General features: G+C 73.5%; 45 protein-coding genes and 3 pseudogenes (2 of these 48 only partly in view). 25 read left to right on the top strand and 23 right to left on the bottom strand.

Annotation, left to right across the window (positions count from 1 at the left end; translation table 11 throughout):
- The 5 genes and pseudogenes from IPO09_18575 to IPO09_18555 all read right to left on the bottom strand — a co-directional run.
- Positions 1-162, bottom strand: the start of a protein-coding gene (locus IPO09_18575) for an NAD(P)-dependent oxidoreductase (GenBank protein ID MBK9519305.1). The gene continues 615 nt to the left of window position 1, outside the view; 162 of the gene's 777 nt are visible here — the first part of the coding sequence; it begins with the start codon at positions 160-162; its stop codon lies beyond the left edge, outside the window.
- Positions 163-196: 34 nt separating this feature from the next.
- A pseudogene (locus IPO09_18570) lies at positions 197-1290 on the bottom strand (FAD-binding oxidoreductase).
- 1321 nt (positions 1291-2611) lie between these two features.
- Positions 2612-3058 carry a hypothetical protein gene (locus tag IPO09_18565; GenBank protein ID MBK9519304.1) on the bottom strand — a complete coding sequence of 149 codons (447 nt, stop codon included), beginning with the start codon at positions 3056-3058 and terminating at the stop codon, positions 2612-2614.
- Positions 2995-4575 (bottom strand): hypothetical protein, encoded by a 1581-nt coding sequence (locus tag IPO09_18560; protein MBK9519303.1) that lies wholly within the window; start codon positions 4573-4575, stop codon positions 2995-2997. The genes IPO09_18565 and IPO09_18560 overlap by 64 nt, the downstream gene beginning before the upstream one ends.
- A gap of 437 nt (positions 4576-5012) precedes the next feature.
- The gene (locus IPO09_18555; protein ID MBK9519302.1) at positions 5013-5516 is read right to left on the bottom strand and encodes a hypothetical protein; all 504 of its coding nucleotides are present in this window, start codon (positions 5514-5516) and stop codon (positions 5013-5015) included.
- A gap of 170 nt (positions 5517-5686) precedes the next feature.
- Between IPO09_18555 and IPO09_18550 the strand changes: the two genes are divergently transcribed.
- The 5 genes from IPO09_18550 to IPO09_18530 all read left to right on the top strand — a co-directional run bounded on the left by IPO09_18550 (position 5687) and on the right by IPO09_18530 (position 10907).
- A complete protein-coding gene (locus IPO09_18550; protein ID MBK9519301.1) occupies positions 5687-6286 on the top strand; it encodes a hypothetical protein in 600 nt (199 codons plus the stop codon).
- 156 nt (positions 6287-6442) lie between these two features.
- Positions 6443-6688: a hypothetical protein gene (locus IPO09_18545; GenBank protein ID MBK9519300.1), complete on the top strand. Its 246-nt coding sequence runs from the start codon at positions 6443-6445 to the stop codon at positions 6686-6688.
- An 8-nt stretch (positions 6689-6696) separates the two neighbouring features.
- The gene (locus IPO09_18540; GenBank protein ID MBK9519299.1) at positions 6697-7104 is read left to right on the top strand and encodes a putative toxin-antitoxin system toxin component, PIN family; all 408 of its coding nucleotides are present in this window, start codon (positions 6697-6699) and stop codon (positions 7102-7104) included.
- 507 nt (positions 7105-7611) lie between these two features.
- Entirely contained in the window at positions 7612-7869 is a 258-nt protein-coding gene (locus IPO09_18535) for a helix-turn-helix transcriptional regulator (GenBank protein MBK9519298.1), read from the top strand.
- Positions 7866-10907, top strand: a complete 3042-nt coding sequence (locus IPO09_18530) for a HipA domain-containing protein (protein MBK9519297.1) — start codon at positions 7866-7868, stop codon at positions 10905-10907. The genes IPO09_18535 and IPO09_18530 overlap by 4 nt, the downstream gene beginning before the upstream one ends.
- A 1-nt stretch (position 10908) precedes the next feature.
- Here the strand turns inward: IPO09_18530 and IPO09_18525 are convergent, their stop codons facing one another.
- On the bottom strand, positions 10909-12228 hold the full coding sequence (locus IPO09_18525; GenBank protein MBK9519296.1) for a nucleotide sugar dehydrogenase: 1320 nt from the start codon (positions 12226-12228) through the stop codon (positions 10909-10911).
- A gap of 227 nt (positions 12229-12455) precedes the next feature.
- On the opposite strand from IPO09_18525, the gene rfbA reads away from it, so the two are divergent.
- Genes rfbA through IPO09_18505 form a run of 4 tightly spaced genes read left to right on the top strand, consistent with a single transcriptional unit; the run spans position 12456 to position 15837 of the window.
- Positions 12456-13343, top strand: a complete 888-nt coding sequence (gene rfbA / locus IPO09_18520; protein MBK9519295.1) for a glucose-1-phosphate thymidylyltransferase RfbA — start codon at positions 12456-12458, stop codon at positions 13341-13343.
- On the top strand, positions 13343-13906 hold the full coding sequence (gene rfbC / locus IPO09_18515; protein MBK9519294.1) for a dTDP-4-dehydrorhamnose 3,5-epimerase: 564 nt from the start codon (positions 13343-13345) through the stop codon (positions 13904-13906). Before rfbA ends, rfbC begins: the two co-directional genes overlap by 1 nt.
- Positions 13907-14920 (top strand): dTDP-glucose 4,6-dehydratase, encoded by a 1014-nt coding sequence (gene rfbB, locus IPO09_18510; GenBank protein ID MBK9519293.1) that lies wholly within the window; start codon positions 13907-13909, stop codon positions 14918-14920. It abuts the gene before it with no gap.
- The gene (locus IPO09_18505; GenBank protein ID MBK9519292.1) at positions 14917-15837 is read left to right on the top strand and encodes an SDR family oxidoreductase; all 921 of its coding nucleotides are present in this window, start codon (positions 14917-14919) and stop codon (positions 15835-15837) included. The genes rfbB and IPO09_18505 overlap by 4 nt, the downstream gene beginning before the upstream one ends.
- Before the next feature lie 17 nt (positions 15838-15854).
- Here the strand turns inward: IPO09_18505 and IPO09_18500 are convergent, their stop codons facing one another.
- Genes IPO09_18500 through IPO09_18490 form a run of 3 tightly spaced genes read right to left on the bottom strand, consistent with a single transcriptional unit; the run spans position 15855 to position 17404 of the window.
- On the bottom strand, positions 15855-16277 hold the full coding sequence (locus IPO09_18500) for a hypothetical protein (protein MBK9519291.1): 423 nt from the start codon (positions 16275-16277) through the stop codon (positions 15855-15857).
- Between the two features lie 20 nt (positions 16278-16297).
- On the bottom strand, positions 16298-16774 hold the full coding sequence (locus tag IPO09_18495) for a zf-HC2 domain-containing protein (protein MBK9519290.1): 477 nt from the start codon (positions 16772-16774) through the stop codon (positions 16298-16300).
- A gap of 15 nt (positions 16775-16789) precedes the next feature.
- Entirely contained in the window at positions 16790-17404 is a 615-nt protein-coding gene (locus IPO09_18490; GenBank protein MBK9519289.1) for a sigma-70 family RNA polymerase sigma factor, read from the bottom strand.
- Between the two features lie 120 nt (positions 17405-17524).
- On the opposite strand from IPO09_18490, the pseudogene IPO09_18485 reads away from it, so the two are divergent.
- The 5 genes and pseudogenes from IPO09_18485 (at position 17525) to IPO09_18465 (ending at position 26618) form a co-directional block, all read left to right on the top strand.
- Positions 17525-20793: pseudogene (locus tag IPO09_18485) on the top strand (DUF4175 family protein).
- A gap of 83 nt (positions 20794-20876) precedes the next feature.
- Positions 20877-22500, top strand: a pseudogene (locus tag IPO09_18480) (tetratricopeptide repeat protein).
- Positions 22497-23534 (top strand): MoxR family ATPase, encoded by a 1038-nt coding sequence (locus IPO09_18475; protein ID MBK9519288.1) that lies wholly within the window; start codon positions 22497-22499, stop codon positions 23532-23534. The pseudogene IPO09_18480 and the gene IPO09_18475 overlap by 4 nt, the downstream one beginning before the upstream one ends.
- A 34-nt stretch (positions 23535-23568) precedes the next feature.
- Entirely contained in the window at positions 23569-24474 is a 906-nt protein-coding gene (locus IPO09_18470) for a DUF58 domain-containing protein (protein MBK9519287.1), read from the top strand.
- A complete protein-coding gene (locus tag IPO09_18465) occupies positions 24471-26618 on the top strand; it encodes a VWA domain-containing protein (GenBank protein MBK9519286.1) in 2148 nt (715 codons plus the stop codon). Before IPO09_18470 ends, IPO09_18465 begins: the two co-directional genes overlap by 4 nt.
- Positions 26619-27220: 602 nt before the next feature.
- Here the strand turns inward: IPO09_18465 and nagZ are convergent.
- Positions 27221-28321: a beta-N-acetylhexosaminidase gene (gene nagZ, locus IPO09_18460; protein MBK9519285.1), complete on the bottom strand. Its 1101-nt coding sequence runs from the start codon at positions 28319-28321 to the stop codon at positions 27221-27223.
- Positions 28322-28346: 25 nt separating this feature from the next.
- Here nagZ and IPO09_18455 point away from each other — a divergent pair, with 25 nt between their 5' ends.
- Positions 28347-29138 (top strand): YdcF family protein, encoded by a 792-nt coding sequence (locus IPO09_18455; GenBank protein MBK9519284.1) that lies wholly within the window; start codon positions 28347-28349, stop codon positions 29136-29138.
- Here the strand turns inward: IPO09_18455 and IPO09_18450 are convergent.
- A complete protein-coding gene (locus IPO09_18450) occupies positions 29135-30550 on the bottom strand; it encodes a response regulator (protein ID MBK9519283.1) in 1416 nt (471 codons plus the stop codon). The genes IPO09_18455 and IPO09_18450 overlap by 4 nt on opposite strands.
- A 110-nt stretch (positions 30551-30660) precedes the next feature.
- On the opposite strand from IPO09_18450, the gene IPO09_18445 reads away from it, so the two are divergent.
- The 5 genes from IPO09_18445 to IPO09_18425 all read left to right on the top strand — a co-directional run bounded on the left by IPO09_18445 (position 30661) and on the right by IPO09_18425 (position 35499).
- Entirely contained in the window at positions 30661-31866 is a 1206-nt protein-coding gene (locus tag IPO09_18445) for an ABC transporter substrate-binding protein (protein MBK9519282.1), read from the top strand.
- A 54-nt stretch (positions 31867-31920) separates the two neighbouring features.
- A complete protein-coding gene (locus IPO09_18440; GenBank protein ID MBK9519281.1) occupies positions 31921-32883 on the top strand; it encodes a branched-chain amino acid ABC transporter permease in 963 nt (320 codons plus the stop codon).
- Complete coding sequence (locus IPO09_18435; protein MBK9519280.1) at positions 32883-33890, top strand: branched-chain amino acid ABC transporter permease; 1008 nt, start codon at positions 32883-32885, stop codon at positions 33888-33890. The genes IPO09_18440 and IPO09_18435 overlap by 1 nt, the downstream gene beginning before the upstream one ends.
- A gap of 77 nt (positions 33891-33967) precedes the next feature.
- The gene (locus IPO09_18430) at positions 33968-34780 is read left to right on the top strand and encodes an ABC transporter ATP-binding protein (protein MBK9519279.1); all 813 of its coding nucleotides are present in this window, start codon (positions 33968-33970) and stop codon (positions 34778-34780) included.
- Positions 34777-35499, top strand: a complete 723-nt coding sequence (locus tag IPO09_18425; GenBank protein ID MBK9519278.1) for an ABC transporter ATP-binding protein — start codon at positions 34777-34779, stop codon at positions 35497-35499. Before IPO09_18430 ends, IPO09_18425 begins: the two co-directional genes overlap by 4 nt.
- Here IPO09_18425 and IPO09_18420 read toward each other — a convergent pair.
- The 7 genes from IPO09_18420 to IPO09_18390 form a co-directional block, all read right to left on the bottom strand.
- On the bottom strand, positions 35484-36551 hold the full coding sequence (locus IPO09_18420) for a PAS domain S-box protein (GenBank protein ID MBK9519277.1): 1068 nt from the start codon (positions 36549-36551) through the stop codon (positions 35484-35486). The two genes, IPO09_18425 and IPO09_18420, sit on opposite strands and share 16 nt — an antisense overlap.
- An 83-nt stretch (positions 36552-36634) precedes the next feature.
- Positions 36635-39379, bottom strand: a complete 2745-nt coding sequence (locus IPO09_18415) for a PAS domain S-box protein (GenBank protein MBK9519276.1) — start codon at positions 39377-39379, stop codon at positions 36635-36637.
- A gap of 149 nt (positions 39380-39528) precedes the next feature.
- Complete coding sequence (locus tag IPO09_18410; protein ID MBK9519275.1) at positions 39529-40692, bottom strand: MFS transporter; 1164 nt, start codon at positions 40690-40692, stop codon at positions 39529-39531.
- A gap of 565 nt (positions 40693-41257) precedes the next feature.
- Positions 41258-42682 carry a type I glutamate--ammonia ligase gene (gene glnA, locus IPO09_18405; GenBank protein ID MBK9519274.1) on the bottom strand — a complete coding sequence of 475 codons (1425 nt, stop codon included), beginning with the start codon at positions 42680-42682 and terminating at the stop codon, positions 41258-41260.
- 197 nt (positions 42683-42879) lie between these two features.
- Positions 42880-44331, bottom strand: a complete 1452-nt coding sequence (locus tag IPO09_18400; GenBank protein ID MBK9519273.1) for a sigma-54-dependent Fis family transcriptional regulator — start codon at positions 44329-44331, stop codon at positions 42880-42882.
- Positions 44332-44395: 64 nt separating this feature from the next.
- Positions 44396-45454 carry a PAS domain-containing protein gene (locus IPO09_18395; GenBank protein MBK9519272.1) on the bottom strand — a complete coding sequence of 353 codons (1059 nt, stop codon included), beginning with the start codon at positions 45452-45454 and terminating at the stop codon, positions 44396-44398.
- A gap of 9 nt (positions 45455-45463) precedes the next feature.
- The gene (locus IPO09_18390; protein MBK9519271.1) at positions 45464-45802 is read right to left on the bottom strand and encodes a P-II family nitrogen regulator; all 339 of its coding nucleotides are present in this window, start codon (positions 45800-45802) and stop codon (positions 45464-45466) included.
- A 339-nt stretch (positions 45803-46141) separates the two neighbouring features.
- Between IPO09_18390 and IPO09_18385 the strand changes: the two genes are divergently transcribed.
- On the top strand, positions 46142-47161 hold the full coding sequence (locus IPO09_18385) for an alpha/beta fold hydrolase (GenBank protein MBK9519270.1): 1020 nt from the start codon (positions 46142-46144) through the stop codon (positions 47159-47161).
- Between the two features lie 161 nt (positions 47162-47322).
- On the opposite strand, the gene ftsH is transcribed toward IPO09_18385, so the two are convergent.
- Positions 47323-49161, bottom strand: coding sequence for an ATP-dependent zinc metalloprotease FtsH (gene ftsH / locus IPO09_18380; GenBank protein MBK9519269.1), 1839 nt, complete (start codon positions 49159-49161; stop codon positions 47323-47325).
- A 227-nt stretch (positions 49162-49388) separates the two neighbouring features.
- Between ftsH and IPO09_18375 the strand changes: the two genes are divergently transcribed.
- Positions 49389-49907, top strand: coding sequence for a hypothetical protein (locus tag IPO09_18375; GenBank protein MBK9519268.1), 519 nt, complete (start codon positions 49389-49391; stop codon positions 49905-49907).
- A 64-nt stretch (positions 49908-49971) separates the two neighbouring features.
- On the opposite strand, the gene IPO09_18370 is transcribed toward IPO09_18375, so the two are convergent.
- The 4 genes from IPO09_18370 to pyk form a co-directional block, all read right to left on the bottom strand.
- The gene (locus IPO09_18370; protein ID MBK9519267.1) at positions 49972-50493 is read right to left on the bottom strand and encodes a hypothetical protein; all 522 of its coding nucleotides are present in this window, start codon (positions 50491-50493) and stop codon (positions 49972-49974) included.
- A 121-nt stretch (positions 50494-50614) separates the two neighbouring features.
- Positions 50615-52120 (bottom strand): MBL fold metallo-hydrolase, encoded by a 1506-nt coding sequence (locus tag IPO09_18365; GenBank protein MBK9519266.1) that lies wholly within the window; start codon positions 52118-52120, stop codon positions 50615-50617.
- A 67-nt stretch (positions 52121-52187) separates the two neighbouring features.
- Positions 52188-53378, bottom strand: coding sequence for an aminopeptidase P family protein (locus IPO09_18360; GenBank protein ID MBK9519265.1), 1191 nt, complete (start codon positions 53376-53378; stop codon positions 52188-52190).
- A 52-nt stretch (positions 53379-53430) separates the two neighbouring features.
- Positions 53431-54897 carry a pyruvate kinase gene (gene pyk, locus IPO09_18355; GenBank protein ID MBK9519264.1) on the bottom strand — a complete coding sequence of 489 codons (1467 nt, stop codon included), beginning with the start codon at positions 54895-54897 and terminating at the stop codon, positions 53431-53433.
- Positions 54898-55007: 110 nt separating this feature from the next.
- On the opposite strand from pyk, the gene IPO09_18350 reads away from it, so the two are divergent.
- The 3 genes from IPO09_18350 to IPO09_18340 form a co-directional block, all read left to right on the top strand.
- A complete protein-coding gene (locus IPO09_18350; protein ID MBK9519263.1) occupies positions 55008-56447 on the top strand; it encodes a GAF domain-containing protein in 1440 nt (479 codons plus the stop codon).
- Positions 56444-57010: a DNA-3-methyladenine glycosylase gene (locus tag IPO09_18345; GenBank protein MBK9519262.1), complete on the top strand. Its 567-nt coding sequence runs from the start codon at positions 56444-56446 to the stop codon at positions 57008-57010. Before IPO09_18350 ends, IPO09_18345 begins: the two co-directional genes overlap by 4 nt.
- 80 nt (positions 57011-57090) lie before the next feature.
- Positions 57091-57671, top strand: partial view of an RCC1 repeat-containing protein gene (locus tag IPO09_18340; protein ID MBK9519261.1) — the start only. It continues 1819 nt past the right edge of the window; only the first 581 of its 2400 coding nucleotides appear in the window; the start codon lies at positions 57091-57093; its stop codon lies beyond the right edge, outside the window.

The following is a 57671-nucleotide window of genomic DNA, read 5'->3' as shown; positions in this document are numbered from 1 at the left end:
TGCCTTCCACTTGGCCGCGGGCGCGCCGGCGCACACGACCAGGTCGAAGGACCGACCCTCGATGGCCTCGATGTCGGTTGAGCGATAAAGCTCATCCCATGTCGCCTGGCGCTTGAGGGTCTCTCCGACGAAGCCGCTGTGTCCAACGAGAGCTGAGGTCATGGTGGGGTCCAGTTGCAGGCGGAGCCCGGAGACGTCAGAGCGTACCGGCGGCGTGGCGTGCATCCAACTCTTGGATCACATCGTACACATTGTCGATCTTGCCACCCATGATGCAGGTGAGTCCGGAAGACCGTGGTCGGCCCTAAAGAGGATTGGACGACTGTCATCCTGCTCGCTCGCGGGGAGAACGGTCTTCACCTCCCAGAGCGAGCCGCGGTAGACGCAATCCCGCAAACAGGGCAAGAACCTTGATGCGTCGCGAACCATTCGCTCATAGTTGCTGGCGAGTTCAGGTCGGTGGTCGGAGGGCTTCTGCGCCGCCCCGGCCCTCTCCCACCAGGAGTGATGTGGCGTATACCGAACGTGGGAGAGCGTGTGCAGGCCGCGCGGCGGAAATGGCATGATCGAAAAGAAGGGGCCGCACATGACCGTGACGCCCGCATTGCGAAGCGCAGGCGGAGGCTCGACCAAAGCCATCTCTGTCCCCTCGTGTTTGAGAGGAATGACAGGAAGGCGGGAGGCGCCAAGGAGGTGATTGATGCCGGAGTATGTGCAGTTGACTACACGCCGGGTCAGCAAGCGCTCCGCGCCATTCCCGCCGACGAGGTCCACGGCCAGGAGCCCATCCGATGCAGTCGAAACCCGAACGGCGCGTGTCAGGAGGCGCAACTCGACATTGGCCGCTTCCAGATTCCTCCTGACCCGGTCCCTCAGTTTGAAAGCGTCGAAGGCCCACTCCTGAACTAAGAACACATCCTCTATGCGCTGGGAATCGAATAGCTTCCTGACATTCTGAGGCGCGGGTTCGATCGGTGCGCCGATTCGCTGGCAGAAGGCCACAAACTGGCGCCCGGTGACATGGGAGAACTGCCTTCCAATGGCGTAGTACTTAGCGAAACTGCCATCGACACAGTCTGGGTAGTCTTCGATGAACCGACCGAAGTTGAGGCGTGACCGGATTGCGGTGAGCAGCGACCGAGGGTAGTGGTAACCTTGGTGGACCCGTGCCTGATTGTTGTAACTGGCTCGCTGGAGAAGGTCAGCCTCCTGCTCAACGAGCAGGACACCGGGGAACCACTGGCGCAGGTGCAGTGCAATGCGGGCGCCGAAGAAGCCACCACCCACGATCAGCGCGTCGAGGTGTCTCTCACTTGCCAAGGTAGTTGGAAACTACCATGTCAAGTCGACTCCATGCGACAAGCCGCCAGGGCAGTTGCTTAGGTGCCGAAGGCTGGCCGACACCCTCCAGGGTCCGGCCAGCCTCTGGTCTCAGCTAGAGAAGCTGGAATGGGGTGAACGGGGAGATCGCATCGCGGAAGACTGCTGAACTTGTACGTACCTCGGCTGCAACGAGGTAGGAACCTGGGAGGTCGAGGAGGAGCGTCACTCTGCGACCGAACTCCAATCTGAACGAGGTCACGTTGCCCCCCATCGCCCAACCAGAAGCGGTAACTGTGTGGAGCTGAGGAGCCTGAGCCCGCGGCGCTGAAGACAACTGAAGTGCCCGAGCCCTGAGGGCTGGCGACGCTGGGGGCGAGGGAGACTCCGGTAGCCGGCTGCACCTGAAGCTGCATCGCCACGAAACCAGAGATCGCGTCCCTTGAAACCAAAGTGCTCGTCCGGACTTCAACAGCGACCTGGTAACTTCCGGCAGGTGTGGCTCCCGTGAGCGTCCAAACGTCGAGGGCACTCCAATCCTGGACGACGGTCCAAGTTGAGCCATCATTCAGCCAGAATCGATAAGAATATGGCAGAGTTGAGCCGGCACCAATCGCCGTAAAGGAAACTGACGTACCCGTGAACTGGGGGCTAGGGACAGAAGGGCTCAGAGAGACACCCGTGGCCGGCTGGCTAACCAGCACCATGCTGACTGGGGCTGACAGCACGTCGCGGACGACCGAAGCATTGGTCAGAACCTCTACTGAGACCAAATAGGCACCAGGAGGGGTGTTGCCGGGCAACACCCAGGTATCCAACAAACCCCAGTCCTGGACCAACGACCATGTAGTGCCGTCATTGAGCCAGAAGCGGTAGGAGTATGGAGAGGTGGAGCCAGAACCTGCAGCAGTGAAGGTGATCGCCGTCTCCACCGGCTGGGGGCTTGGGAGGTCTGGGAGGAGAGAAACGCCGGTCGCAGGAGGAATAGAAAGACTGAAGGTCAGCGCCAAGGAGATGGCGTCACGGGAGACCGCTGGTGAAGTTCTCACCTCCGAAACAACCTGATAGGTGCCAGCGGCTGTCGATGTCGGGAGCGTCCAAGCAGCACTACTGCTCCAGTCCTGAACCAACGTCCAGATTCCCGCCGCCTGGACCCAGAACCTGTAGCTATAGGGTGCGCTGGAGCCCACTCCCGCAGCCGTGAACGTGACGGCTGTACCCGGAAGCTGCGGGCTTGGAAGGCTAGATGACAAGGAGACGCCAGTTGCTGGGGGAGTTGAAAGAGAAACACTCAGAGCCACCGATGTGGCGTCCAGCGCAACGCCGAGCTGGTCCGGACCTGAGCGATGACCCGATAGCTACCGGCCACGGTGGTGTCGGGCAACGTCCAGATGGCGACCAGGCTCCAATCCTGCACCATATTCCAGGCGCTGCCGTCGAAGAGCCAGAACCGATATGAGTAAGGCGACGTCGAACCGGTACCAGCAGCCGTGAAGGTGATAGCCGTCCCCGGCACCTGCGGGCTGGGGAGGTCCGAGGTGAGGGTGACGCCGGAGGCAGGGATCACGTTGATGACGAACGAGATGGCGGCCGACACGGCGTCGGGCGGCGTGGGCGTCAGGCCCAGCCAGACCTCGGCCTGCACCTGGTAGCTGCCCGGGGGCGTGGCGCCGCTCAGCGTCCAGGTGGCGGTGGGCGACCAGTCCTGCACCACGGCGAAGCCGCCGCCGCTGTCCACCGAGAACCGGTACAGGTAGCCGCTGGCGCCCTGGCCCTGGGCCGTGAAGGCCACCAGGTGCCCGGGGGCTGCGGGCTGGAGCGGTTGGCGCTGAGCGTCACCCCGGGGCCGCCCGGCTCCCCCGTCACCACCTGCAGCTCGGCCACGCCCTTCTCGGCCGAGAGCACCCGGACCTTGGCGGGCGGAGCGGCCAGCGGGGCGACGTAGGCCAGGCCGTTCGCCAGGGCCACGTTGGAGGCCAGGGCGCCGAAGGCGGCAACCGCGAGGGCCGGCGTCGGGACCACCTGGTCGCTCGAGGCGGCCACCACCGAGAGGCTGCCACCGTTGCTCGGGTCGTAGACGGCCTCGGCCACGAACACCTGGTCGCCCAGCACGCCGGGCACGTACACCGGCACGATGTCGCCGAGCGCCGTGCGGGCGTTCAGGTCGGCCAGGCAGATGCCGGCGGGCACGGCGGCGGGGGCGGAGTCGGCCCAGTAGACGTTGCCGTTCCGGGCCATGGGGATGGCGGTCTCGCCGGCCGGGGCGGCGAACGGCCCGGTGCCGGCGCACGGCGCGGCGAAGAAGCTCAGGTCCGGCTGGACGGGCGGCGTGAGCGCCGCGGCGGAGAGGCGCGGCACCATGGTGGGCTCGCCGGTGGCGTAGGTGTCCACCGCGATGCTGCTGGCGTCGCGCGTGTAGCTGGCGCGGTCCACCACCACGCGGCTCGGGATGACGTCGCTGTAGTACCGGCCGATGATGGAGAAGTCGGTGGTCTCGAAGATCAGCTGCCCGTCCGGCGCCTCGATGTACAGGCCGTTGGGGTTCACCTGGCGGCCGTCGGAGAGCGTGTGGTTCCCGACGATGGGGCTGCCGGTCACCTTGTGGGTCACGGCGGGGTCGGCGATGTACTTCTTGCCGGGCACCGGGCCGTCCACGGGCGGCAGCTCGGCGCCGCCGGGAGTGAGCGAGGGCAGCAGGAACGGCCCGATGCGCGTCGCCAGGGCGCACTCGTAGTTCGGGTAGCCGCAGCCGATGTCCTCGGTGGCGAAGATGCGGTCGCCGGCCAGGCCGGCGATCACGTCGACGCCGTAGGGCGAGTAGAAGGTGTAGTTGCCGGTGAGCGGCAGGTCGTCCAGGCGGAAGCGGACGCGGCCGAACATGTCGGCGCCGCCGGGCCGGACGCCCGTCAGGAAGGCGGCCTCCATGGCCTGCACGTAGACCACCCGGCCGGTGGTGAACGGCACGGTCACCCCGACCGGCGGCACGTAGGTGTAGTTGCCGCCCGCGTCGGCGCCCCAGTAGAAGTGCTCGTCGAAGAAGGCGCCGGGGAAGATCTCGGGCGCCACGGTGTCGCCGGGCAGCAGGAGGCAGTAGCCGCCGTCCAGCTCGCCCTGCACGAGCGGGGTGCAGAGCTCGAAGGTGATGCCGGTCTTGTCCTGGAACCAGGTAGGCAGGGTGGTGACCGGGTCGTTGGGGCCGACGCGCTCCAGTGCGGCCTGGGCGGGCGCGGGCACGAGCGAGACGGCGACCAGCACGGTCGCGAGGGACGTCAGTCTGCGGAGAGCAAGCGATGTCATGGCGATCCACCCCGGGGCACGCACAGAAAGACCTGCGGCCGTTTGACTCAGGATGGACAGCCAGCTGGGCTTCGCACAGTCGCGGATCTGCGGGACAGTTCGCCGCACCCGGATCACGCAGGACCGGTGATGGAGCAATCGTTTTGACCACGTACGTCCTGTCGTCGCGGGACAGGAAAGGCCGCTTGTCGTTGGATCAGGCCACGCGCTGTTGCCTCGCGGTGGTGGGTCCGTGGCGCCGATGTGGGTGCTGGGTTCCTCGCCTGGTGCTCGCTGGTTTGGACACCGATGAAGCTCGGGAAGTGCCACCACGAGCACGGGCGTGACCCCCTCGGGCCGCGGAGGCCCGGAGGATCACGCCCGGTGGGAGCGCGCGGGGGTGCGGCTCGCTCCGGCTACTCCTGGAACACGCAGAGCTTCTCGCCCAGCAGCGCCTGGGCCTGCTCGGTGGTGAGCATGTACTGGGTGCTCACCTGGCGGACGCTCTTGCCCGTGGTGCCGCCGGCCTCGTAGCTGATGGCGATGAAGCGCTGGGCGGGCTCGGCCTTGGCCTTCTTGCTCTTCTCCTTCTCGAGCCTGGCGTTCAGCTGGGCGCCGTCGAGCACCTCCACCGCGGTCACCTTGCCGCCGGCCATCTCGGGCGAGCAGGGGCCGAGCAGGGAGGCCACGGCGTCCTTCAGGGCGGCGGGGCTGGCGGGCTTCTTCTCGGGCATCGGCGGCGCCTCCGGCTTGACCTTGGCCTCCTCCTTCTTGCCCACCTCCGCCCCCTTGGCCGCCGCCTTCTCGGCCACGGCGGCGGCGGGCTTGGCCACGGCCTTCTTGGCGGCTGCGGCGGCAGGGGCGGGGTCGGCGGCCAGGCTGGCGGCGAGGACGGCGGTGGCGACGAGCAGGTGGGTCATGGCTTTGAGGTCCTTTCGGCGTTGAGTCTGGAGGGTCGGTGGCCGCACATAGTGCCACGGGGGTACAGACGCCGGGAACGGGGCGGAAATTCCCTCCCCGCTGGCTGCCCCTGGCGGGGAGCCGTGATTAAGTGACAGGGCGAATTCCACGCCTGGGAGCGAGCCTGAAGATGTCGAAGCGCACCACCATCGTCGCCGGAGTCGTCGCCATCGTGGTCCTGTTCGCCGGGGGGCTCGCCTTCCTCGACCGGGTGACCAGCGAGCCCAGCGCCTCGCGCCAGGCCGGGCCCGCGCCCCGCGCCGAGCCCGAGGCGCCGGCCCCCCAGGCGCAGCCGGAGCCCGGCCTGGCCCCCGAGGCGCCGCTCGCCGCCGCGCCGCCCGCAGCAGGCGAGCCCTCCCAGCCGCCGCCCGCGCCGACCCAGCCGCCGCCCCCGCGCAAGGTGGACCTGCTCACCTCGCTCAACCTGGCCCGCACCCGCATCCTGGAGTGCGCCGGCGCCCTCCCGCCGGTGCCCGACGAGGAGCCCGGCAGCAACCGGGCCGCGGCCGAGGCGCGGCGCAAGGCGCCAAAGCTGAACACCGTGCTGCAGCTCGACCTCGAGATGGGCGACCAGGTGGTGCGGGTGGCGGGGGCCAAGGTGCTGGCGCGCGGCGTGGCCACCGACGTCATCCTGGAGTGCGCCCAGCTCGAGCTGCACGGCCAGGTGCTGGAGGCCTCCTCGGCGCGCCCCGGGCCGAACCTGAAGATGCGGTTCGCGCTGGACAGGTAGGGCGCGGGGGCGCCGGCCGAACCGCGGACCCAGGTTCGGGGACCGGCCGTGGCAGCCGGGCGAACAGCCTGGTCCGCCAGGGATTCTGGTGGCGCGAGCGTTGCTCTGCCTGGCCGCATGGATCCCAAGGCCGCCTGTAGCTACAATGATCCCACCATGAAGCACGACGCCGTGTTCAGGCTCCGCATGCCGAAGGGCGAGATCGCCGCCCTGAAGCGGGTGGCCCGCTCCCGTGGCCAAGGTGCGTCCGAGTATGTCCGCCGGCTCGTGGCGGAGCAGGTCCGGCGCGAGGAGGCGGCGCGGAAGGTGCGCGAGCTGCTCGAGGCTGCACCGGCTGGTCCGCTCTCCGACGACGAGGCGATGGCGCTGGCCGACGAGGCGAAGCACGCGGCTCGCAGATGATCCGGGCGGTGCTGGACGCCAACGTGGTGGTGTCCGCCATGCTGGCGCCCCGTGGCACCCCGGGCCGGGTAGTGGCGCTGGCGGGCACGGCCTATGAGCTGGTCTGGTCGCCGCCCATCGTGGCCGAGTGCCTGCGGGTGCTGGCCTATCCGAAGCTGCGCGGCCGCTTCCAGGTGAAGGACCCCCGCGCCCTGCTGGCGCGGCTCGTCGAGGCGGCCATCTTCATCGAGACGGACCTGCCCGAGCTGCACGTGGTCCCCGGCGATCACAGCGACGACGTCTACCTGGCCACCGCCCTGGCTGGCGCGGCGCGCCGGGTGGTCTCGGGGGACCGGAGGCACCTCCTGAAGCTCGGGGAGTTCGCCGGCGTGAAGGTGGTGACCCCGGCGGAGTTCCTCGCAGAGCTCGAAGGGTAGAGCGCGAGGCAACCATCCGAGGCGCGTCAACAGCAGGCCGGTGACGCGCAACGTCGCTGAAAGGATCGGCATGACCACGCATCAGCAACTGGAAGCACGGAGCCTGGCCATGCACCGGCTGGTCGCGGACAAGATCCGGCGAGAGCCGGCACTCTATGCCGCCGCGCTGGCCACCCTTCGGCACTGGCGCGTGGTCGTGGACTCGAGCGCCCAGCCCTACCTGGCCGAGTGGGAGCGCCTCTTCGAGCAGGGCCTGGACGACTGCCTCGCCGTGGCGGTCGAGGACTCCGAGCGCGCCGCCGCCCTCCGCCAGTTTTCCCCCCTCCCCCCCCCCCACCAACCCGGGGGGGCCCTTCCCCCCCCCGGGGGGGGGGGGGGGGCGTGCACCCCCCCCCGCAAGGACCTTGAGCACCTGCGGGCGCCGATTTGGAATCCCGTACGGGACAAAACTGGCGCCCGCACGCCTCCGATGGCAACATTCTTCCCTGACGGGAAGGTGACTCCATCATGACCTCCAGGTTGAGCGAAGACATCCCGTACGGGAACATCGATTCGCCAGCCACGCTCGGCCTCCTGGTCCGACGCCGTCGCCGGGCCGACGGCCTCACCCAGGCCCAGGCGGCCGGGCTGTGCGGCGTGGGCACCCGCTTCCTTGGCGAGCTCGAGCGCGGCAAGGAGACCGCCGAACTCGGCAAGGTGCTCCAGGTCCTGCGCGGGCTGGGGCTCGACGTGGCCATCGTGCCCCGCGGCGGGGGCAAGGCGTGACCGACACGAGCGAGCTGGCGGTCTGGCTGGGCGCCGAGCGGGTGGGCCACCTCCGCCAGGGCCCCGGGCGGCAGCTCACCTTCCAGTACGACCCGGTGCACCTGGCCCGCCAGCCGGCCGCGATGCTCTCCCTCTCGCTGCCGCTGCAGGCCACTCCCTTCGACGACACCCAGGCGCGCCCGTTCTTCGCCAACCTGCTGCCCGACGCCAGCCTGCGCGACGCGGTGGCCCGCAAGCTCGGCCTGTCGCCTGGCAACGACTTCGCCCTCCTGGCGGCGCTGGGAGGGGAGTGTGCCGGCGCCGTCAGCCTGCTGCCGTCAGGTGCGCTGCCCGAGCAGGGCGGCGCGTACCTGCCGCTCGACGATGAGGCCTTCGACCGCCTGGTGGAGGAGCTCCCGCGTCGGCCGCTCCTGGCCGGTGAGCGCGGCATCCGGCTCTCGCTGGCCGGAGCGCAGGGCAAGCTCCCGATCCGGTTGCACGCCGGCCAGGTCTTCATCGCCACCGGGGGCCTCGCCACCACCCACATCGCCAAGCCCGCCATCCCCGGCGTCGAGGGCAGCGTCCGCAACGAGGCCTTCTGCATGGCTCTGGCGGCGCGCGTCGGCCTGCCGGTCCCTCGCTCCTTCGTGCGTGCCGGCCGCACGCCGGTCTACCTGGTCGAGCGGTTCGACCGGGCCGCCGGTCCGGAGGGGCTGGTGGTGCGCCGCCACGCCGAGGACCTCTGCCAGGCCCTGGCTGTTCCACCCAACGTGAAGTACGAGGCCGAGGGCGGCCCCGGCCTGGCGGCCGCCTTCGGCCTGCTGGCTCGCCACGCGCTCAGCCCCGCGCTGGACCGCCTGGCGCTGCTCCGCTGGGCCGTCTTCAACGCGTTGATACAGAACGCCGACGCCCACGCCAAGAACGTCACCTTGCTGCACGAGGCCGGCGGGGTCCGGCTGGCGCCCTTCTACGACCTGCTCTGCACGGGCGCCTGGCCCGACGTGGCCGGGAGGCTCGCCATGCGCATCGGCGGCGAGGACCGGCCGGAGTGGCTGCGGCGCCGGCACTGGGAGCGGCTGGCGGCCGAGGTGGACATCGGCCCGCGCCTGGTGCTCGACACGCTCGGCCAGCTGGCGGCGGCGCTCCCGCCCGCGGCGGCGGCGCTGGCGGCCGAGCAGGAGGCGGCGCTCGGGCCGGCGCCTGGTGGTGGAGCGGGCCCTCCGGCTGATCCGCGCCCGCTGCGCGCAGGCCGCGCAGGCGCTGGCCGCACCCCCCGCCTGAGCACCCCGCCCGCCTCCCGGTTACACTCCCGGCCCGTGTCAGCCCCCAAGACCGCCACCCTGGCCCGCCTCTGGCCGCTCCTGCGCATGGAGTGGCCCTCGGTGCTCTCCGGCACCGTGCTCCTGCTCATCGCCTCGGCCGCGGCCCTGGTCTACCCGCAGGGCATGCGCATCATCGTGGACGGCGCCATCGCCTCGCGCGACTCCGGCGCGGTGGTGGAGGCGGCGCTCTTCATGGGCGTGCTGGCGGTGGTGCAGGGGCTGGCCATGGGCGGCCGGGCCTGGCTCTTCGCCAACGCCGGCGAGCGCGGCGTGAAGCGGGTGCGCGAGGCGCTCTTCCGCTCGCTCCTCTCGCAGGAGGTGGCCTTCTTCGACTCGCAGCGCACCGGTGACCTCACCTCGCGCCTGGGCTCCGACACCGCCTCCCTGCAGGGGCTGCTCTCGGCCCAGATCTCCATGGGGCTGCGCAACGCCGTGCAGGTGGTGGGCGGCCTCATCCTGCTGGTGGTCACCTCGCCCCGCCTCACCCTGGTGATGCTGGCGGTGGTGCCGGCGGTGGCCATCGGCGCGGTCTGGTACGGCCGCAAGATCCGCAAGCTCGCCAAGGCCTACCAGGACGCCCTGGCCGACTCCGGCCACGTGGCCGAGGAGTCGCTCTCGGCCATCCGCACGGTGCGCGCCTTCGCCGCCGAGGAGGCCGAGGCGGTGCGCTACGTGGTCTCGGTGGACCACGCCTACCAGCTGGCCCGCACCCGCATCGGCGCCGGCGCCATCTTCATGGGGGCCGCCTCCACGGGCGGCTACATCAGCATGGCGGTGGTGCTGGGCTACGGCGGCGTGCTGGTGGCGGCCGGCGACCTCACCGCCGGCGCGCTCACCGCCTTCCTGGTCTACACGCTGCTCATCGCCATGGGGCTCGGCACCCTGGCCGAGATCTGGGCCGAGATGATGCGCGGCCTGGGCGCGGCCGAGCGGGTCTTCGAGCTGACCGACCGGGTGGCGGCCATGCCCACCAGCGGCGGCCGCCGGCTGGACCGGGTGGCGGGAAGGCTCGCCTACGAGGCGGTGGAGTTCGCCTACCCGTCGCGCCCGGACGTGCCGGTGCTGCGCGGCGTGGACCTCACGGTGCAGCCGGGCGAGGTGGTGGCGCTGGTGGGGCCGTCGGGCGCCGGCAAGTCCACCCTGGGCTCGCTCCTGGTGCGGCTCTACGACCCGGCGCGCGGGCGCGTCACCCTGGACGGCGTGGACCTGCGCGAGCTCGACCCGGGCTGGCTGCGCCGCCTGGTGGGGGTGGTCTCGCAGGAGCCGGTGCTCTTCAGCACCACCATCGCCGACAACGTGCGCTACGGCCGGCCGGGGGCCAGCGACGAGGAGGTGCGCCAGGCGGTGCGCGCCGCCAACGCCGAGACCTTCGTGGCCTCCTTCCCGGACGGCCTGGCCACCAGGGTGGGCGAGCGCGGCCAGCAGCTCTCCGGCGGGCAGAAGCAGCGCATCGCCATCGCCCGCGCCATCCTGAAGGACCCGCGCATCCTGCTGCTCGACGAGGCCACCTCGGCGCTGGACGCCGAGTCGGAGGCCCTGGTGCAGGACGCCCTGGCCCGCCTCATGGTGGGGCGCACCGCGGTGGTCATCGCCCACCGGCTCTCCACCGTGGTGGGGGCCGACCGGGTGGTGGTCATCGACGCCGGCCGCGTGGCGGAGGAGGGCCCCCACGGCGCCCTGCTGGCGCAGGGCGGGGTCTACGCCCGGCTGGTGGAGAAGCAGGTGCTGCGGGCCTGAGCTACGCCTTCACCAGCCGCCTGGGCCCGCCGCCCTTGGGGAACAGCGGGGCCACCAGGTTGCGGGTGTCCACCACCAGCCCCACGCCCTCGAACAGCTCGGGGCGCTTGAAGAGGTCGTGGGCGGTGGAGATGACCACCGCGTCGTAGCCGCGGAAGACCTCGTTGGAGACGGCCACCGACGTGAGCCCGAAGTCGTGCTTGCGGGTCCGGTGCGCCGCGGGGAAGTACGGGTCGCAGTAGTCCACCTTCGCCCCGCGCTCCAGCAGCAGCTCCAGGATCTCGTAGGAGGGCGACTCGCGGTCGTCGTCCACGTTGGCCTTGTAGGCCAGCCCCAGCACCAGCACCTTCGAGCCGCGCATGGGCTTCTGGTCGTCGTTGAGCGCGTGCATCACCCGCTCCACCACGAAGGCCGGCATGCGGGTGTTGATCTCGCCGGCCAGCTCGATGAAGCGGGCCCACTCGCCGTACTCGGCCGCCTTCCACGACAGGTAGAAGGGGTCGAGCGGGATGCAGTGCCCGCCCAGGCCCGGCCCCGGGTAGAAGGGCATGAAGCCGAAGGGCTTGGTCTTGGCGGCCTCGATGACCTCCCAGATGTCGATGCCCATGCGCCCCAGGATGACCTTCAGCTCGTTCACCAGGGCGATGTTGACGGAGCGGAAGACGTTCTCCAGCAGCTTGGACGACTCGGCCACCCGCGCCGACGACACCGGCACCACCTGGTCGAGCGCGGCCCGGTAGAGGGCCACCGCCGCCGTGGTGGAGGCCGCGTTCACGCCGCCCACGATCTTGGGGATGGAGCGGGTGGAGAAGCCCTTGTTGCCCGGGTCCTCGCGCTCCGGCGAGAAGGCCAGCAGGAAGTCCTTGGGGCAGGTGAGGCCGGACTTCTCCAGCAGCGGCTGCACCTCGCCGTCGGTGGTGCCCGGGTAGGTGGTGGACTCCAGCACCACCAGCTGGCCCGGCCGCAGCCGGGTGGCGATCTGCTCCACGGTGCGGTGGATGTACGAGTTGTCCGGCTCGCGGTGGATGCCGAGCGGCGTGGGCACGCAGATCAGGATGGCGTCGCACTCGCCGAGCCGGTCGAACTTGGCCGTGGCGGTGAACTTGCCGCTGGCCACCGCCAGCTTCACCCGCTCCGGGCCGATGTGCTTGATGTACGACTCGCCGGCCAGCAGCTTGTCGATCTTCACCTGGTCGACGTCGAAGCCGATGACCTGGTAGCCGGCCTCGGCGAAGACCAGCCCGAGCGGCAGCCCGACGTAGCCCTGGCCGATGACGCCGATGCGGGCCGACTTGTCTGCGATGCGTCCGATGATGTCCATGGAACCCCCTGGGGCGCGCAGTGTATCGCGCAAACGCAGGGTCGGGCTCAAGTCCTGCGTCCGGGGGTGCGCCAATCCGCGCCGCGACTGTCGGTTGAACATGGTGCCGGCGCCCGCGGGGTCCATTGGGGAGGCCTGATCCGGTGCCTTCTCGCCGGCCGGGGCCTCCGGTAGAGTCCGCCCTCACCGACCACCGCCCGCACCGCCCGGGGCCCCGCAGGGTACACATGGCGCAGAACCGCAAGGGCATCATCCTGGCTGGCGGCGCGGGCACGCGGCTCTTCCCCGCCACGCTGGCCGTCTCGAAGCAGCTCCTGCCGGTCTACGACAAGCCGATGATCTACTACCCGCTCACGGCCCTCATGCTGGCCGGGATCCGGGAGGTGCTGGTCATCTCCACCCCGCAGGACACCCCGCGCTTCCAGCAGCTGCTGGGCGACGGCAGCGCCTGGGGCCTGCGGCTCGAGTACACCGTGCAGCCCAGCCCGGACGGCCTGGCCCAGGCCTTCATCCTGGGCGCCGACTTCGTGGCCGGCGGCCCCTCGGCGCTGGTGCTGGGCGACAACATCTTCTACGGCCACGAGCTGCAGGCGCTCATGAAGACCGCCACCGACCGGCGCCAGGGCGCCACGGTCTTCGCCTACGCGGTCACCGACCCGGAGCGCTACGGCGTGGTGGAGTTCGACGCCCAGCGCAAGGTGGTCTCCATCGAGGAGAAGCCGGCCCGGCCCAAGTCGCGCTACGCGGTCACCGGGCTCTACTTCTACGACGAGCAGGTGGTGGAGCTGGCCCGCCAGGTGAAGCCCTCGGCCCGCGGCGAGCTGGAGATCACCGACCTCAACCGGCTCTACCTCACCCGCGGCCAGCTCTCGGTGGAGCTGATGGGGCGCGGCTACGCCTGGCTCGACACCGGCACCCACGAGTCCCTGCTGGAGGCCGGCCAGTTCATCGCCACCATCGAGAAGCGGCAGGGGCTCAAGGTGGCCTGCCCGGAGGAGGTGGCCTGGCGCCAGGGCTGGCTCGACGACGCCGGGCTGGAGCGCTGCGCCACCGCGCTCGGCAAGTCCACCTACGCCGGCTACCTGCGCGGCCTGCTGGAGCAGAAGGTCTACTGATGGAAACCCGCCCCACCGCCATCCCGGACGTGGTGGTCGTCGAGCCCAAGGTCTTCGGCGACGCCCGCGGCCACTTCTTCGAGAGCTTCAACCGCCGCCAGCTGGAGGCGGCGCTGGGGCGGCCGCTCGACTTCGTGCAGGACAACAGCAGCCTGTCGGCCCGCGGCGTGCTGCGCGGGCTGCACTACCAGCGCCCCAACCCGCAGGGGAAGCTGGTGCGGGTGACCCGCGGCGCGGTCTACGACGTGGCGGTGGACCTGCGGCGCGGCTCGCCCACCTGCGGCAGGTGGGTGGGCGAGGTGCTGTCGGCCGAGTCGAAGCGGCAGCTCTGGATCCCGGAGGGCTTCGCCCACGGCTTCCTGGTGCTCTCGCCGGAGGCCGAGTTCCTCTACAAGACCACCGCCTACTACTCCCCGGCCGACGAGCAGTGCATCCGCTGGGACGACCCGGCCCTGGGCGTCGCCTGGCCGCTCGAGGGCCTCACCCCCTCGGTCTCGGCCAAGGACGCCCGCGGCGTCGCGCTGGCCGAGGCCCCCCTCTTCGCGGAAAGCGAGCTGGCCTAGATGAACGTCCTCCTCACCGGCGGCAGCGGCTTCATCGGCTCCAACCTGGTGCGCCTGCTGCTGGCCGAGCGGCCGGACTGGCGGGTGGTGAACCTCGACAAGCTCACCTACGCCGGCAACGCCGAGAACCTGGCCGACCTGGCGGCCAACCCGCGCTACCGCTTCGTGCGCGGCGACATCTGCAACGGCGAGCTGGTGGCCGACCTCATCCGCACCGAGCGCATCGACGCCATCCTGCACCTGGCCGCCGAGAGCCACGTGGACCGCTCCATCCTGGCGCCGTCGGTCTTCATCGAGACCAACGTGCGCGGCACCCAGGTGCTGCTGGAGGCGGCCCGCCAGCTGGAGGTGAAGCGCTTCCTGCACGTCTCCACCGACGAGGTCTACGGCTCGCTGGGGCCCACCGGCCTGTTCACCGAGCAGACCCCGCTCGACCCGTCGTCGCCCTACTCGGCCTCCAAGGCCTCGAGCGACCTCCTGGCCCTGGCCTACGCCCACACCTTCGGCCTGGGGGTGGTGGTGACCCGCTGCTCCAACAACTACGGGCCCTACCAGTTCCCCGAGAAGCTCATCCCGCTCATGATCGCCAACGCGCTGCGCGACCGGCCGCTGCCGGTGTACGGCGACGGCATGAACGTGCGCGACTGGATCCACGTGGAGGACCACTGCCGCGGCCTGCTGGCGGCGCTGGAGAAGGGCCGGGCCGGGCAGGTCTACAACTTCGGGGCGGCCTCCGAGCGCCACAACATCGACATCGTCAAGCAGGTGCTGCGGCTGCTCGGCAAGCCGGAGACGCTCATCACCTACGTGAAGGACCGGCTGGGCCACGACCGGCGCTACGCCATCGACGCCAGCAAGTCCTACGACCAGCTCGGCTGGGCGCCGCTCCACAGGTTCGAGGAGGCCCTGGCCGCCACGGTGGCCTGGTACGTGGACCACCGGCCCTGGTGGGAGCGGATCATCTCGGGCGAGTACCTCAAGTACTACGAGACGCAGTACGGGGCCCGCACGTGAAGGTCGCCGTCACCGGCGCCAACGGCCTGCTGGGCAGCGAGGCGGTGCGGCTGCTCTGCGAGGGCGCCCCCGGGCACGAGGTCCTGGCCCTGGGCCGCGGCCCCTGCCGCCTGCCGCCCGGTCCGTACCGCTACGTCCAGGTGGACCTCGGCGACGGCCACTCGGTGGAGGCCGCCCTGCGGGCCTTCGGGGCCCAGGCCGTGCTGCACGCCGGCGCCGCCACCGACGTGGACGGCTGCGAGCGCGACCCCCTCATGGCCTGGCGCGCCAACGTGGACGGCACCGCCGAGGTGGCCCGCGCCTGCCGGGCGCTGGGCGCGCGCCTGGTGGCGGTCTCCACCGACTACGTCTTCGACGGCGAGGCCGGCCCCTACGACGAGGAGGCCCGCCCCAACCCGCGCGGCGCCTACGCCCGCTCCAAGCGCTGCGGCGAGGAGGCGGCGCTGCTGCTGGCCCCAGACTGCGCCGTGGCCCGGGTGGCGGTGGTCTACAGCGGCCGGAAGGGCGCCAAGCCCACCTTCGCCACCCAGGTGGTGGAGAAGCTCACCCGCGGCGAGGTGGTCAAGGCCTTCGTGGACCAGCGGGTCTCCACCACCCTGGCCGCCAGCGGCGCCGCCATGTGCCTGGAGCTGCTGCTGGAGCACGACTACCGCGGGGTGCTGCACCTGAGCGACGCCGGCGTGTGCACCCGCGTGACCTTCGCCGAGGCGGTGGCCCGCCGCTTCGGCCTCACCGGCGCCATCCAGCCGGTGCTCACCGCCGACGTGAAGCTGCCCGCCCCGCGCCCGCTCAGCGGCGGCCTGGTCGTGACCCGCGCCGCCGCGCTGCTGCGCCACAAGCCGCTCAGGCTCGACGAGGCGCTCGACCGCTTCCACGCCGAGTGGACGGCCCACGGCGGCGGCTCGTCGGCGGGGTAGGGCGGGGGCGCCCGGCCCTACGGCCAGGCGTGCACGGTGACGAAGTAGGCCACGCCGGCCTTCTCGCCCGACACCTGGTGCACGATGCGCTGGCCCTTCTCGATGGTGAGGCGCGACATGGTGTTGCGCTGCGCCAGCGCCACCTCCACCGTCACGGTGTCGCCGCGGACCTCCTGCACGGTGAGCGCCACGTTCTCGCCGTCGGGCAGGGGCACGAACTCGGTCTTCTTGTCGGCCATGGAGAGCCGCTGCTCGCTCACCTGGTCCCAGCGCAGGTACGACAGCTTGCCGAGCTGCTTGGCCAGGTCGCCGAGCCGGGGGTCCACCAGCGCCGGGCCCTGGCGCGAGCCCTTCAGGACCCGCACCCGCACCGGCACGTCGGCCAGCGCGAGCGCGGGGGCCAGCAGCAGGGCGAGGCAGGTGGCGGTGAGGCGCTTCATCGGGGTCTCTCCCACCGCGGTCACGAGGCGTCGTCGTCGTCGTCGAACAGCACCAGCGGGCCGTCGGCCGACTGGATGATGGTGGTGGCGCGCCCCTCGGCGTGGACCTCCAGCGAGCTGGCGGCGGCGAGGTCGTTGCTGCTCCCACCGCGAAGGTACATCACGAGGGCCAGGGCTGCCACCACGGGGGCCAGCGCGCCGCCCAGGGACAGGCCGGGGTGCAGCCGGAAGCCGCGGCGCAGCCGCTCGAGCAGGCTCACGGGCCGGTCGGCCGCCACCCGGGCCAGCACCTGGTCCACGAACGGGGCGAAGTCGCGCCGCGCCGCGGCGGCCAGCAGCGCCTCCGACACCAGCCCCTCGGTGGCGGCCAGGTCGGCCGCGAAGGCGCCGCAGCCCGGGCAGCCGGCCAGGTGCCGCGTGAGGGCGGCGGACTCCTCGAGGGAGAGCTCGCCCTCGCGCGCCCCGATCATCGGCCTGTAGGTGGTGCACTCGCCCATGGTGTTCCTCGAAGACTACGCCTCGCCTCCCGTGGTGCTGCCGCCGACGGCCACCCCGGCGTACTCCGCCAGCGCCGCCTGCATCTTCTTCCTGGCGTGGAAGAGCCGGCTCATCACCGTGCCCTTCTGGATGCCCAGCCGCGCCGCCAGCTCCTCGTACGACAGCCCCTCCACCTCGCGCAGCACCAGGATCTCCCGGTGGATGACCGGCAGGGTGGCCAGGGCCTCGGTGAGCTTGCCGGCCAGCTCGCGCCGCAGCGCGTTCTCGCGCGGGTCCTGCCCGAGGGAGGTGGAGAGGATGCCGTCGCCGGCCCCTTCCAGGTCCACCTCGCGCAGGTCGTCGATGTCGTCCTTCTGGCTCTTGCGCTCCTTGCGCACCGAGTCGATGGCCAGGTGGGTGGCGATGCGGAAGAGCCAGGTGGTGAAGGCCGAGTCGCCCTTGAACTCGGGCAGGTGCTTGTGGACCCGCACGAAGGCCTCCTGGGCGACGTCCCAGGCCGAGTCCGGATCCTTCACGATGCCGAGCGCCACGGCGTAGACCTTCCTCTGGTAGCGCACGACCAGCGCCGTGAAGGCGCCCGTGTCGCCGGCCTTGGCTGACTCGACCAGCGAGAGGTCGTCCGCTTCCATTGGTTGGACGCTCGGGGGGAGAGGCGAATTCACCGAGGCGTGTGCCTGTTTACCACACGCTCCGGACCCCAGGTGGGGTGGTCCGCAGGGCCGAACCGCCTTACGATGCCAGGATCCAGCATGTCGGCAGACTACGGTGACATCTCCCGCCTCCTCGATCGGGCGAAGAGGCGGCGGAGCCAGGTGATCCTGGCCGCCGCGGCAGCCAGCGGGCTGGCCGTGGCCCTGGCGGCCGTCCTGGCCGGGGCTGCGGTCCTGGCCCTGGGCGCGCGGGCCGGCGCCGCCAGGCCGGTGGCCCTGGGCGCGGCGGCCTTCTCCCTGCTCGCGGCCCTCACCTGGGCCGTCCGGCAGCTCCGCCAGGGGACCTGGACGGCCGAGGGGGTGGCCCGCACGGTGGCGGCCGCCTCCCCGGCGCTGCGCTCCGACCTGGTCTCGGCGGTGGAGCTGACCCGCCAGCGGCCGGCGCTGCTCTCCTCCGGCGGGGTCTCGGTGGCCCTCCTCGACGCCCACGTGACCCGCACCGCCGACGCGGTCCGCGGCCTGGACCTCACGGCGGCCATCCCGTCGCGCCCGGCCCGCCGGGCCGGCTGGGCGCTCGTGGGCGTGGCGGGGCTGCACGCGCTGGCCTTCCTGGTGGGCGGCGGCGCCCTCGGCACCGCCTACGCCCGGGTGGTGGCGGGCGACCCGGCGCCCGAGACCGGCCCGTCGCTCGACCCCATCACCGGCGACATCGAGCTCACCTACCGCTTCCCGGCCCACACCCACCGCGAGGACCGCACCCTCTCCGGCACCGGCGGCGAGATCCGCGCGCCCAAGGGGACCGAGGTCACCCTGAAGACCCGGGCCGACCGGGAGGTGGAGGCGGCCGAGCTGGAGCTCACGGTGGCGGGGCTGCCCCCGGCCGCGACCCAGGGCCCGGGCCCGGCCGGCCAGGGCGGGGCGGCCGAGGCGCGGGGCGCCGCTGCGGGCGCTGCGTCCGCCCAGGGCGCCGGCCCGGGCATCGGCGCTGGCGCTGGCTCCGCCGCCGCCCGCCGCGGCGCCCCACCCCCGCGCCGCCCCCCATCCAGCGCCTGGCCCTCACCGTCACCGGCGGCCGAGACCTCTCGGGCTCCCTGGTGGTCGGCGACGGCGGCACCTACCGCTTCCGCTTCCGCAGCGCCTCGGGCCGCACCGTGGCCGAGGGGCCGCCCATCCCGCTGGTGGTCGAGCCCGACGCCTTCCCCACCGTGCGCATCACCGCCCCGGCGGCCGAGCTGGAGGTGAAGCCGGACACCGTGGTGCGGGTGGAGTGGCAGGCCGAGGACGACTTCGGCCTCGACGGCCTCACCCTGGTGACGCGCGCCCCGGGCGGCGTGGAGCGGCGCCGGCCGGTGCGCGCCCTGCCGGGGCTGCGGCGCGACTCCGGCGGCCTGGACCTGCCGCTCTCGGCCGAGCGGCTGGGCGAGGGCGACCGGCTGCTCTACTGGCTGGAGGTGCTCGACAACGACGCCATCTCCGGCCCGAAGAAGGGGGCCAGCGCCACCCAGTCGGTCAAGCTCTACAGCGAGGCGGAGCACCGGCGCCTGGCCATGGAGAAGGCCCGCGCCGCCTGGGAGGAGCTGGTGGCCGTGCTGGGCGACCGGCTCGAGACCTTCGCGGCCGGCGGCGTGGGCACCGTGCCCCGGCTGCCGCTGGCGGTGGCGCTCGACGCCAAGGTGCGGGCGGCGCACGAGCGGCTGCGCCGGGTGGCGGCCGAGCTGCGCAAGGACAAGGCCGCGCCCCGCGAGGTGGCCCCGGCCCTCGCCAACGTGGCGGCCGGGGTGCGCACCGCCGAGCAGCGCGTCACCGCCACCCGCCAGGTGGTGGCCCGCCTGCTGGCCCAGCAGGCGCCGGTGGAGAGCCCGGCCGCGCAGATGGCGGCCTTCGACCGGCTGCTCGACGACGAGCTGGAGAAGGGGGTGCTCTACCTGGAGCAGCTCTTCGACAAGGCGCGCGCCGAGGACCTGCTGCGCATGGCCAGGGACCTGGCGGCCGGCCGGCGCGACCTGCAGGAGATGCTGGAGCAGCTGCGCGACGCCCCCACCGAGCAGGCCAAGCAGGAGGTGCTGGCCCAGCTCCGCACGCTGCGCGAGCGGATGCAGGAGCTGATGGCCCGCATGGCCGAGACCGCCCGCGGCTTCCACGACGAGCACATGAACGCCGAGGCCATGGCGGAGCTGTCGAAGCAGGACGACCTGAAGTCCGGGCTGGACGCCGCCGAGGAGGCGGTCAAGCGCGGCGACGTGGCCGCCGCCATGAAGGCGCTGGAGCAGATGGCCGGCCAGCTCGACGAGATGATGGCCGGGATGAAGCGCGCCAGCGAGGTGCCGGACGAGAAGCAGGCCGAGCTGATGAAGGAGATGCTGGCCTTCAAGGAGCAGCTGGAGAAGGTGCAGGCCGAGCAGGACCAGGCCGCCGCCGAGACCGAGCGGGTGCGCTCCGAGCTGCGCAAGCGCATGGCCGGCAAGCTGGACAAGGCGCGCGAGCAGACCCGGCGGCTGGAGCAGCTGGCCAAGGACGCCCGCGCCGACCTGGAGCGGGCCCAGCCCGGCACGCCGGAGCGGTCCGAGCCGGACCTGGACGCCGCCCAGGAGGCCCTGGCCGACCTGCAGCGGGCCCTGGCCATGAAGGACCTGGAGGCCTCGCAGGAGATGACCATGCGGGCGGTGGCGCCGACGCGCCGGCTGGCCATGGCGCTGGAGGAGGACGCGGCGCTGGCCGAGCGGGTGCCGGGCGCCACCTCCAAGGACCCGCTCTCGCTGCGCGAGGCGCAGCAGCAGGCCACCCAGGCCGGGCAGAAGCTGGCCGAGGTGGCGCGCGAGCTGGCCAAGCTGCAGCCCGACCCGCGCCAGGCGCTGACGCCGATGGAGGGCGGCAAGCTCGACGAGCTGGCCCGGCGGCAGCAGGGGCTGGAGCGCAAGGCCGGCGAGCTGCAGCAGAAGCTCGGCCAGCTCATGCAGAAGGCGCCGGTCTTCCCGCCGGGCGCGCCGCAGCTGCTGGGCGAGACCCGCGGCCACATGGGCCAGGCGGCCGGCGAGCTGGGGCAGCGCAACGCCCAGCGCGGCCACGGCGAGCAGCAGGCGGCGCTGGACGCCCTCTCCCGCTTCAAGGAGGGGCTGGAGAAGATGGGCAAGCAGCGAGGCCCCGGCCAGCCGGGCGGCGGCTTCCCGTTCCCGTTCGGCGAGTCGGGGCAGGGCGAGCAGCAGGGCGACACCGGCGACCCCACCCAGGAGAAGGTGGAGATCCCCGGCGCCGAGGCCCACCGCATCTCGGAGGAGTTCCGCAAGGACCTGCTCGAGGCCATGAAGCAGGGGGCCCCCGAGCGCTACAAGAACGAGGTGCAGCGCTACTACGAGGAGCTGGTCAAGTGAGCGCCCGACCCGAGGCCGCTACCCCTGGATCCGTTCGTGCCGAGCGGAGCCGCCGCGCAGCGGGCGCGGAGTCGAGGCGCGCCCTGCGGCTCACGGCGGCGCTCCTCTGCCTGCTCTCCACCGCCGCGCTGGCCGAGGTCACCCCGAGCGGCCCGATCTCCACGCCGCCGCCGCCGACGGTGGCCGACCCGCCGGTGAACCTGCCGGAGGCCGTCTCGCGCCTGCTCGACGAGGACGTGGCCTCCACCGCCCCCTTCATCGAGGCCCACGCGGCCGGGTACCCGCAGGACGGGGCCGGCCAGGGGGCGCTCGGCCTGCTGCGGCTCTACCAGCACCGCTACCAGGAGGCGGTGGCGCTGCTGGAGGCCGGCCGGCGGGCGCGCCGATCCGGGCGGCTTCCTGCGCATCGCCCGCAACGCCGCCGCGCTGGAGAAGACCTGGGCCACCGCCGAGAGCGACCACTTCGTGGTGGCCTACCCCAAGGGCAAGGACGAGGTGCTGGTCCCCTACCTGCTGGAGACGCTGGAGGCGCAGCGGGCCGCCCTGGCCGCCGACCTGGGCCTGGCCCCCCCGGGCAAGGTGCGCGTCGAGATCCTCAACGGGGTGGCCGAGCTGGCCCGCCTCTCCTCCCTCACCGAGGCCGAGATCCGCGGCTCCGGCACCATCGCGCTCTGCAAGTACCAGAAGCTCATGCTGGTCTCGCCCAAGGCGCTGGTGACCGGCTACGACTGGCTGGACACCGCGGCCCACGAGTTCGTGCACCACGTGGTGAGCCTGAAGGCCGGCCCGGACACGCCCATCTGGCTGCACGAGGGCGTGGCCAAGTGGTGGGAGACGCGCTGGCGCGGCGCCGGCGGCGAGGGGTTCTCGCCCTACTCGGCGGCGCTGGTGCGCCAGGCGCTGGAGGCCAACAAGCTGGTGACCTTCGAGCAGATGCACCCCTCCATGGCCAAGCTGCCCACCCAGGAGCTGGCGGCGCTGGCCTACGCCGAGGTGGTGCTGGCGGTGGAGGTGATGGTGAAGCGCGGCGGCACCGCGGCGGTGGCCCGGGCGCTGGATCTCGTGGCCGGCGGCGCCTCCGCCGACGCCGCGGTGGCCAGGGCCCTCGGCACCACCTGGCCCGAGTTCACCGCCGCCTGGCGCAGCCACATGGCCACCCGGCCGCTGCCGCGCGGGGGCGCCAACGCGCTGGCCCGGCTGCGCTTCAAGGACGACCCCAAGCAGGGCGGGCCCTGGGCCGAGTGGGCCGCCCTGCCCGACCAGGCCTCGCGCAACCACGCCCGGCTCGGCCAGCTCTTCCGCGAGCGCGGCCGCTGGACGGCGGCGCGCGTCGAGTACCGCAAGGCCATCGATCGGGCCGGGGCCAAGGTGCCCATCCTGGCCAACCAGTACGCCATCGCCGCGGTCATGACCGGCCAGAAGGCCGAGGCCGAGAAGGTGCTGCGCGACGCCATCGGCTGGTCGCCCGACTACGCGGCGCTGCGGGTGCAGCTGGCGCGGCTGCTGGTGGAGAAGAAGGACCACGCCGGCGCCCGGCAGCACCTGATCGAGGCCAACCGGCAGGACCCATTCGACCCCGAGATCCACGCCGGCCTGGCGCTCAGCGCCGAGGCGCTCGGCGACCCGGGCGGCGCCTCGCGCGAGCGCCGCTTCGCGGAGATACTGCAGGGCGCCACGGGCCCACGCCCGGGCCAAGGACATCCATGACCGCCACCACCGCCGCCTCCTCCTCCGCCTCCGCCGTGCCGCAGGGCCCACAGACCGACCTCGCCGCCGTGGCCGAGCTGCACGAGGCCAAGCGCGCCATCCTGGGCGAGCTGGAGAAGCGCATCGTCGGGCAGAAGGACGTGGTGGAGGCGCTGCTCACCGCCCTCTTCGCCCGCGGCCACTGCCTCTTCGTGGGCGTGCCGGGGCTGGCCAAGACCCTGCTCATCTCCACGGTGGCCGAGGTGCTGGACCTCTCCTTCAACCGCATCCAGTTCACCCCCGACCTCATGCCCTCCGACATCACCGGCACCGACGTGCTGGAGGAGGACCACACCACCGGGCGGCGCGCCTTCCGCTTCGTCAAGGGGCCCATCTTCGCCAACCTGCTGCTGGCCGACGAGATCAACCGCACCCCGCCCAAGACCCAGGCGGCGCTGCTGCAGGCCATGCAGGAGTACCGGGTCACCGCCGGCGGCGAGACCTACCCGCTCGACCTGCCCTTCCTGGTCTTCGCCACCCAGAACCCCATCGAGCAGGAGGGCACCTACCCCCTGCCCGAGGCCCAGCTCGACCGCTTCATGTTCTACGTGCAGGTGACCTACCCCTCGGCGCTGGAGGAGATCGAGATCGTCCGCTCCACCACCCAGGCGGCCCGCGCCTCGCTGCACCGCATCCTCTCGCCCGGCAAGATCCGGCAGCTGCAGGAGCTGGTCCTGCGGGTGCCGGCCGCCGACCACGTGGTGAAGTTCGCCGTGGACCTGGCCCGCATGACCCGCCCCGGCGACCCCTCCGCGCCGGACTTCGTGAAGGAGAACGTCAGCTGGGGCGCCGGCCCGCGGGCCGGCCAGTACCTGGTGCTGGGGGCCAAGAGCCGCGCCATCCTGGACGGCCGCATGGCCGCCAGCGTGGAGGACGTGCGCGCCCTGGCCCGCCACGTGCTGGTCCACCGCGTCATCACCAACTTCCGCGCCGAGAGCGAGGGCATGACCAGCGCCACCATCGTGGACCGCCTCCTCGAGACCGTGAAGGCGTGAGGCCGCCCCGGCCCGGCGCGCGCCACGTGACGCCATGACCGACCCGAAGCGCTCCCTGCTCGACCCGGCCGTGCTGGCCAAGCTCGGCACGCTCAAGCTGCGGGTGCGGGCGGTCACCGAGGGCATCCTCTCCGGGCTGCACCGCTCGCCGCACCACGGGCAGTCGGTCGAGTTCGCCGAGCACAAGGAGTACGCCCCCGGCGACGACGTGCGGCGCATCGACTGGAAGGCCTACGGCAAGTTCGACAAGTACTACGTGAAGCAGTTCGAGCAGGAGACCAACCTGCGCTGCTACCTGGTGGTGGACGCCTCCGGGTCGATGGGCTGGAAGGGGGCCGAGGGGCGGCTCACCAAGCTGGAGTACGCCTCGTCGCTGGCCGCCTCGCTGGCCTACCTGCTGGTGCGCCAGGCCGACGCGGCCGGGCTGGTGCTGTGCGCCGACCAGGTGGTGCGCGCCATCCCGCCGGCCGCCTCGGCCGGGCACCTCCTGCCCATCGTGGAGGCCCTCTCCGGCGCCGAGGGGAAGGGCGGCACCCGGCTGGCCGCGGCGGTGGACTGGCTGGTGGAGCACGCGCCGCGGCGCGCCGCGGTGGTGGTGCTGACCGACCTGTTCGACCAGGACCAGAAGGCGCTCAAGCAGCTGGCCCTGCTGTCGCGCCGCAAGCACGAGGTGACCCTCTTCCACGTGCTCGACCCGGCCGAGCTGGAGTTCCCCTACCAGGACCCCACCCTCTTCCTCTCCACCGAGGACGGCCGCTCGGTGGAGGCCAACGGCCGGGACATCCGCGCCGGCTACCTCGAGGTGATGGAGGGCTGGCTGGCCCAGGTGAAGCGCGAGGCGGCCGAGCAGGACGTGGACTACGCCCTGTGCCGCACCGACCGGCCGCTCGACGAGGTGCTGCTCCCCTTCCTGGCCCGCCGGCAGCGCCACGCCGCATGAGCGTGGGCTTCCTCAACCCGCTGCTGCTGTGGGGCCTCCTGGCGGCGGCGCTGCCGCTGGTGGTCCACCTCTTCTTCCGGCGGCGGCCCAGGCCCACGCCGTTCCCGGCGCTCGACTTCGTCCTGCGGGCCCGCAAGGAGAACGCCCAGCGGCTGCGGCTCAAGAAGCTGCTGCTCTTCACGGCCCGCACCCTGCTCCTGGCCGCCGCCGCGCTGGCGCTGGCCCGGCCGCGCGCCGAGCAGCCGGCCTCGGCCGCCGCCACCCCGGGCGGCGGGCCGCTGGCCACCGTGCTGGTGCTGGACGCCTCGGGCTCCATGTCCTACCGGCTGGGCGGCGACACCCTCTTCTCCCGCGCTCGCCAGCAGGCGCTGGACGCCCTCACCAGCCTGCCCGGCGAGGCGCCGGTGTCGGCCCTGGTGTGCGACGGCCGCCCCCCGGCGGCGCCCGCACCGGCCTTCGACCGGGTGGCGGTGCGGCGCACCCTCGACGAGGCCGCGCCCGCCTTCGGCCACGCCGACCTGACCAGCTGCGTGGCGGCGGCGGCTCGCGCCCTGGCCGAGGCCAAGGGGCAGGAGCAGCTCGGCAAGCAGATCGTGGTGGTCACCGACCTCACCGCCGCGGCCTGGCGGCTCGACGTGCCGCCGCCGGAGGTGCCGGGGCCGAAGGGGCCGGTGCGGCCCCACGTGGAGATCGTGGACGCGGCCCGCGGCGCCGACCTGCCCAACGCCGCGGTCACCGCGCTGGGCGCCGAGCCGGATCCCGCGGTGGGGCCGCGCGGCTACAAGCTGACCGCCGCGGTCTCGGTCACCGGGGCCGAGCCGGCCAAGGACCTGGCGCTCTCGCTCCGGGTGGGCGGCGAGGCCCGGCCCGCCATCCGCGCCTTCGTGGACGTGCCGGCCAACGCCACCGCGCGCAAGACCCTCTCCCACGCCTTCCCGGCCGGCGGCCCGGCCACCCTGAGCGCCGCCGTGCCCGGCGACGCCCTGGCGCTCGACGACGAGCGGGTGCTCACCGTCACCGTGCCGCGCGAGATCCGGGCGCTGGTGGTGGACGGCGCCCCCTCGCCGGTGAAGTACCGCGACGAGGCCTACTTCGTGGAGTCGGCGCTGGGCTCGCCGGCCTCGCCGGTCCGGTCCACCCTGGTGGACGGCGAGGCGCTGCGCGAGGCCGACCTCTCCCGCTTCGACGTGGTCTTCCTGCTCAACGTGCGCGGGGTGGCCGGGCGCACCGCCGACCTGGTGAGGTTCGTGGAGGGCGGCGGCGGCCTGTTCCTCTCCATGGGCGACCAGGTGGACCCGGACCTCTACGCCCGCGAGCTGGGGCCGCTCCTGCCGCTGCCGCTGCACGTGGTCAAGACCGCCGCCGAGCGCGGCCAGGCCGAGGCGCAGGCGGCCAGGCTGGCCCGGGTGGACGAGGCCCACCCGGCGCTGGCGGTCTTCACCGGCGACGCCCGCGAGGGGCTGCAGGGGGCGCGCTTCTACCGCTACATGCTGACCCGCCCGGCGCCCAAGGGCGAGGCGCCGGTGGTGCTGGCGGCCTTCGACGACGGCGCCCCGGCGCTGGTGGAGGCGCGCCGCGGCCGCGGCCGGGTGCTGCTCTTCACCTCCACCGCCGACCGCGACTGGAACGACTGGCCCATCCGCACCAGCTTCCTGCCGGCCCTGCAGCGCTTCGCCGCCTGGCTGTCGGGCGGGCTGGAGGAGCGCCGCGACGTGCCCACGGTGGTGGGGACGCCGCGGGCGCTGCGGTTGGGCGAGGGGCGGGAGCTCAGGGCGCTGGTCGGCCCGGACGGGAAGGAGCGCTCGCGCCGCGAGCTCGAGGCGGCCGGGCTGGCGCCGTCGGAGGGCGGGGCGGCGCTCACCTTCACGCCGCGGCTGCCCGGCCTCTGGCAGGTGAAGGTGGCCGAGCGCGGGGTGGAGCGGCTGGAGCCGGCGCTGGCCTTCGCGGTGGTGCCGGACCCGCGCGAGTCGGACACCCGCCGCCTCCTCCCGGCCGAGCTGACCGCCTGGTTCGGCGGCGAGGCCCACGCCCGGGTGGACGGCCACGCCGCAGGCGGCGGGGCGACGGAGGGCGTGCCGCTCTGGAGCTGGCTGCTGGCGGCGGCGGTGCTGTTCCTGCTGGCGGAGGGGTTCTTCCTGGGGTGAGGGAGGAGGGCGGTGCGGGAGCCAGCTGCTCCCCCCTCACCCCGGCCCTCTCCCCCAGCAAGCTGGGGGAGAGGGTGAGCAGACCATGGCCTCACACCTCCGCCATGAGCAGACCTCGGCCTCCAGCCCTGCTCACACCTCCGTCATGAGCAGAGCTCGGCCTCCAGCCCTGGTCACACCTCCGCCATGACGAGGGCACACCATGTCTGCTCCCTCTCCCCTCCGGGGAGAGGGCAGGGGTGAGGGGTACCCGCGACCACCACGGACAAGCCTCCCTCTCCCCTCCGGGGAGAGGGCAGGGGTGAGGGGAACCTGTGCACGCGATCCCGCCCCCTCACCCCATCCCTCTCCCCCAGCAGGCTGGGGGAGAGGGGGCTCGAGCGGACGAGTCCTGCGCTCCCGCGTGAGTTGAGCCCCAGGCCGGCTCCCACGGGTTGAGTTCCCCTCTCCCCTCCGGGGAGAGGGCAGGGGTGAGGGGAACCTGTGCACGCGATCCAGCCCCCTCACCCCATCCCTCTCCCCCAGCAAGCTGGGGGAGAGGGGGCTCGAGCGGACGAGTCCTGCGCTCCTCCGGGCGTGCTGGCGAGCAGCACCCGGCGAACCTACGCCGCCGTCGGATCCCGCCCGCTGGCCAGCGCCGGCACCCGCGCCGCCAGCGCCAGGTGGGCCTCGGTGCGCAGCGCCCCTCGCACCGCGCGCGGATCCGGCGGCGGGCCGGCGTAGCGCAGCAGCGCCCCCACCCTGGCCTGGGCCTCGGCCAGCCGCATCCGGGAGATGCGCCCCTCCTCCACCGCGCGCCGCACCAGGTCGATGGCCCCGTGCTGCACCGCCGCGCTGTGGCACACCAGCAGCTGGTCGACCCCCGCCGCCACCGCGCCGGGGGCCGCCACCTCCAGCGGCAGGTGGGCCGCGATGGCCTTCATCTCCAGGTCGTCCGAGACGCAGCAGCCCAGGAAGCCGCAGCGCTCCCGGAGCAGCGCCAGCACCGGCGGCGAGAGGGTGGCCGGCCGCGCCGGGTCGAGGGCGTCGAAGACCACGTGGGCCGTCATCACCGCGGCCACCCCGGCGCGGGCCAGCGCCGTGAAGGGCGGCAGCTCCACCGCCAGCAGCCGGTCCAGGGCGTGCGGCAGGTGCGGCAGGTCCACGTGGCTGTCCTGGCTGGTGTCGCCGTGCCCGGGGAAGTGCTTGGCGCAGGCGGCCACGCCGGCCGACTGCAGGCCGCGGGCCAGGGCGGCGCCCAGCCGGCCCACCTCGGCCGGGGTCCGCGACAGCGCGCGGTCCCCGATGACCGGGTTCAACGGGTTGGTGTCCACGTCCACCACCGGGGCGTAGTCCTGGTCCACCCCCACGGCGCGGAGCTCGCGGCCCAGCAGCGCCCCCACCTCGAAGGCCAGCCCCTCGTCGCCCGCCTCGCCCAGCGCCCGCATGGGCGGCAGCTCGGTGAAGCCGTGCCGGGCGCGCAGCCGGGCCACCCGCCCGCCCTCCTGGTCGATGGACACCAGGAGCGGCCGCCCCGCCGCCCGCTTGAGCGCGCCGGTCAGCTCGGCCACCTGCTCGGCCCCCGTGAGGTTGCGGGCGAAGAGGATGACCCCGCCCACCCCGCGGGCGATGAGCTCCAGCACCTCCGGCGACGGGGTGGTGCCGTGGAAGCCGACACACAGGAGCGAGGCGACGTCGCGGTCGAGGGGGGTCACGGCGCCGATGGTACCCGCGTATCATGCCCGCCACATGTTCCTGGCCCTCTCCAAGCTCTTCGACCTGGCCCTGGCGCCGCTCACCTGGGCCCTGGCCCTGCTGCTGCTGGCGCTCCTGCTGCGCGGGCGGCCCCGCCTGGCCACCGCGCTCGGCGTGCTCGGGGTGGCGCAGCTCGTGGCCTTCTCCACCGACCCGGTGGCCACCGCGCTCATGCGCCACGCCGAGGCCCCGGCGGTCTCGACCGACCGGCCGGAGGTGACCTACGACGCGGTCATCGTCCTGGGCGGCGTCATCGAGTCGGGCGCCACCCGCGCCACCGGCACCCTGCAGCTGAGCGGCGCCAGCGATCGGGTGACCCGCGCCTTCGACGTCCTGCGCACCGGCCACGCCCGCCAGCTCCTCTACTCCTGCGGCCTGGTGGACCCGCAGCCCGGCGACGTGCCGGAGTCCGAGCAGGTGGTGGCGCTGCTCACGCGCTGGGGCGTCGCGCCGGCGCGGCTGCTGGCCGAGACCACCAGCCGCAACACCCGCGAGAACGCCGTGGAGTCGGCCCGGGTGGTGGCGCGGCAGGGCTGGAAGCGGCTCCTGCTGGTCACCAGCGCCGCCCACATGCCGCGCGCCCTCGGCTGCTTCCACGCCGCCGGCCTGGCGCCCGACACCCTGGCGGTGGACCACCGCGCCGGCGACGGCCGCGGCGAGAGCTGGCTGCCGCGCGCCGGCCCGCTCGCGAAGAGCACCGACGCGCTGCGCGAGCTGGCCGGGCGGCTGGTCTACCGGGTCATGGGGTACACGGCCGAGCGGCCGGTGGCGCCGCCGGACGCCTAGCGCTTCTCCAGGATCTTCAGCGCCGTCAGCCCGTAGAGGTAGCCGTACACCAGGTGCTCGGGCCGCTGCGCCATGTGGATGAGCTCGGCCAGGGTGCGGGTGCCGTCCACCCGCGCCAGCAGCTCGCCCTCCCAGCGGTCCAGCTCCACCTCGTGCAGGGCGAAGGCCGGCTGCGGCGTGGGGATGAGCCGGTCCTCCGGCGAGAGGAGCCGGAAGAGCCGCTCCGGCTTGTAGAGCTTCTTGACGCCCCGCATGATCAGGTTGGCCGGGTGCAGGTCGAGCTTGATCGACTCCTTGGCGGCGCGGTCCACGAAGTGGAGCCGGAACTCGCCCTCCTCCCAGCCGAAGAGCGAGTAGACGATGGCCTTCACCTGCTGGGCCACGTAGTAGAGCTTCTCCGTCTCCTTGAGGAGCTGCATCTCCACCAGGATGTCGCCGGTGCGCCGCTTGGTGGAGTCGGCCGCCGCCTGCACCAGCAGCAGCTGCCCCTGCGTGATCTTGCCGACCCGCACCAGGAACGGGCCGAACCGGTCGGTCATCAGGTTGGAGATGGCGAAGCAGGGGCGCCCGCCCTCGAAGTAGATGGTCTTCTTGACCTTGCCCCGCTGCAGGGTCAGCTCGCCGGTCTGCTCGGTGAGCCAGAAGGCGGTGATCAGCTCGGGCAGGTTGTCCTCGAGCCGGCCCACCGCCGGGCCGTCGCCGCTGGGCTGGGGGGCCGGCGAGGCCAGCGAGGCGGGAGTGGCGGGCGCGGCCGGAGGGGCCGCGGCCACCTCGGCGGCGCGCCGCGCCGCGGCGGCGGCCCGGATCTCGGCGGCGGGGCGGGGCGCCGGCTGGACCGCCGGGGGGGCTGGCCGGCCCGGGCTGCCGAGCGGTCCGGCCGTGACCACCTCGCCGCGGAGCAGGGCCGAGACCTTGCCGCCCTCGGTCAGCATGACCCGCCCGGTCAGCTCCATGGCCTCGGAGGGCTCGTCGGCCTCCACGGCGACCTCCACGTCGAAGTCGTCGGTGGCGAGCACGGGCGGCGCGGCCGGCGCCCGGGTGGGGGCCTGCGAGGGCAGCAGGGCGGCCAGGGCGTCGATGAGCTTCTTGCCCGGGAAGGGCTTCTCGAAGTACCCGGCGGCCCCGTGCAGGGTGCGCGCCTCGGTGGCGGCCCGACCGCCCTTGAAGACCCCGGTCATGAAGACGAAGGGGACGCCCTGCGCCCGCAGGACCGCGCCGACCTCGTAGCCCATCATGTCCGGCAGGAGCACGTCCACGGCCGCCGCCGCGGGGAGGCCGGCCTTGAGCAGGTCGAGCGCCGCCCTGCCGCGGGGCGCCATGACCGGCTCCCACCCCTCGGCCTCGACGAGGCGGCCCAGCAGGGTGAGCAGCTCCGCGTTGTCGTCCACCAGCAGGATGCGAGGCCGGGCCATGGAGCCCGAGACGATAGCACGCGCCCCTTGACCCTCCCGGCCGGTTGACCAGGCACGGCGCGCCCAGCTACAAACGACCGATTTCCCAAGCACATCGGCGGAGGTTCACCATGTTGCGCGCCCGCGTCCTCGCCCCGTTCGCCTTGCTGCTGGCCCTCGCGGCCTGCGAGAAGAAGAAGCCCAGCGAGGCCACCCCGTCCGGCGCCGCCGCGGCCACCGGTGCCGGCGCCGCCCCGGCCGCCAACGCCCCCCTGGTGCTGGGCCACGTCGGCTCGCTCACCGGCAACGAGGCCACCTTCGGCGACTCCACCGACAAGGGCATCCGCCTGGCGGTCGAGGAGCGGAACGCCCGCGGCGGCGTGAAGGGCCGGCAGGTCTCGGTGAAGACCTACGACAACCAGGGCAAGCAGGAGGAGGCCGCCCTGGTGACCACCCGCCTGGTGGTGGACGACAAGGTGCAGGTGCTGCTGGGCGAGGTGGCCTCCAAGCGCTCGCTCGCCATGGCCCCCATCGCCGACAAGCACAAGACGCCCATGATCACCCCCTCCTCGACCAACCCCAAGGTCACCAAGGAGGGCGACACGGTCCGCCCCTACGTCTTCCGCGTCTGCTTCATCGACCCGTTCCAGGGCACGGTGATGGCCAAGTTCGCGCGCGAGACCCTCAAGCTGCAGCGGGTGGCGGTGCTGCGCGACGTGGGCAACGACTACTCGGTGGGGCTGGCCGACTACTTCCTCTCCAAGTTCAAGGACCTGGGCGGCGAGATCGTGGACGACCAGAGCTACAAGGCCGGCGACCAGGACTTCAAGGCCCAGCTCACCGCCATCAAGCGCAAGAAGCCCGAGGCCATCTACGTGCCCGGCTACTACACCGAGGTGGCGCTCATCGCCCGCCAGACCCGCGAGCTGGGCCTGGCCGTGCCGCTCATGGGCGGCGACGGCTGGGACTCCGCCAAGCTCTACGAGATCGCCCGCGGGGCGCTGGAGGGCAGCTACTTCTCCAACCACTACAGCCCCGACGACCCCAGCCCGCGCATCGTCGAGTTCGTGAAGACGTACCGCGCCAGGCACGGCGTGGTGCCCGACTCGCTGGCGGCCCAGGGCTACGACGCGGCCCGGGTGGCCATGGAGGCCATGGAGCGGGCCCCCGACCTGTCCGGCCCGGCCATCCGCGACGCCATCGCCGCCACCCGCGAGTTCCCCGGCGTCACCGGCGTCATCACCCTGGACGCCGACCACAACGCGGTGAAGCCGGCGGTGGTCCTCAAGGTCGAGGGCGACACCGGCAAGTTCGTCGCCACCGTCCAGCCCAACTAGGCCGCCCCCGCCCCCGACCCACCCGCCACCGCGAGCCGGGGAGCGCCGCCGCCCGTGTCCGAAGCCCTCGTCGAGTTCCTCCAGCACCTGGTCAACGGCCTCTCGGTCGGGACCATCTACGCCCTCATCGCCCTGGGCTACACCATGGTGTACGGGGTCCTCAAGCTCATCAACTTCGCCCACGGCGACGTCTACATGGTGGGCGCCTACGCCGGCTTCTACCTGGCCGACCTGCTCCTGCCCGGCGGGACGGTGCAGGGCGACGGCGTGGCCGGGGCCATGGTGCGGGCCCTGCTGGTCACCATGGGCGCCATGGTCCTGTGCGGCCTGCTCGGCTACCTCATCGAGCGGCTGGCCTACCGGCCGCTGCGCAGCCAGGCCCGGCTCACCTCGCTCATCACCGCCATCGGCGTCTCGTTCCTGCTGGAGTACGGCTTCCAGCTGCAGCCCTGGGGCTTCATGCCCATCGAGTTCCCGCCCGGGCCCACCCCGCGCTTCTTCCCCGAGCTGCTGCCGCGGGTGGCGCTGCCGCTCGGCGACGTCAACGTCTCCAACTACGACGTCATCGGCCTGGGCGTGGCGGTGGCCCTCATGCTCGGGCTGCAGTGGATCGTCTACCGGACCCGCTTCGGCACGGCCATGCGGGCGGTCTCCTTCGACCCGCAGGTGGCCGGGCTGATGGGCATCCCGGTGAACCGCATCATCTCCTGGACCTTCGTGCTGGGCAGCGCCCTGGCCGCCGCCGCCGCCATCCTGAACGCCGTGCCGCGCCCGCAGATCAACCCGCTCTTCGGCCTCATGCCCGGCCTGAAGGCCTTCGTGGCGGCGGTGCTGGGCGGCATCGGCAGCGTGCCCGGGGCCATGGTGGGCGGGCTGGTGCTGGGCCTGGCCGAGGAGTTCGTGGCGGGCTACACCGCCTCCTCCTTCAAGGACGCCATCGCCTTCACCATCCTCATCCTGGTGCTGCTCTTCAAGCCCGAGGGGCTCTTCGGCCGCGTCACCGTGGAGAAGGTCTAGTGGCCCGCCTGCGCTCGCTGGCCCGCTCCTTCCTGCCCTTCCTGGTGGCGGTGCCCTTCCTGCTGGCGCTGCAGGCGGCCACCCCGCCCTACCGGACGCTGGTGCTCATCAACGTGGGCGTCAACGTCATCCTGGCGGTGTCGCTCAACGTGGTGAACGGCTTCACCGGCCAGTTCAGCCTGGGCCACGCCGGCTTCATGAGCGTGGGGGCCTACGCCACCGCCAAGGTGACCCTGGCCCTGGCCGACGTGCAGCTCTCCTTCCTGCCCGTGGCGGCCTCCGACGCCCTGCTCTTCGGGCTGGCGCTGCTCTTCGGCATGCTGGCGGCGGCGGCGGCCGGGCTGCTGGTGGGGCTGCCCTCGCTGCGCCTGCGCGGCGACTACCTGGCCATCGTGACGCTCGGCTTCGGCGAGATCATCCGCTCGGTCATCGAGAACACCCCGGCCCTGGGCGGCGCGCTGGGACTCACCGACCTGCCGCTGCACACCACGCTGGCCTGGGTGGGGCTGGGCGCGGTGGCCACGGTGGTGATGGCGCGCCGCCTGGCCACCTCCACCCAGGGGCGGGCCCTCTTCGCCATCCGCGAGGACGAGGTGGCGGCCGAGGCCATGGGGGTGGACACCACCGGCTACAAGGTGCGGGCCTTCGTCATCTCGGCGGCCTACGCCGGCCTGGCCGGCGGGCTGATCGTGCACCTCATCGGGTCGGTCTCCCCCTCCAACTTCAACTTCGTGCGCTCCATGGAGGTGGTGGTGATGGTGGTGCTGGGCGGGCTCGGGTCGATCACCGGGTCGGTGGTGGCGGCCACCGTGCTCACCATCTCGCTGGAGGCGCTGCGCGAGTTCCAGCAGTACCGCATGGTGGTCTACGCCCTCATGCTGGTGGTGATGATGCTGGCCCGACCGCAGGGGCTCTTCGGCACCCGCGAGGTGTGGGACCTGTGGCGGCGCCGCAAGCCGGCCGCGGCCCCGCCCGGCCCGGCGGCGCCCGGCGGGGGGGCGGCGTGAGCGCGCCGGCCCCGGCCGCCGCCGGCGGGACCGCGCCCGGCCCGGCCGCCCCGGCCATCGAGGTGCGCGGCGTCACCATGCGCTTCGGCGGCCTCAAGGCGCTCTCCGGCTTCGACCTCACCATGCACCCCGGCGAGCTGGTGGGGCTGATCGGCCCCAACGGCGCCGGCAAGACCACCGCCTTCAACGCCATCACCGGCGTCTACGTGCCCAGCGAGGGCGAGGTGCTGGTGGGCGGCCGGCGGGTCAACGGCCTCAAGGCCCACCAGATCTGCGGCCGCGGCGTGGCCCGCACCTTCCAGAACATCCGGCTCTTCCGCGAGCTCTCGGCCCTCGACAACGTGCGGGTGGCCTGCCACGCCGGGGCCAGGAGCGGCTTCTTCGGCGCCTGGTTCCGCACCCAGCACCACCAGGCCGAGGAGGCGCGCATCCGGGAGCGCGCCGAGTCCTACCTGGCGGTCATGGGGCTGGCCCACCGGGCCGACGAGCCCTCGCGCAGCCTGCCCTACGGCGAGCAGCGCCGCCTGGAGATCGCCCGGGCGCTGGCCACCGGCCCCAGCGTGCTGTGCCTGGACGAGCCGGCCGCGGGCATGAACGCCTCGGAGAAGATCGAGCTGATGCAGCTCATCCGCGACATCCGCGATCGCTTCTCGCTGGCCATCCTGGTCATCGAGCACGACATGCGGCTGGTCATGGGCGTCTCGGAGCGGCTGCTGGTGCTGGACCACGGCGTCACCATCGCCGCCGGCACGCCCGACCAGGTGCGGCGCGACCCCAGGGTGATCGAGGCCTACCTGGGCGACGCCTACCTGGAGGAGCGCCACCTGGCGGTGCCGGGCGGCGGGGCGGGCGGCGTGGCCGTGGCCGGCGGCCCCGGGGAGGGCCCGTGACCGCCAGCCCGCCGGTGCTGGAGGTGCGCGACCTGCGGGTCCGGTACGGCGCCATCGAGGCCCTGCGCGGCGTGAACCTCGCGGTGGGGGCCGGGCAGGTGGTGGCCCTGATCGGCGCCAACGGGGCCGGCAAGAGCACCACCCTGCGCGCCATCTCCCGCATGATCCCGCTGGCCGCCGGCACGGTGGCGCTGGAGGGCGAGGACGTCACCCGCCTGGCCTCGCACCAGCTGGTGGCGCGCGGCATGGCCCACGCGCCGGAGGGGCGCGGCATCTTCCTCAACCTGACGGTGCGCGAGAACCTGGAGCTGGGCGCCTACCTGCGCACCGACCGCGCCGAGATCGTCACCGACGCCGACAAGGCCTACGCCCTCTTCCCCATCCTGGCGGAGCGGCGCGACCAGGTGTCCGGCACCCTCTCCGGCGGCGAGCAGCAGATGCTGGCGGTGGCCCGGGCGCTCATGAGCCGCCCCAGGCTGCTGCTGCTCGACGAGCCCTCGCTGGGGCTGGCGCCGCAGGTGGTGGAGAAGATCTTCACGGTGCTGCGCGAGGTGAACCAGGGCGGGGTGGCGCTCCTGCTGGTGGAGCAGAACGCCCACAAGGCGCTGCAGCTGGCCCACCGGGCCTACGTGCTGGAGACCGGGCAGATCGTGATGAGCGGCACCGGCCGGGAGCTGCTGCAGAGCCCCGAGGTCCGCAAGGCCTACCTGGGGGAGTGAGGCGCCAGGGGCAGGCGGGCCACCACCGTGGCGCCGCCCGCGGCGCCGCGCTCCAGCCGCGCCGTGCCGCCGACCTGGGCGGCGCGCTCCCGCATCCCCAGCAGCCCCAGGCCGGCCTTGGCCGGGTCACCCTCCTCGGGACCGCGCCCGTCGTCCTCCACCCGCAGCACCACCTCGCCGCCGCCGGCCTCGAGCCGCAGCTGGACCCGCGTGGCCTGGGCGTGCCGGGCCACGTTGGTGAGGGACTCCTGGGCGATGCGGAAGAGCGCCGTGGCCAGCGGGGCGGGCAGGGCCGGGAACTCGCCGACCTCGACCGCGCAGCGGATCCCGGTGCGGGCCTCGAAGCGCCGCGCCTCCGCGGCCAGCGCCTGGGGGAGCCCGAGCGCGTCGAGGGAGGGCGGGCGCAGGTCGAAGGCGATGCGCCGCACCGAGGCGTGGGCCTGGCCGACCAGCGAGGACGCCTCGGCCAGCCAGTCCTCCAGCCAGGCGGGCGCGTCCGACTCCGCCAGCCGGTTCTCCAGCCGGCGGAACTCGAAGCCCAGCCCGGCCAGCACCTGCGCCAGGTCGTCGTGCAGGTCCCGGGAGATGCGCGCCTGCTCCTCCTCCCGCAGGGCGTCGAGGCGCGCCGCCAGCGCCCGCAGCCGCTCCTCGCCCTGGCGCAGCGCGTCCTCGGTCCGCTTGCGCTCGGTGATGTCGCGGGAGGAGGTGACCACGCCGCGCACGTCCGGGTTGTCGAGCTGGTTGCAGGCCACCGCCTCCATCCAGGTCCAGCCGCCGCCCTTGGTCCTGTGGCGGTACTGCGCCGAGGCGGTGGCCCCGGGCTCGGCCAGCACCCGCCGGAAGGTCTCCGCCACCGTCGCCAGGTCCTCCGGGTGGATGCTCTGGAAGGGGCCCATCTCGGCCAGCTCCTCGGAGCTGTACCCGCTGATGCGCAGGGCCGCCGCCGAGTTGAAGAGGAACCGCCCCTGGGCGTCCAGGAGCGAGAGGATGTCGCCCGAGTGCTCCGTCAGCGCCCGGAACAGCGCCTCGTTCCACTGCCTCTCCGCGGCCATGGCCTGAGATAGCAGGTTCCGGGCCGGCGGTGGCGGTCGCCGCGCCCCCGCCGCGGGCGGGTGGCCACGGCCCGGCCCGGGGCTCACGCGTCGAGCGCCGCCCGCACCCGTCGCAGCAGCGCCTCGTTGGTGAAGGGCTTCTCCAGCAGGTCCAGGCCCGGGTCCACCACCCCGTGGTGGACGATGATGTCCTGCGCGTAGCCGGACATGAAGAGGACCCGCAGGCCCGGGAAGGCCCGCCGCGCCGCCTCGGCCACCTGGCGGCCGTTCATCCCCGGCATCACCACGTCGGTGAGCAGGAGCTGCGGCGCCGGCAGGTCCGGCCCGAGGAGCGCCTGCAGCTCGGCGCCGCCGGCGGCGGTCACCACCTGGTAGCCGGCCTGGCGCAGGGCGCGGCTGGTGGCGTCGCGGACGTGCTGGTCGTCCTCCACCAGCAGGATCCGCTCGGTGGCCTGGGTGAGGGGCCCGGGCGCGCGCCCGGGGTCGGCGGGGCCGGCCACCGTGGCCTCGGTGCGGGGCAGCAGCACCTCGAAGGCGGCGCCGCAGCCAGGCTGGCTGCGGAAGCGGATGACGCCGCCGGCCTGCTGGGCGATGCCGAGGGCGGTGGCCAGGCCGAGCCCGGTGCCCCGGCCGGCCGGCTTGGTGGTGACGAAGGGCTCGAAGAGGCGCGACCAGAGCTCCGGCGGGATGCCCCCCCCGGTGTCCTCGACCACCAGCCGGACGTGCGGCCCGGCCGCCGGGGCCAGGCCGCGCCAGCCCGCCTCCCCGGCCCCCGGCTCGTCCACGTTGGCGGTGGAGAGGGTGAGGCGCCCGCCGCCCGGCATGGCGTCACGGGCGTTGACCGCCAGGTTCACCAGCAGCTGCTGGAGCTGGCCCGGGTCGCAGGTGGTGGCCCACAGGGCGGGCGCCAGCCGCAGCACCAGCGCCACGTCCTCGCCCAGCAGGCGGTGCAGCATCCGCTCGGCGCGGCGCACCTCCTCGTTGAGGTCCACCGGCACCGGCGCCACCACCTTCTTGCGGGCGAAGGCCAGCAGCTGGCTGGTCAGGTCCTTGGCCCGCGCCGCCGCCTCCAGGATCTCCTGCACGTCCTCGCGCTCGGGCGGCCGCCCCTCGTCCAGGCTCCGCTGCAGCGCCTCCCCGCAGGCCAGCAGGACCACCAGGATGTTGTTGAAGTCGTGGGCCACCCCGCCGGCCAGCCGCCCGATGCTCTCCAGCTTCTGGGCCTGGCGCAGCTGGTCCGCCAGGCCCTCGCGGACCAGCTCAGCCTGGTGGCGGGCCGTCACGTCCTGGATGGTGCCCACCAGGCGCAGCGGCCGGCCGGCCTCGTCGCGCTCGAGGTCGCCCAGGCCGTGGACCCAGCGCGGCGGATCGCCCGGCCTCCCGACCCGGTAGACCCGGTCGAAGCGCGAGCCGGCGGCCGCCAGCGCCGAGAGGTGGTCGGTCAGGTCGGCCCGGTCGTCGGGGTGCACCAGCCCGAGCCAGGAGGCGGTGGTGCGCGGGTGCTCGGGCCCGATGCCGAAGATCTCGTCGAGCATCGGTGAGCTGACCCACCGGTCCTCGCGCACCTCGAAGACGTAGTGGCCCAGCCGGGCCACCCGCTGGCTGGCCTGCAGCCAGCGCTCCCGCTCGTCCCGCTCGGCCAGCCCGAGCTGCAGCTCCCGGGTGAGCCGCTGCTGCTCGGTGACGTCGTCCCAGGTGGAGAGCAGGGCCGTGCCCTCGCCGAGGTCCACCGGGACGATGCGGACGTGCACCTCGCGCAGCTCGCCGGTGCGGCTCCGGTGCCGGGTGTCGAACTCGAGGTGCCCGTCCTGCATGGCCTGCCGGATCCGGGAGCGCACCCGGTCCGCGTCGTCCTCGGCGTCGATGTCGGGGATGGCGAGCCGGGCGAAGGCCTCGCGGGTGTAGCCGAGCTGCGCCGCCGCCCGGTCGTTGAACGCCAGGATGCGCCCGTCCGGGCCGGTCAGGATCACCCCGCTCGGCGTGGCGGTGAAGAGGCAGCGGTAGAGCGCCTCGCTCCGGCGCAGGGCCCGCTCGGCCCGCACCCGGTCGGTGGCGTCGCGCGAGATCCCGACCACCGTGCGCGGGCGCCCGTCGGGGCCGCGCTGGTAGGTGGTGGTCATCTCGACGTGCTTGATCGAGCCGTCCTTGCAGGGCTGGTCGTAGACGCCGGTGTGCGGGTTCTCCTCCTCGGGGGTGCCGTTGCGGGCCGCCACGGCCATGACGCGGGCCAGCGACTCGGGCGTGAGGGCCCGCTCCATGGGCTCGGCCAGGGCCTCCTCGACCGTCAGGCCCCGCAGCGCCTCGATGCTCGGGCTCACGTAGGTGAAGCGGCCGGCGGCGAGGTCGAAGGTCCAGATGACGTCGCGCGACTGGGAGACCACCAGGCGCAGCTGGTGCTCGCTGGCCTCGGCGCGGCGCAGGGCGGCGCGCAGCTCGGCCTGGGCGGACCGCTCCGCGGTGACGTCGGTGAAGACGCAGGCGAAGTGGAGGGGCTCGGGGCGGTAGGCGCTGACGTGGAAGATCCGCCCCAGCGCGTCGGCGCGCAGCTCGAAGCGCATCGGCTCGCCGGTCAGGGCCACGTGGGCGTAGCGCGCGATGAACTCCGCCTCGAGGGCGGGGATGACCTCGAGCGCGGTGCGCCCCACCACCTCGGCGGCGCGCAGGCCGGTGAGCCGCTCGAAGGCGGCGTTGACCTGCAGGAAGCGGTAGTCGAACGCCCGGCCGGCCGGGTCGAGGAGGATCTCGTGCAGCGCCACCCCCTCGCTCATGTGCTCGAAGAGCTGGCGGAAGGCCTGCCCGGCGCCGTCATGGGGTGAGACCACCGGCATGCCCGGCCCCCTGGAGCTTGCGTCGCTGCGCCCACGCGTGGGCGGGTACGGCTCCCGCAGCGTGACACACCCTGCGGCCACCGCCTTGCGCCAGGTCAGGTCGGTGGGGCGCCGGCGGAGGGTCAGCGCAGCCAGGGTGGGGTGGGGGGTCAGCCCGGCCCGGGGCCGGCCGGCCGGGCGTCGATGCGCAGCGCGGCCAGCCGGCGCCGCCGGGCCGGACCGGCCGCCAGGTGGGCCAGCGCCATCGCCAGCGACGCCGCCAGGCAGCCCAGCCAGAGCGCCCGGCCCCCGAAGCGGTGGAGCACCTCGCCGCCCACCAGCGGCGCGAGGGTGAAGGCCAGGCCCCAGGACATCGAGAAGGCCCCCTGGTAGCGCCCGCGCAGCTCGGGCGGGGCAAGGTCGGCCACGATGGCCGAGGCCACCGGGAAGCCCAGCACCTCGCCCACCGTGTAGAGCAGCGCCCCCACCGCGTAGGCCGGCAGCGAGCCCTGGAAGGCGTTCATCCCGTAGCCCAGGCCGATGAGCACCGCCGAGAGGGCCAGCACGTTGGCCCCGTCGTGGCGCGGCAGGCGCGGCGCCAGCAGCGGCTGGAGGATCACCACCCCCAGGCCGTTGAGGGCCATGAGCAGCGAGAACGACAGCGGCCCGACGCCGTGCTCGGCGTAGTCCAGCGGCGCGGCCAGCTGGAACTGGGTGAAGACCACCAGCACCACCAGGTTGATGCCGAGGAAGGTGACGAAGGGGCGGTCGCCGAAGACCCGCAGGAGCCCCGCCAGCGCCGGGGCGTGGGCCTGGTGCGCCGGCCGGGTCTCCGGCACCCGCCGCCACACGATGGTGGCGAAGGCGAAGGAGGTGAGGGCGTCGGCCAGGAAGAGGGCCAGCATCGAGCGCTCGGCCACGAAGCCGGCCACCGAGAGGCTGACCGCCCAGCCCAGGTTGACCGCCCAGTAGACCAGCCCGAAGGCGCGGGCCCGGTCGGCCGGGGGCACCACGTCGGCGATGGCGGCGTTGGCGGCCGGGCGGTAGAGGTCGCCGGTGAGGGCGGCGCAGAAGGCCAGCCCCGCCAGCCAGGTGGGGTCGCGCAGGAAGCCCAGGGCGGCCACGCAGGCGCCGCCCAGCGCCAGCCCGGCCAGCATGGTGGGGCGCCGGCCCACCCGGTCGGCCAGGGCCCCGCCGAGCGGCCCGGCCAGGAGCAGCCCCACCCCGTAGAGCGCCACCACCCGTCCGGCCGCGTCGGCGCTGAAGCCGCGCTCGCGCACCAGGTAGAGCGCCAGGAAGGTGATGACGAAGGAGGCGAGCCGGTTGACCAGCATGCCGGCCCAGAGCGTCCAGAAGACGCGCGGCAGGCCGCCCGCGGCGGCGTGGAAGCGGTTCGCGAGCAGGCCCACGGCGAGCGCCGGGATACCACCAGGAGCGCAGGGGCGCCACCGGACGCCGCTGCGTCATCCCGGACGGAGTGCCCACAGCAGCCCCCTCACCCCTGCCCTCTCCCCCAGCAAGCTGGGGGAGAGGGGGCTGACCATGTTGAGCCTCCCCGGTTGAGTCTCCCTCTCCCCCAGCAAGCTGGGGGCAGGGCGGGCGCATCTAAACCCCATAGCGGCGGCGGGGGGCCCTCGCCCCGCCTCACCTCAGGAAGGTCCACGCCCGCCCTGGGGGAGAGGGGGGCTGGCAATGTTGAGCTTCCCCGGTTGAGTCTCCCTCTCCCCTCCGGGGAGAGGGCAGGGGTGAGGGGCGCCCGCGTCCACCCGCGGTCGAACTCCCTCTCCCCTCCGGGGAGAGGGCAGGGGGCGCCGGGCTCCCCTCGAAACGACGAAGGGCCCCTCAGTGGGGCCCCTCGTGCTCATGCGGACTTCTGAGTGGGCGCAGAGCGCCGACTGGTCAGATGTCGAAGTAGAGCGCGTACTCCATCGGCGTCGGGCGCATCCGGACCGGGTTCACTTCCTTGTCGTACTTGTACTGGATCCACGTCTCGATGACGTCCTCGGTGAAGACGTCGCCCTTGAGCAGGAACTTGTGGTCCTTGCGCAGGGCCTCGAGCGCCTCGTCCAGCGAGCCGGGCATCTTGGGGATGTCCTTCAGCTCCTCCGGCGACATGCCGTAGATGTCCTTGTCGAGCGGCTGGCCGGGGTTGATCTTGTTCTCGATGCCGTCCAGGCCGGCCATCAGCATGGCCGAGAAGGCCAGGTAGCCGTTGGCCGACGGATCCGGCGAGCGGAACTCGATGCGCTTCGCCTTCGGGGAGGGCGAGTACATCGGGATGCGCACCGAGGCGGAGCGGTTGCGGGCCGAGTAGGCCAGGTTGATGGGGGCCTCGAAGCCCGGCACCAGCCGCTTGTACGAGTTGGTCGACGGGCAGATGAGGGCCGCCAGCGCCGGGCCGTGCTTCAGGATGCCGCCGATGTAGTGCATGGCCATCTCGGAGAGGCCGGCGTAGCCGTCGCCCGCGAAGAGCGGCTTGCCGCTCTTCCAGATGGACTGGTGCACGTGCATGCCGGAGCCGTTGTCGCCGTAGAGCGGCTTGGGCATGAAGGTCACGGTCTTGCCGTGCCGGCGCGCCACGTTCTTGATGACGTACTTGAACCACATCAGCTTGTCGGCCATCTTCACCAGCGAGTCGAACCGGATGTCGATCTCGGCCTGGCCGGCGGTGGCGACCTCGTGGTGCTGCCGCTCCACGTGGATGCCCACCGACTCCATGACGCGGCACATCTCGGTGCGGATGTCCTGCTGCGAGTCGGTCGGGGCGACCGGGAAGTAGCCCTCCTTGTAGCGGGGCTTGTAGCCGAGGTTGCCGCCGGCCTCCTCGCGGCCCGTGTTCCACTGCCCCTCGACCGAGTCCACCTTGAAGAAGGCGTGGTTGACGCCGCTGTCGTAGCGGACCTCGTCGAAGATGAAGAACTCCGGCTCGGGGCCGAAGAAGGCGGTGTCGCCCAGGCCGGTGCCCTTCAGGTACTTCTCCGCCTTCATGGCGATGTTGCGCGGGTCGCGGCTGTACGGCTCCTTGGTGATCGGGTCGACCACGTTGCAGATCAGCGAGAGCGTGGGCTCCGCCATGAACGGGTCGATGCAGGCCGTGGTGGCGTCCGGGATCACCAGCATGTCGGAGGCGTGGATGGCCTGCCAGCCGCGGATCGACGAGCCGTCGAAGCCGAGCCCCTCCTCGAAGATGTCCTCCGAGAGCTCGTAGAGCGGGATCGAGAAGTGCTGCCACAGGCCGATGAAGTCCATGAACTTCAGGTCGACGTAGGTCGCCTTCTTCTCGGCGGCGTACTCGAGCACCTGCTTCGGAGTCGTAATGGCCATCGCGGTCGTTTCTCCAGCGGGAACGGGGTGGATGGCGGCGATCGATAGCACCTTCCGTGCCGCCGTGGGAGGCCCCGCCCCGGATCAGAAAACCGAGCCACGGCGGGGGGATCGCTGCTGACGCTGCCTGCTTGTCGTGCACCCTGCTGCCTGGGAAGCGGGCAGTGGGGGTCCAGATCGGTGCTGCGCCCGAGAGGCTACCTCGGCTTCATCCCGAGGGCGCGCATCCGCTCCCGGAGGGTGTTGCGATTCATCCCGAGCAGCTCGGCGGCCCGGAGCTGGTTGCCCTTGGTCCGGGCCAGCGCCGCCGCCAGGAGCGGCGCCTCCACCGCGGCCAGCGCGGCCTGGTAGCGCCCGTGCTCCGGCTCGGCGGCGTCGAGCACCGCCTCCACCAGGCCGGACAGGCCGCGCTCGGCGTGGGCCGCGGCCGGCAGGAGGCCGACCAGGTCGTTGGCGGTGAGGCGCGAGCCGTTCAGCTTGAGCAGCGCCCGCTGCATGACGTTCTGCAGCTCGCGCACGTTGCCGGGCCAGGGGTGGGCCAGGAGCAAGGGCTCGGCGTCCTTGGAGAGGGCCACCGGCCGCCCCTTCAGCTGCTCGCCGTAGCGGGCGATGCAGTGGCGGGCCAGCAGGATGACGTCGCCCTCGCGCTCGCGCAGCGGCGGCAGCCGGATGGGCACCACCGCCAGCCGGTAGTAGAGGTCGCGGCGGAAGCGCCCCTCCTCCACCGAGCGGGCCAGGTCGGCGTTGGTGGCGGCCACGATGCGCACGTCCACCGGCATGGGCCGGCTGCCGCCCACCCGGTCCACCTCGCGCTCCTGCAGCACCCGGAGCAGCTTGGCCTGCAGCTCGATGGGCATCTCCCCGATCTCGTCGAGGAAGAGGGTGCCGCCGCTGGCCAGCTCGAACTTGCCGGGGCGCCGCTCCACCGCGCCGGTGAAGGAGCCCTTCTCGTGGCCGTAGAGCTCGCTCTCGATGAGGTCGCGCGGGATGGCCGCCATGTTGACGGTGATGAAGGGCCCCTTGGCCCGGGTGGAGTTGGCGTGGACGGCGCGCGCCACCAGCTCCTTGCCGGTGCCCGACTCGCCCATGAGCAGCACCGTCATCTCGGTGCGGGCCACCCGGCCGACCTCCTTGTAGACCTCCACCATGGCGGCGGAGCGCCCCACCAGCGTCTCCGGCAGCGCCACGTCGCGGTAGCGGCGCGGCTCGGCGGTGGGGTCGATCTGCGCCTCGATGCCGGAGGCCGGGGCCGGCTCGGGCTCCCCCTGGTCGGCGGGCGCCACCGCCAGGTCGCGCACGATGCGCTCGACGCGGGCCAGGTCGAAGGGCTTGCCCAGGTAGTCCGCGGCGCCGCGCTTCATGGCCTCCACGGCCGAGCGCATGGTGTCCTCGGCGGTCATCACCACCACGAAGGGCGAGTCGGCGCGCCCGCCGATCTCCCCGAGCAGCTTGAGGCCGTCGTCGCCGGGGAGCCGCACGTCGAGCAGCAGCAGGCCGATGCCGTCGCGGCCGGTGCCGTGGGCGCGCAGCTTCTCGCGGGCCTCCTCGGCGCTGCCGGCCTCCTCCCAGGGCACGCCGGCCCGCTCGCAGGTGCGGGCCAGCACGAACCGGATGGAGCTCTCATCGTCGACGATCAGGACCTTGCGCACGACGTGCCTCCTAGCAAGGCGGGGGCCAGCCCGGGATCCAGGCTGGGCCTCCCCCAGGGGCGGGTCAGCTCACCTGTAGGGGGATGTAGACGTTGGCCTCGGCGCCGCCCACGGACCGGTTCCGGACCTCGATGCGCCCGCCGTGGGCCTCCACGATGCGCCTGGAGATGGCCAGGCCGAGCCCGGTGCCGTGCGGCTTGGAGGTGGAGAAGGGCGTGAAGAGGCGGGCCAGCATGGCGTCGCTGATGCCCGGGCCGTTGTCCTGCACCGAGATGCGGGCCAGGGGCCGGGTCCGGCCGGAGGCGGCGCGCAGCCGGATGGTGGCCACGCTGGTCTCCAGCGTCACCTGCGGATCCGGTCGATCCGCCACCGCGTCGAGGGCGTTGCGCACCAGGTTGAGGATCACCTGCGTGAGCTTCTCGTCGTCGCCCACCACCGGCGGCAGCGAGGGGTCGAAGCGGTCGTGGAAGGTCACCCGCTCGGCGCCGGGGACGCCGCGGGCCAGGGCCCGCACGTCGCCCAGCACCTGGTGGATGTCCACCGGGGCCACCTGCAGCGCCGCCGGGCGGGCCAGGTCCAGCAGCTCGCGCACCAGGCCGTCCACCCGGCGGGCCTCGCGGGCGATCACCTGCGCGTAGTCGCGGGCGCTGCCCTCGGCCTCGCGCGCCAGCAGCTCGGCCGAGCCCTGCAGCCCGGCCAGCGGGTTCTTGATCTCGTGCGCCAAGCCGGCGGCCAGCGCCTCGAAGTTGAGCGCCCGCTCGCCGCCGCGCGTCACGCGCAGCACCACCACCGTGCCGGCGATGGTCGGCCCGTCGAACAGCGGCGAGGCCTCGAGGGAGATGGGGACGCCCGGATCCAGCGGGCTGGGGAACTCGGCGGACTGGCTCTCCTGGGAGAGCCGGGCGCGCTCGGAGATGACGGCCAGCTGGTGGCCGCCGGGCAGCGCCCGGACCGGCAGCTCGACGGCCCGCTCGCGGCTGCGGCCGAACAGCTCCTCCGCCGCCGGGTTGAGGTGGACCACCCCGCCGTCGGCCCCGATGATCACCAGGGCATCGGCGATGGAGTCCACCGCGGCGCGTGCCAGCGCCGCCGGGAGCGGAGGAGCCTTGGCTGGGCGGGACACCGGTCCCGCTTAGAGCGCTTCCTCGCCGCGCTCGCCGGTGCGGATGCGGATCACCTCGTCGATGGGCACCACGAAGATCTTGCCGTCGCCGATGCGGCCGGTCTTGGCGGCGCGCTCGATGACCTCGACCACCTTGCCCACCAGGGCGTCGGCGACCACCACCTCCACCTTGACCTTGGGGAGGAAGTCCACGACGTACTCGGCGCCGCGGTAGAGCTCGGTGTGGCCCTTCTGCCGGCCGAAGCCCTTCACCTCCGTGGCCGTGAGGCCGGCCACGCCAACCTCGGAAAGGGCCTGCTTCACCTCGTCCAGCTTGAACGGCTTGATGATGGCCTCGACCTTCTTCACGGCTCACCTCTCGGGGATGGAAAATCGGCGTTGACGCTACGCTCCAAAACCTTCGTCGGTCAAGGGAGCGGTTGCTCGGAGGATGGGCACCTGCGTGCCCGGGATTCGTTCAGCCTGGCGGCGGTTCCACTGCGACTTGCTCCATGGACCGGCCGATCGGCACGACGGGAAGCCCCGGCGTGCCGCTCGTCCCGACCACGTCTCCCCGGTGTGCAACGCACGCGCCACGGAAGGGCGGCGCCGATCGGCCGGCCGGTCCTGCGCGCAGCGGCAGGCGGCGCACGCGGGCCAGGACTCGTCTAGACTCCAGGGTCCTTGAGCTCCGGCCTCCTCACCTACCTGGCCGCCGTGGCGGTGCTGGCGGCCGCCGCGGTGGCGCACCTGCTCTACTGGCGCCGCAAGCTGGCGGCGCCGGGGCAGGAGGACCAGCGGCTGGTCGCGCTCACCAGCGACGGCTGGCGCCTCTGCCTGGGCCGCCGGCTGCCGAAGGGCGCGCCGCGCAGGCCCCCGGTGCTGCTGCTGCACGGCGTGGCCATGAACCGGCTGGCGCTGGACTTCGGCGTGCCGGGCCACTCGCTCTCGGCGTTCCTGGCGGCCGGCGGCCTGGACAGCTTCGCCCTCGACCTGCGCGGCCACGGCGGCTCCCGCGACGGCCCGGGCCTGCTGCGCAACTGGACGCTCGACGACTACCTGGCGCTGGACCTGCCGGCGGCGCTCGACGCGGTGCAGGCCGCCACCGGGCAGGAGCAGGTCCTGCTGGTGGGCCACAGCCAGGGGGCGCTGCTGGCGCTGGCCGCGGCGGCCCGGTACCCGACCCGCGTGGCCGGCGTGGTGGCGCTGGCGCCGCCCATCCGCTTCACCGTGGAGGCCTCCCGGCTCAGGGTGCTGCCCTTCCTGGCCCGCTGGCAGCTGGCCCGGGTGGGCGCGCGGCTGGTGGCCCCGCTGTCCGGGCTCTGGCAGCCGTCCGCGGCCTCGCTCTTCATCCAGCGCGGCGAGATGGACCCGCCCATCTTCCGGCGCCTCATGATGAACGTCATCGAGGACCTGCCGCCCGGGGTGGTGCGCCAGTTCGAGTCCTTCCTCCGCGAGGACCGCTTCGGCTCCTACGACGGCGCGGTGGACCACCGGGCCGCGCTGGCCACCTGCCGCCAGCCGGCCCTCTTCGTGGCGGCCCCGCGCGACGGCATGGCCCCGCCGGTGGTGGTGAAGGAGGCCTGCCAGCGCTGGGGCGGCGAGAAGACCTACCTGCAGCTGCCGGAGGGCGTCGGCCACACCGACCTGCTGCTGGGCCGGCGAGCCCCCGAGCTGCTCTTCCCGAAGGTGCGCGACTGGCTGCTGGCCAGGTCGACGATCATCTGACGCGGGAGCCCCTCACCCCTGCCCTCTCCCCGGAGGGGAGAGGGGGCAGCCATGGCGTGCCGCCGGCCAGGCGGAAGTGCGAGCAGGGCTAGGCACCTCGGTCTGCTCACCCTCTCCCCCAGCTCGCTGGGGGAGAGGGCCGGGGTGAGGGGGCGCCTCGCTCACGCCGCCAGCCGCGCCTCCCCCCGCACCCGCCCGAGCACCGCGGCCAGCTCGCCGTCGGCCAGGGTCTCCTGCTCCAGGAGCTTGCGCGCCCCCTCCTCGAGCAGGTCGCGGTTCTGCAGCAGCAGCTGGCGGGCGCGCTGGAAGGCGCTGTCCACCAGGTCGCGCACCGCCATGTCGATCTCGCGGGCCGTCTCCTCGGCGTAGAGCCGGCGCGAGCCGCCCATCTGGCCCAGGAAGCCGGGCTGCTCGGTCTCGTAGGTCACCGGTCCCAGCCGGCCGCCCATGCCGAAGCGGGTCACCATGGAGCGGGCGATGTCGGTGGCCCTGGCGATGTCGTCGGCCGCGCCGGTGGAGAAGTGGGCGTAGACCACGTGCTCGGCGGCCCGGCCGCCCAGCAGCACCGCCATCTTGTTGAGCAGCTCGTCGCGCGTCATGAGGAAGCGGTCCTCGGTGGGGCGCTGGATGGTGTAGCCCAGCGCCCCGATGCCGCGCGGGATGATGGAGATCTTGTGCACCGGGTCGGCGCCGGGCAGCGCCGAGGCCACCAGGGCGTGGCCCAGCTCGTGGTGGGCCACGATGGCGCGCTCCACGGGGTTGAGGAGCCGGTTCTTCTTCTCCAGCCCGGCCACGATCCGCTCGATGGCCACGTTGAAGTCCACCATGGTGACGGCCAGCGCCTCGGGGCCGCGCCGGGTGGCCGCCAGCGCCGCCTCGTTGATCAGGTTGGCCAGGTCTGCGCCGGTGAAGCCCGGGGTGAGGGCCGCCACCTGCTCCAGCTTCACGTCGGGGTCCAGGGTCACCTTCCTGGCGTGCACCTCCAGGATCTGCACCCGCCCGATCCGGTCGGGCCGGTCCACCAGCACCTGCCGGTCGAAGCGGCCGGCGCGCAGCAGCGCCGGGTCCAGCACCTCGGGCCGGTTGGTGGCGGCCAGCAGCACCAGGCCGGTGGAGACGTCGAAGCCGTCCAGCTCCACCAGCAGCTGGTTCAGCGTCTGCTCCTTCTCGTCGTGCCCGCCGCCCATGCCGCCCATGGAGTTGCGGGCGCGCCCCAGCGCGTCCAGCTCGTCGATGAAGATGATGGCCGGGGCCTTCTTGCGCGCCTGCTCGAAGAGGTCGCGCACCCGGGCCGCGCCCACGCCCACGAACATCTCCACGAACTCGGAGCCGGAGATGGAGAAGAAGGGCACGCTGGCCTCGCCGGCCACGGCCTTGGCCAGCAGCGTCTTGCCGGTGCCGGGGGGGCCCACCAGCAGCACGCCCTTGGGCATGCGGGCGCCGAGCCGGCCGTAGCTCTTCGGGTCCTTCAGGAAGGCCACCACCTCGGCGAGCTCGGCCTTGGCCTCGTCCACGCCGGCCACGTCGGCGAAGCGGGTCTTGGTGTCGGTCTCCACGTAGACCTTGGCCTTCGACTTGCCGATGGCCATGAGCCCGCCGCCCGGCCCGCCGGCCCCGCCCTGCATCTTCTTCGCCAGGAAGAACCAGATCCCGAAGAAGAAGAGCACCGGCAGGATCCAGGAGAGCAGCATCGGGATGGCGTTGTTCTCCAGCCGCCCGGAGTAGGTCACCTTGGCGGCGTCCAGCTCCTTGGAGATGTCCGGGTCCACCCGGGTGGTGACGAAGCGGCTCTTGCCGTCGAGCGGCTTCTTGAGCGAGCCCTCGATCCGGTCCGGGCCGATGACCACCTTCTCGACCTCCTGGGCCTTCACCATCGCCTGGAACTGGGAGTAGGGGATGGTGGCCACCGCCTGGGAGCGGGCCCACAGGTCCTGCGCCATGAGGACGCCCATGACGGCCAGGGCGACGTAGAAGAGGTTGAAGCGGGTCTGACGGTCCATGGTGTGGAGCTCCGGGGTGGTGTGCCACGGCAGGGTCGGTGCCGCGTGCCCTTGAAGTAACCACCCCTCGTGCTGCGACAAATACACAAAGACTCAACGAATCATTCAGTTACCGAGGGTTCGGTGCATCCGCCGGGCCGCCACGCGGCGCCGGGCTCCATCCGGGTCTGCGCCGCCAGGGACCGGGGCCCGCGTCGGGCCGCACCCCGCGCTAGACTCGGCCCCCGATGCTCCCGGTCAGCCCGCTCGCCGCGCTCCTCCTCCTGGCCTCCCCGCTCGACTGCCCGCCCGGCACCGCCCTCTCCGGGGGAGGTCCGCCCGAGCTGTTCGAGGCCTGGTGCACCGGCCGGCCGGACGCCTACGGCACCCCGCGCCGCCACGGCCCGGCGCGCAGCTGGTACGACACGGGCGCGCTGCGGGTGGAGGCGCACTGGGCCGAGGGGAGGCGAGACGGCGCCTTCATCGAGCACCACCGCGACGGCAAGCCGGCCCGGACCGGGCAGTACGCCCGCGACGAGAAGGTCGGCACCTGGACCATCTGGTTCGAGAGCGGCCAGCTGGAAGAACGTTCGGAGTACGTCCGGGACGTTCAGCACGGCCCCTTCACCGCCTGGTTCCGCACTGGCGGCAAGCGGACCGAGGGGCGCTACTGCCACGGCGTGCAGTGCGGCGCCTGGACCACCTGGGACGAGGAGGGGCGCCTGGTGGGCCGGATGGAGTTCGGCGAGCAGCGCGCCACGCCGTAGGCGCGGAGGTGTCTCCCGGCCTCGAAGGGCGCCCCTCGACTCCGGCTCGCGGTCGCTCGCCCGTCTAGATGGGCTTCGGGCCGGGCCGGCGAACCTGCTCGGCCTCCAGGAAGGCGTCGAACGCCGCCGACGGCACCGGGACGGCCATCCAGGTGGCCACCAGGGTGCCGTCGCCGATCGAGACCTCCTGCTCCACCCCGGGGGTGAGCGAGAGCTTGCCGCTGGTGGCGATGGCCCGATCCGGCAGCCAGATGGACCAATCGAGCGCGATCTCGCCGGAGGCCTCGCGGGTGGCGGCCACGCGGAACGCCAGCCGGACGTCCTCCGGGGAGAGCGGATCGTGCAGCACCAGCTCGGCCTTCTTGCCCACCGGGCAGATGAGCCGCGGCCGGGCCACCACCTCGCCGCTCTCGTCGCGCAGCTGCAGCGCCACCAGCTGGCCGGTGGAGCCGATCTCGCGCTCGGCGCGCGCCTTCTCGATGGCCTGGTGGGTGCGGACCGCCACCTCGGCCGACCCGCCGCCGAAGGCGAAGGCGAGGACCAGGACGGCGGCGAACCGGGCGGGCTTCATCGGGAGGGTGGCCATGAGGGGCTCGTGATGCACCGGGTGTGCCCTGCGGCACGACCCGAAAGTCCGGCAGTTTAGACGATCCTGGCGGGCGTTGCACGTGGCCGCCGGGACGCTGCGTGCCGGCCGGCCACGTCCTTCAGGACCCTCTACCCCCGGGGGTGGCCACACCTCTCGCCCGCCAGGATCCGTCGGACTCCATGGCCCGACCCGCCGCCGCCAGCTCCAGCAGCACCGCCAGGCAGCTGCGCTCGGCCACCGGCCAGATGGCCGGGGGCACGTCGTCGTAGGCCCGCGCCGTCACCTCGGCCAGCGTCCCCGGCCGCGACAGCGCCCAGACCACCTTCTCCTCGCGGGCGGCGCGGTGCGCCAGGGAGGCCCGCAGCGCCCCGCGGCCGTCGGCCGCCGGGGGGCCGTGCGCCGGGTAGAGGGCGCGCACCGGCAGCGCCGCCAGCCGGGCCAGCTGCCGGCGGTACTCGGCCATGTCGCCCTCCGGCGGGTCGATGACCACGGTGGAGAGCGTGGAGTGCATGTCGCCCGCCAGCAGGGCGCCGGTGGCCTCGTCGAGGAACACCACGTGGTCGCGGGCGTGGCCGGGCGTCTCGAAGACCCGCCAGCGGCCGCCCAGCAGGTCGCCCTCGCGGAGGGGCTCGACGGCCAGCCCCGGCAGCCGGGGCGCGATGGCCGGGTGGGCCCGCACCGTGAGCCCGCGCGCCGCCAGCACCGCCACCCCGCCGGTGTGGTCGGCGTGGCCGTGGGTGAGCCAGACCTCGCGCGCCGGGCGCCCCTCGTCGGCCAGGGTGGCCAGGCGGGCGTCGAGCCTCTGCTGCTCCTCCACCCAGGGTGAACCAGGGTCGACCACCGCGGTGGCGTCGCCCAGGTCCACCAGCCAGGCGTTGGTGTGGGCGGCCGGCGGCAGGGTGGGGGTGCGCAGCGGCGACTGCAGCAGCCCGCCCTGGTACTCGATGCGGAAGGCGGCCGGCTCCGGCGCGCGCATGGCGGCGGTGTCCGGCGGGCCGCCGCGGGCCAGCACCCGCACCGGCCAGAGGTTGGGCGGCAGGAAGAGCCGGTCGCCGCGCCGCCACTCCTCCAGGGCGCTGGCGGCCGCCACGAACTGCCCGCCGTCGAGCTCGCCCGGCCAGACCTCGGGCGCCTCCCCCTCCCGCCAGCGGCAGGTGAGGAACAGGGCGTCGAAGCGGACCGGGTAGAAGCCGGGGGTGACCCAGCGGCCGGCGTCCTCGAAGCGGGCGCCGTCCACCGAGAGCCCGTGGCGCGTGAGGAGGTCGGCGAAGGCGAGCTGCCCGGCCAGCAGCGCGCGGCGGGCCTCGGCCAGGGCGGCGGGCCCCGGCAGCGGGGCGCCGGCGGCGGCCAGCACCCCCACCTCCTCGAAGAGCTCGCGGGCGGCGCAGGCCACGTCGCCCGGGTCGCTGGCGCCCGGCGAGGACACCGGCACCGCGGCGTCCTCCTGGTCGCGCCGGCCGCCCGGGAAGGCGCTGAAGCCGGGGGCGAAGCGCTGGGTGGCGCCGCGCAGCACCAGGTAGACCTCCAGCCCGGCCGGCCCCTCGCGCCAGTAGACCACCGACGCGGCCGAGCGCGGGGCGGGCGGCGCGGCCGCCGGCAGGGCGAAGGCGCCGAGCTCGCTCACCGACCACCCCCGCGCCGGCGGCGGAGCGGGGCGCCCGGCGCGGCGGGCGGGCGGCGGCCGGGCGGGGTCAGCACGCGATGCGGACCAGCTCCTGCTGGACCTTGCCGAAGGTCTTCGGCCCCTCGGCGGAGAGGAAGACGTCGATCTCGGTGCGCACCCCCATCCCCTCCTCCGGCAGGTAGATGCCCGGCTCGATGGAGAAGCACAGCCCCGGCACCAGCCGGCGGGTGTCATGGGTCTCGAGGTCGTCCAGGTTGGCGCCGTCGCCGTGCACCTTCACGCCGATGGAGTGGCCGGTGCGGTGGATGAACTTGTCGCCGAAGCCGAGCGCGGTGATGTGGTCGCGCACCGCGCGGTCCACCTGCCAGCCCTCCAGCGTGCGCCCTTCGCGCCAGGCCAGCGCCACCGTCTCCAGCCCCTTGTCGCGGCCGCCCGAGGCCACCCGGAAGATCTGGTCCATCTTCGGGGCCGGCCGGTCGCCGCAGAAGCCCATCCAGGTGATGTCGGCGTAGACGTCGTCCGGGCCGGTGCCGCGCGCCCACAGGTCGATGAGCACCAGGTCGCCCTTGCGGATGGGCGTGGGGGTCTTCGCCGAGGGCTCGTAGTGCGGGTCGCCGGCGTGGCCGTTCACCGCCACGATGGGGGCGTGGTCGAAGGTGAGCTCGGCCTCGGCGAAGCGGTCGGTGAGGAACCGCTGGATCTCGGTCTCCTTCGGCTCCACCCCGCGGCGCAGGAGCTCGCCGATGCGCTCGAAGGCGGCGTCCTTGGCGGCGTCGATGCCGGCCAGGGCGCGCTTGTGGCTCTCCACCTGCGCCGGGGTCCAGCGGCAGAGGAAGTGCTGCACCAGCTCGGCCGAGGAGACCACCGTCACGCCCAGGCCGCGGATCACCTCGAGCGTGCCGGCGTCCACCCGGGAGAGGTACGGGATGGCGGCGCCGGGGCAGTACTCCATGGCCACCGTCGGCCCGGGCGGCAAGAGCCCCACCAGCCGCGCCAGGGCCGCCTGCAGCGACTGCCAGGAGGCGTAGGCCTGCCGCTGGCCCGGCACCTCCCTGGGGAAGGAGCCGAGCTCGATGGCGTGCACCAGCAGCTGCGGCTCGCCGCGCGCCGGCACCAGGTAGTACCAGCGGCGCGTCAGCATGTGCCCGCCCAGCCCCAGCGCGGTGAGCGCGGTGGGGTTCTGGCCGTGGAAGTCGTAGAGGAGCCAGCCGTCGAGTCCCTGCTCGACGAGGGCGCGCTGCAGGGCCGGGATGTCCATGGGCCGTGTGTAGCGCCCCGCCGGGGCGGGGGCAACGCGCGAGACGGGTCGCCTAGATGGGCACGGAGTACCGCCGCCCCCAGGACTGCTCGCCGGGGCGCGGGATCTGGTGGAAGCGGATGGAGTTGGTCATGCCGGGCACGCCCATGGGCGAGCCGTACACCAGCACCACCCGGTCGCCCGGGCGGGCGATGCCGTCCTCCACCAGCCGCTCGGCCACCGCCTCGGCCATCAGGTCGGCGTTCTTCACCGGCTCCATGATCTTGGGCTCGACCCCCCAGTAGAGGGCGCTGCGCCGCCGGGTGGCCTGGTCGGGCGAGAAGGCCACGATGGGCACCTGCGGCCGGAAGTGGGCCAGCAGGCGCGCCGTGGTGCCGCTCAGGGTGAAGCAGGCGATGGCGGCCGCCCCGGAGGCCTCGGCGGCGCGGCAGGCGGCGGCGGCGGTCACCTCGTTGAAGGGGGCGTGGCCGGGGCCGGCGTGGTCGGGGGCGGGCCGCGGCGCGACGCCGGACTCGGCCTCGCGCACGATGCGGTCCATCATCTGGATGGCCAGCAGCGGGTGGCGGCCGCTGGCGGTCTCGCCGGAGAGCATGACCGCGTCGGCGCCGTCCCAGATGCCGTTGGCCACGTCGCTGGCCTCGGCGCGGGTGGGGCGCGGGTGCTCGATCATGGAGTTGAGCATCTGGGTGGCGATGATGACCGGCTTGGCGGCCAGGTTGGCCTTGCGGCACAGCATCTTCTGCAGGCCGGGCACCCGCTCCGGCTGGATCTCCACGCCCAGGTCGCCGCGGGCCACCATCAGGCCGTCGGCCGCCGCCAGGATGTCGTCGATGCGGTCGAGGGCCTCGGGCTTCTCGATCTTGGCGATGATGGGCACCACCCGGCCGGCCCGCACCATCAGGTCGCGGCACAGCTTGACGTCCTCCGGGGTGCGCACGAAGGAGAGGGCCACCAGGTCCACGCCGTTGGCCAGGCCGAAGGCCAGGTCGGCCTTGTCCTTGTCGCTCATGGCCTCGGTGCGCAGCGCCACGCCGGGCAGGTTGATGCCCTTGTTCTCGCCGAGCACGCCCCCCTCCACCACCTCGGCCCGGACCCGCACGCCGTCGGTGGAGAGCACCTTGAGCTCGAGCAGGCCGTCGTCGATGAGCAGGCGGTCGCCCACCTTCACGTCCTCGGCCAGGTGCACGTAGGTGGTGGAGACGAGGTGCTCGTCGCCCTTCACCTCGCCCTCGGTGGTGATGGTGATCTCCTCGCCCGAGGCCAGGGCCACGCCGGCCCGGCCGGCCTTGAGCGGGCCGGTGCGGATCTTGGGCCCCTGCAGGTCCTGCAGGGCGGCCACCGGCTTCTCCAGGTGGCGGCAGGCGGCCCGCAGCCGCTCCAGGGTGCGGGCGTGGTCCTCGTGGCGGCCGTGCGAGAAGTTGAGGCGGGCCACGTCCATGCCGTGGCTGATGAGCTGCTCCATCACCTCCGGAGACGACGAGGCGGGCCCGAGGGTGGCGACGATCTTGGCGCGGCGCATGGCCCCCTTGTAGCGTCATGTTTCCCGTGCGGTCCAGCGCGCGACCGGGGCGGCGCCGCCGGGTGTGGCCGGTTGTCCCGCCCGCCGCCGGGGGCTACGGTTCGGCCAGCATGGACACCGCCCAGCTCGAACGCCGCCTGCACAAGCTCCAGTCCATCCTCGAGGTGGCCCGGGCCCTGACGGCCGAGCGGCAGGTGGCGGCCCTGCTCGGGCTCATCAACGACGCGGCCGCCCGGGTGGCCGAGGCCGACCGCTGCTCCATCTTCGTGGTGGACCGCGAGCGGGCCGAGCTGTGGACGCCGGTGGCCCACGGCACCGGCGAGATCCGCATCCCCATCGGCGCCGGCCTGGCCGGGGCGGTGGCCCAGGCCGGCGCGCCCATCTCCATCCCCGACGCCTACGCCGACCCGCGCTTCAACCCGCAGGTGGACGCCGCCACCGGCTACCACACCCGCAACGTGCTGGGCGTCCCCATGATCACCACCCACGGCGAGGTGGTGGGGGTCATCCAGGCGCTCAACCGCCGCGACGGCGCCTTCGGCCCCGAGGACGTGGAGCTGCTCTCGGCGCTGGCCGGGCCGGCCGCCAGCGCGGTGGAGAACGCGCTGCTGCACGAGGAGATCGAGCGGCTCTTCGAGGGGTTCGTGCAGGCCTCGGTGGTGGCCATCGAGGCCCGCGACCCCACCACCGCCGGCCACTCGGGCCGGGTGGCCACCCTCACCACCGGCCTGGCGCGGGCGGTGGAGGCCGCCCCGCCGGCGTCCTGGCGCGGCGTCACCTTCGACGCGGCGGCGCTGCAGCAGCTGCGCTACGCGGCGCTGCTGCACGACTTCGGCAAGGTGGGGGTGCGCGAGCACGTGCTGGTGAAGGCCGAGAAGCTCTACCCGCACCAGCTCGAGCTGCTGCAGGCCCGCTTCGCCCTGTGCCGCGCCGGCCTGGAGAACGAGCGGCTGCGGGCCCGGCTGGAGGGGCGCAGCGAGGAGGAGGCGGCCGCGCGGCTGGGGTCGCTGGGGGCCGCCTGGGAGCTGGTGACCGCCGCCAACCGCCCCACCGTGCTGCCCGAGGAGGCCGGCGCCCGGCTGGCCGCGCTGGCCGGGCTCACCTTCCCCGGCGCCGACGGCCAGCCCTGCCCGCTGCTGGGCGCCGAGGAGCTGTCGCTCCTCTCCATCCCCAAGGGCTCGCTCTCCGACGGCGAGCGGCGCGAGATCGAGAGCCACGTGGCGCACACCTTCCGCTTCCTCTCGCAGATCCCCTGGACCCGCACGCTGCGCCGCGTGCCGGAGATCGCCTACGGGCACCACGAGAAGCTCGACGGGCGCGGCTACCCGCGCGCCGTGCCGGCCCCGGCCATCGCGGTGGAGACCCGCATGATGACCATCGCCGACATCTACGACGCCCTGACCGCCAGCGACCGGCCCTACAAGAAGGCCATGCCGGGCGAGCGGGCCCTGGCCATCCTGGAGGACGAGGCCCGGCGCGGGCAGGTGGACCCGGCGCTGCTCGGCGTGTTCGTCGAGGCGGGGATCTGGAAGTCGGTGCTGAAGCAGTGATCCTGGGGCCGGACTTCTTCCGCCGCCCGGCCCCCGAGGTGGCGCGCGACCTGCTCGGGCAGGTGCTGGTGCGGGTGGACGGCGGGGTGCGGCGCGCCGCCCGGCTGGTCGAGGTGGAGGCCTACCACGGGCCGCGCGACCGGGCCTCGCACGCCAGGAACGGCCCGACGCCCCGCTCGGCCATCATGTTCGGGCCGCCCGGCGTGGCCTACGTCTACCTGATCTACGGCCAGAGCCACTGCCTCAACCTGGTGACGGGCCGGTGCGGCGAGCCCTCGGCGGTGCTGCTGCGCGCCGGCGAGCCGCTGGAGGGCTGCCTGCACTCGACCCGCGGCCCCGGCAACCTGTGCCGCGCGCTCGGCGTCACCCGCCAGCGCCACGACGGCCTCGACCTCTCGGGCGCCGAGCTCTTCCTGGAGGCGGGGCCGCCGACCCTGGCGGCGCGGGTGCTCAGCACGCCGCGGGTCAACGTCGAGGCGGCCGGGCCGCCCTGGGCCGGGCGGCGCTGGCGCTTCCTGGTGGCCGGCAGCCCCTGGGTGAGCGGGCCGCGGCGGCCGTCCTGAGGGGGCGCCCGGGCCCAGGCTCGAAGACCTCACCTGCTCCTCGGGGTCATGCTATCGGTACGACCTCTGGAAGATCCGCCATGACCCGACCTCGCCGTGACGTCCAGGGCCGCCCCGCCGCCATCTTTGCCGCCGTGGCGCTGCTCGCTGCATGTGGCGGCTCGCCGCCCACGCCGCCCACGCCGCCCACGCCGCCCTCGCCGGTCCTGGTCGGCGTGGGGGGCGCCGTCAGCGGGCTCACCGACGAGGGGCTGGTCCTCGCCTGCCCCGGGCTGCCGGAGCTGGCGGTGCATGCCGGGGCCGTCAGCTTCGTCTTCGCCGGGCGCGCCCCGGCCGGCGCCGCCTATGACGTCACCGTGAGGTCGCGGCCGGCCGGCCAGGCCTGCCTGGTGGAGGCCGGCGCGGGGACGGCCGGCGCCACCGACGTCACCGGGGTGCGGGTGGTGTGCAGCCGCGCCTGGCGGCAGGTGGCCGGCGGCGCCGCCCACTCGGTCGGCGTCACGGTGGACGGCGACCTCTACGCCTGGGGCGACGGCGAGCAGGGCCAGCGCGGTGACGGCGCCGGCGGGCAAAGCGGCTCGCCGGCCTGGATTGGCTCGGGCTACGTCGCGGTCGCGGCGGGGGCCGACCACGTCCTCGCGCTCAAGGCCGGCGGCCAGCT

The organism is Anaeromyxobacter sp. (assembly GCA_016718565.1).
Classification (GTDB): Bacteria; Myxococcota; Myxococcia; order Myxococcales; family Anaeromyxobacteraceae; genus JADKCZ01.
The sequence above is the reverse complement of the archived record's forward strand: the minus strand, read 5'-3'. Positions and strand labels throughout refer to the sequence as shown.

What these genes read in the sequence shown, in the direction of transcription:
- IPO09_18555 (MBK9519302.1), bottom strand. Translation starts at nt 5,516, where the DNA reads ATGACCCACCTGCTCGTCGCCACCGCCGTCCTCGCCGCCAGCCTGGCC.
- IPO09_18550 (MBK9519301.1), top strand. Translation starts at nt 5,687, where the DNA reads ATGTCGAAGCGCACCACCATCGTCGCCGGAGTCGTCGCCATCGTGGTC.
- IPO09_18545 (MBK9519300.1), top strand. Translation starts at nt 6,443, where the DNA reads ATGAAGCACGACGCCGTGTTCAGGCTCCGCATGCCGAAGGGCGAGATC.
- IPO09_18535 (MBK9519298.1), top strand. Translation starts at nt 7,612, where the DNA reads ATGACCTCCAGGTTGAGCGAAGACATCCCGTACGGGAACATCGATTCG.
- IPO09_18525 (MBK9519296.1), bottom strand. Translation starts at nt 12,228, where the DNA reads ATGGACATCATCGGACGCATCGCAGACAAGTCGGCCCGCATCGGCGTC.
- rfbA (MBK9519295.1), top strand. Translation starts at nt 12,456, where the DNA reads ATGGCGCAGAACCGCAAGGGCATCATCCTGGCTGGCGGCGCGGGCACG.
- rfbC (MBK9519294.1), top strand. Translation starts at nt 13,343, where the DNA reads ATGGAAACCCGCCCCACCGCCATCCCGGACGTGGTGGTCGTCGAGCCC.
- rfbB (MBK9519293.1), top strand. Translation starts at nt 13,907, where the DNA reads ATGAACGTCCTCCTCACCGGCGGCAGCGGCTTCATCGGCTCCAACCTG.
- IPO09_18500 (MBK9519291.1), bottom strand. Translation starts at nt 16,277, where the DNA reads ATGAAGCGCCTCACCGCCACCTGCCTCGCCCTGCTGCTGGCCCCCGCG.
- IPO09_18495 (MBK9519290.1), bottom strand. Translation starts at nt 16,774, where the DNA reads ATGGGCGAGTGCACCACCTACAGGCCGATGATCGGGGCGCGCGAGGGC.
- IPO09_18490 (MBK9519289.1), bottom strand. Translation starts at nt 17,404, where the DNA reads ATGGAAGCGGACGACCTCTCGCTGGTCGAGTCAGCCAAGGCCGGCGAC.
- IPO09_18475 (MBK9519288.1), top strand. Translation starts at nt 22,497, where the DNA reads ATGACCGCCACCACCGCCGCCTCCTCCTCCGCCTCCGCCGTGCCGCAG.
- IPO09_18470 (MBK9519287.1), top strand. Translation starts at nt 23,569, where the DNA reads ATGACCGACCCGAAGCGCTCCCTGCTCGACCCGGCCGTGCTGGCCAAG.
- IPO09_18465 (MBK9519286.1), top strand. Translation starts at nt 24,471, where the DNA reads ATGAGCGTGGGCTTCCTCAACCCGCTGCTGCTGTGGGGCCTCCTGGCG.
- IPO09_18455 (MBK9519284.1), top strand. Translation starts at nt 28,347, where the DNA reads ATGTTCCTGGCCCTCTCCAAGCTCTTCGACCTGGCCCTGGCGCCGCTC.
- IPO09_18450 (MBK9519283.1), bottom strand. Translation starts at nt 30,550, where the DNA reads ATGGCCCGGCCTCGCATCCTGCTGGTGGACGACAACGCGGAGCTGCTC.
- IPO09_18445 (MBK9519282.1), top strand. Translation starts at nt 30,661, where the DNA reads ATGTTGCGCGCCCGCGTCCTCGCCCCGTTCGCCTTGCTGCTGGCCCTC.
- IPO09_18430 (MBK9519279.1), top strand. Translation starts at nt 33,968, where the DNA reads ATGCGCTTCGGCGGCCTCAAGGCGCTCTCCGGCTTCGACCTCACCATG.
- IPO09_18420 (MBK9519277.1), bottom strand. Translation starts at nt 36,551, where the DNA reads ATGGCCGCGGAGAGGCAGTGGAACGAGGCGCTGTTCCGGGCGCTGACG.
- IPO09_18415 (MBK9519276.1), bottom strand. Translation starts at nt 39,379, where the DNA reads ATGCCGGTGGTCTCACCCCATGACGGCGCCGGGCAGGCCTTCCGCCAG.
- IPO09_18410 (MBK9519275.1), bottom strand. Translation starts at nt 40,692, where the DNA reads ATGCTGGTCAACCGGCTCGCCTCCTTCGTCATCACCTTCCTGGCGCTC.
- glnA (MBK9519274.1), bottom strand. Translation starts at nt 42,682, where the DNA reads ATGGCCATTACGACTCCGAAGCAGGTGCTCGAGTACGCCGCCGAGAAG.
- ftsH (MBK9519269.1), bottom strand. Translation starts at nt 49,161, where the DNA reads ATGGACCGTCAGACCCGCTTCAACCTCTTCTACGTCGCCCTGGCCGTC.
- IPO09_18375 (MBK9519268.1), top strand. Translation starts at nt 49,389, where the DNA reads ATGCTCCCGGTCAGCCCGCTCGCCGCGCTCCTCCTCCTGGCCTCCCCG.
- IPO09_18370 (MBK9519267.1), bottom strand. Translation starts at nt 50,493, where the DNA reads ATGGCCACCCTCCCGATGAAGCCCGCCCGGTTCGCCGCCGTCCTGGTC.
- IPO09_18360 (MBK9519265.1), bottom strand. Translation starts at nt 53,378, where the DNA reads ATGGACATCCCGGCCCTGCAGCGCGCCCTCGTCGAGCAGGGACTCGAC.
- pyk (MBK9519264.1), bottom strand. Translation starts at nt 54,897, where the DNA reads ATGCGCCGCGCCAAGATCGTCGCCACCCTCGGGCCCGCCTCGTCGTCT.
- IPO09_18350 (MBK9519263.1), top strand. Translation starts at nt 55,008, where the DNA reads ATGGACACCGCCCAGCTCGAACGCCGCCTGCACAAGCTCCAGTCCATC.